Consider the following 57,671-nt stretch of genomic DNA (forward strand, 5'->3'; position numbering starts at 1 on the left):
GTGCTGCAAGCAGCACACCGCACATCTGGCATTTGTATGATGCATTTCTTTACATTGTTCAGTTTTCAGGGAACGACGCGCATGGATGCGCTAGGATCACAGACGTATCAGGGGGATACGCTTTTGATGCGTCACCTAATTAGCGACCGAAAACTATAATAGCATTTTTATTTGTCTATGTCAATAACTATTTATACATCATGCTATTGACATTTACTGGTGCGGTTGGTGAGACTTGAACTCACACGCCTTGTGAGCGCCACCCCCTCAAGATGGTGCGTCTGCCGATTCCGCCACAACCGCATGTAATTAGGTAAATAGAGGAGGTTCTTCGCTATGCTCAGAACTAAGCGACTCACACATATTCTTGCTTCGCCTCGTGGCTCGCAAGAATATGGTTCGCTGCTTATGGTGCGGTCGAGTGGATTTGAACCACCACGAGGTTGCCCCCACTAGCTCCTGAGGCTAGCGCGTCTGCCGTTCCGCCACGACCGCATGTAATTGGTGGATCTACTAGGATTTGAACCTAGGACCCGCCGGTTATGAGCCGGATGCTCTACCAAACTGAGCTATAGATCCTTAAATGGTGGAGGGAGGTGGATTCGAACCACCGAAGTCAAAGACGGCAGATTTACAGTCTGCTCCCTTTAGCCACTCGGGAATCCCTCCAGCTTATGAATATTGCTTGGAACTAAGCGACTCATTCGGGTTCTCATTTCGCCGATCAGCTCGTGAGAACCCGGTTCGCTGCTTATGGCGACCCCGGCAGGATTCGAACCTGCGACCTTTTGATTCGTAGTCAAACGCTCTATCCAGCTGAGCTACGGAGTCAATATATTAAAACTTAATGTTCTTCACTAAGCGACTCACTCAGGCTCTCATTTCATCTATTGATTCGTGAGAACCTGGTTCGCTGCTTATGGCGACCCTGAACGGATTTGAACCGTCGATCTCCGCCGTGACAGGGCGGCATGTTAGACCGCTACACCACAGGGCCAAAAAGTTGATAACAGGATTAAGGAGGTTCTTCGCTGTCGCTCAGAACTAAGCGATTCACTCAGGTTCTTACTTCACCTATTGGCTCGTAAGAACCTGGTTCTCTGCTTATGGTGGGCGATGACGGGATCGAACCGCCGACATCCTGCTTGTAAGGCAGGCGCTCTCCCGGCTGAGCTAATCGCCCATATTTTGGATTTTGGGAAAGGAGGTTCTTCGCTACCGCTCAGAACTAAGCGATTCACACCAATCAGTCTTCGCCTCACGGCTTGCCTTCTTGGGTTCTCTGCTTATCGCTGTCGCTCAGAACTAAGCGATTCGCACAGATTTCCGCGTCGCTGCGCTCCTAAAAATCTGGCTCTCTGCTTATCACACAGGTTCTCATTTCGTCTATCGACTCGTGAGAACCTGGTTCGCTGCTTATGGTGACCCGTAAGGGAATCGAACCCTTGATACCGCCGTGAAAGGGCGGTGTCTTAACCGCTTGACCAACGGGCCGGAAATATAAAGCGATTTTACTCAGGTTCTCATTTCGCCTAACGGCTCGTGAGAACCTGGTTCGCTGCTTATGGCGGAGTGGGTGGGATTTGAACCCACGCAGGCCTCACGACCTCTAACGATTTAGCAAACCGTCCTCTTCAGCCACTTGAGTACCACTCCATGTATTTACTTAATAATCATGAAGTAAATATTTTTAAATAATCAGAATCACTTAAAGATAAGCAGAGAACCATAAGCAGAGAACCAGGTTTTTAGGAGCGATAGCGACGCGGAAACCTGCGTGAATCGCTTAGTTCCAAGCGGAGCGCGGAACCTCCTAATTATCTCTTTGTTCCCTGAAAACTTCACAGAAGAAAGATTTGCGCAATAGTAATTTACTGGTTGCCAGCTCGGAGTTACAACATACATTATGGATGTTATCGCTCCGCTCTAACTAAGCGACTCACACATCTTCCCGTTTCGCTTTCGCTCGCGGCAAGCTGGTTCGCTGCTTATGTTTGCACGTCGTGCAAACGAGGTTAAGTCAAGTCCTCGGCCTATTAGTACCAGTCCGCTCCATGAATTGCTCCACTTCCACTTCTGGCCTATCTACCTTGTCTTCTTCAAGGGGCCTTACTTCTTGCGAATGACAGACCTCATCTTAAGGCTGGTTTCACGCTTAGATGCTTTCAGCGTTTATCCTTTCCGGACGTAGCTACCCAGCTCTACCCCTGGCGGGATAACTGGTACACCAGCGGTCCGTCCACTCCGGTCCTCTCGTACTAGGAGCAGTTCCCTTCAAGTCTCTTACGCCCGCGATGGATAGGGACCGAACTGTCTCACGACGTTCTGAACCCAGCTCACGTACCACTTTAATGGGCGAACAGCCCAACCCTTGGGACCTACTTCAGCCCCAGGATGTGATGAGCCGACATCGAGGTGCCAAACCTCCCCGTCGATATGGACTCTTGGGAGAGATTAGCCTGTTATCCCCAGGGTAGCTTTTATCCGTTGAGCGATGGCCCTTCCACTCGGTACCACCGGATCACTAAGCCCGACTTTCGTCCCTGCTCGACTTGTCTGTCTTGCAGTCAAGCTCCCTTCTGCCTTTACACTCTTCGCGCGATTTCCAGCCGCGCTGAGGGAACCTTTGGGCGCCTCCGTTACTCTTTCGGAGGCGACCGCCCCAGTCAAACTGCCCGCCTGACACTGTCCTCAGTTTCGTTACTCCTTGAGTTAGAACTCCAGTAAATAAAGGGTGGTATCCCAACATCGACTCCATACAGACTTGCGTCCATACTTCCCTGTCTCCCACCTATCCTGTACATCATTTACCAAAACTCAATGTCAGGTTGCAGTAAAGCTCCATGGGGTCTTTCTGTCCAGTCGCGGGTAACCTGCATCTTCACAGGTATTTCAATTTCACCGGGTCCCTCGTTGAGACAGTGCCCAAGTCGTTACACCTTTCGTGCGGGTCGGAACTTACCCGACAAGGAATTTCGCTACCTTAGGACCGTTATAGTTACGGCCGCCGTTTACCGGGGCTTCAATTCAAACCTTCGATTGCTCTAAGCTCTCCTCTTAACCTTCCGGCACCGGGCAGGTGTCAGCACCTATACGTCAGCTTTCGCTTTAGCAGGCACCTGTGTTTGTGGTAAACAGTCGCTTGGGCCTCTTTTTTGCAACTCATTCCCGCTTCGTTCGCTTCTGATCTACACGGTTTACAAGCTCCCCTTTTCCCGAAGTTACGGGGACATTTTGCCGAGTTCCTTAACGAGGGTTCTCCCGCGCACCTTAGGATTCTCTCCCCGCCTACCTGTGTCGGTTTACGGTACGGGCACCTGGTCTCTCACTAGAAGCTTTTCTTGACAGTCTGGGATCAGCAATTTCGCCATTATCTCTAACAGCTGCCCATCACTCCTCAGGTTTTAGCATCACGGATTTGCCTGTGATGCACCCTACAAGCTTAGACGCGAATTTCCATCCTCGCGCTTGCCTACCCTCCTGTGTCACTCCCTCGCTCAATCGATTCCAGGTGGTACTGGACTTTTTACCAGTTGTCCATCGCCTACGCTTTTCGCCTCGGCTTAGGGCCCGACTAACTCTGAGCGGACGATCCTTCCTCAGAAATCCTTAGGCTTTCGGTGGACAAGATTCTCACTTGTCTTTTCGCTACTCATACCGGCATTCTCACTTCTATACTCTCCAGCACTCCTTACGGTATACCTTCTTCGTGTATAGAACGCTCCCCTACCCATTCCGTTAGGAATGCCATAGCTTCGGTTCCGTACTTTAGCCCCGGACATCTTCGGCGCAGCGACACTCGACCAGTGAGCTATTACGCACTCTTTCAATGGTGGCTGCTTCTAAGCCAACATCCTGGTTGTTTTTGTATCTCCACATCCTTTGCCACTTAGTACGGCATTCGGGACCTTAGCTGATGGTCTGGGCTGTTTCCCTCTTGACCACGGGTCTTATCACTCGTAGTCTGACTCCCAGGGTTCGAGTACATCCATTCGTAGTTTGACAAGGTTCAGTAACCCATTAGGCCCCTAGCCCTATCAGTGCTCTACCGTCTGTACTTAATTTCCTGAGGCTAGCCCTAAAGCTATTTCGGGGAGAACCAGCTATCTCCGCGTTCGATTGGCATTTCACCCCTATCCACAACTCATCCCAAAGCTTTTCAACGCTCACGGGTTCGGTCCTCCACGCATTTTTACCTGCGCTTCAACCTGGCCATGGATAGATCACTGCGGTTTCGGGTCTACAATATCCAACTTTCGCCCTCTTTAGACTCGCTTTCGCTTCGGCTCCGTGTCTGCCACTTAACCTTGCTGGATACTGTAACTCGCCGGTTCATTCTTCAATAGGCACGCCGTCAGCCTCATACGGGCCTTCGACTGCTTGTAGGCATACGGTTTCAGGTTCTCTTTCACTCCCCTCCCGGGGTGCTTTTCACCTTTCCCTCACGGTACTATGCGCTATCGGTCGCCACGAGTATTTTGCCTTGGAGGGTGGTCCCCCCTGCTTCCCACAGGGTTCCTCGTGTCCCGTGGTACTCTGGATTCTGACCCTCAAACTCTGCTTTTCGCCTACAGGGTTGTTACCTTCTGCGACTCATCTTTCCAGATGATTCGGCTAAGCCTGATTTGATTGTTGTCAGTCCTCAACCCCTGTTTGGATGTTGGATGTTAGATTTTAGATGTTGGAAGTCTAAGAATATTTTACGTTCCTTTTATCCAATGTCCTATGTCTAATCTCCAACATCCAAACAGGTTTGGGCTCTTCCCCGTTCGCTCGCCGCTACTTAGGGAATCTCGCACTGTTGGCCCTTTGGGGGCCTCCAGCATTAGCAGCCTTGCGGCTGCGTCATTTGATTACTTTTCCTCCGGGTACTTAGATGTTTCAGTTCCCCGGGTGCCCCCCTAACCTAAGTTAGGTAATGGTGCATGACCACCATTGGGTTCCCCCATTCGGAGACTCATGGATCAGGGCCTGCTTGCGGCTCCCCATGACTTTTCGCAGCTTACCGCGTCCTTCTTCGGCTCTTGGCGCCTAGGCATCCACCGTATGCCCTTACTAACTTGACTTCTTGCTCCGACTGTCTATAAGCCGCCATCTGCGTTGTTGCTCCTCAACCCGATTGTTTGCGTACGCGAGTACGCGGCACGGCTCGGGTTTCCGGGGCGCCTAGCAGCTGACACCTTCTAGCCAGTCTCCGCCTCAACTTAAACTTAGCTTGTGACTAAGATTAAGTCATTTACATAAATCCTAATTGCGCTTCGTTAAGTTACTTCACATATTTGCATATGAGAGGTAATTTTACTTTTGCTTTCTTCTGTGCAGTTTTCAAGGAACATGTTTTCAGGAATATCTATGTTAGCATCGTTGCTTGTGTTTTGCAACAAGTAACTTTTACTAACACAGCCATTCCCTCAAAACCAAACAATGTAAAGGGTGTGCATCTGCCAAATGTACCGACCTTGGGAGGTAGCGCGGTTATGATGTTCCTCGCTACCACTCGGAACTAAGCGACTCACTCAGCTTCTTGCTTCGCCTCTCGGCTCGCAACAACCTGGTTCGCTGCTTATCTCTGCTTATCCCTAGAAAGGAGGTGATCCAGCCGCACCTTCCGATACGGCTACCTTGTTACGACTTCACCCCAATCATCGGCCCCACCTTAGACGGCTAGCCCCTGTCTGGATATTGGACGTTAGATGGTGGATGTTGGATTATGGTAGAATACTGCGTATTCTGTTCATCCAATGTCTAAAATCTAAAGTCTAATATCCAGACCGGTTACCCCACCGGCTTCGGGTGTGACTGACTTTCGTGGTGTGACGGGCGGTGTGTACAAGGCCCGGGAACGTATTCACCGCAGTATGCTGACCTGCGATTACTAGCGATTCCGACTTCACGGAGGCGAGTTGCAGCCTCCGATCCGAACTGAGAGCTTATTTCTGCGTTTTGCTTACCTTCGCAGGCTTGCTTCGCTTTGTTTAAGCCCATTGTAGTACGTGTGTAGCCCAGGACATTAGGGGCATGATGACTTGACGTCATCCCCGCCTTCCTCCGCATTCTCTGCGGCAGTCTCCCTTGAGTTCCCGCCTTTACGCGCTGGCAACAAAGGATAAGGGTTGCGCTCGTTGCGGGACTTAACCCAACATCTCACGACACGAGCTGACGACAGCCATGCACCACCTGTTTTTGCGTATCCGAAGATAGGGATTCATCTCTGAACCTTTCGCTCAATGTCAAGCCCTGGTAAGGTTCTTCGCGTTGCGTCGAATTAAACCACATACTCCACCGCTTGTGCGGGCCCCCGTCAATTCCTTTGAGTTTCAACCTTGCGGCCGTACTCCCCAGGCGGGGTACTTATTGCGTTAACTCCGGCACAGAAGGGGTCGATACCCTCTACACCTAGTACCCATCGTTTACGGCCAGGACTACCGGGGTATCTAATCCCGTTCGCTCCCCTGGCTTTCGCGCCTCAGTGTCAGACACAGTCCAGAAAGTCGCCTTCGCCACTGGTGTTCCTCCCAATATCTACGCATTTCACCGCTACACTGGGAATTCCACTTTCCTCTCCTGCACTCAAGCCTGGCAGTTTCCTGCGCCCATACGAAGTTGAGCTTCGCACTTAGACACACGACTTACCAGGCCACCTACACGCCCTTTACGCCCAATAATTCCGGACAACGCTTGCCACCTACGTATTACCGCGGCTGCTGGCACGTAGTTAGCCGTGGCTTCCTCCTTTGGTACCGTCATTAGTCTACATTATTCACATAGACCACGTTCGTCCCAAACGACAGAGCTTTACGACCCGAAGGCCTTCTTCACTCACGCGGCGTTGCTCCGTCAGACTTTCGTCCATTGCGGAAGATTCCCCACTGCTGCCTCCCGTAGGAGTCTGGGCCGTGTCTCAGTCCCAGTGTGGCCGTTCATCCTCTCAGACCGGCTACTGATCGTCGCCTTGGTGAGCCGTTACCTCACCAACCAGCTAATCAGACGCAGACCCATCTCTTAGCGATAGCTTCTTCAGAGTGGCCATCTTTCTTAACTCCGTTATGCAACCGAGTTACCACATTCGGTATTAGCACCACTTTCGCGGTGTTGTCCCCAGCTAAGAGGCAGGTTGTCTACGCGTTACTCACCCGTTCGCCACTAACTTCTGGATGTTGGACTTTAGACGCTGGATTTTGGATAAGCAACCAGGGGTACCCCCGTTCTCTCTTTCCAATTTCCAATATCCAAAGTCCAACATCCAAACCGTCCGTTCGACTTGCATGTGTTAGGCACGCCGCCAGCGTTCGTCCTGAGCCAGGATCAAACTCTCCAATAAAGTGCATAGTCGGTTACGACTATATATATTGAAGCCGTTTATCGGCTCAATTAAATCAAATTTGTTTTGCTTGTGCTGCAAGCAGCACACCGCACATCTGGCATTTGTGTGATGCATTTCTTTACATTGTTCAGTTTTCAGGGAACGACGTGCATGGATGCACTAGTGTCACGGGCGTATCATGGACGATACGCTTTGTCTGAAACCGTTAGTTGGTTGCGGTTTTTGTTAACCGGCAGAATAATATAATAGCATTTTCATTTATTTATGTCAACACTAATATCTTGCCAATTATTACCGCCGCCGATTAGCGACCTTTATAGATTAGCATGAACTTGTCATTATGTCAAGTTATTTTATGAGTTAACCTCTTTCTATCTACAGGCGATCAAAATAAAATACCACTACCAGTCGGCAGCGGCAGAGAAGAGATTTATTTAAATAGACAACGCACCGGATTATTGGTGTAGCATTACTAAAATATTAGAGCTTTATCACACCGGTACGCCGTCTAGTTAACTTTACAGGCTTAAATATACCACGCAAATATGACAAATATATGACAATTACTCTTTTTTGTTTCTCAAATCTATAATTCGCTTAGCTTTCCCTTCCGAACGGGCTATAGTTCTCGGCTGTACTAATTTTACAGTAGCATCAAGCGCTAGTATGACTCGCAGCTTATGTCGAATTACATCCTGCAGACCTTCTAGTTTGCGAAAGTCTTCTAATAAAGTCTCATCTGCCAGCTCAACCATAACCTCCATATCATCCAGGTAACCTTTCTTGCGAACAATGATATTATAGTGAGGGCCAATTTCCCGGATACCTACTAAAACACTCTCAATCTGCGAAGGAAAAACGTTTACCCCCCGAATTTTAAGCATATCGTCAGTACGTCCCTGTACCTTTGTCATACGTACTAGCGTCCTGCCACATTGACATGGCTCCGGGTTAAGACTGGTAATATCACGGGTCCGATACCGCAGCAACGGAAAGCCTTCCTTAGTCATGGTGGTAATAACCAACTCCCCCATTTCACCATAGGGTAACGGTGTGCCGGTCAGTGGATCAATAATCTCCGGATAAAAGTGGTCTTCATTAATGTGCAGCCCGGCCTTACACTCACATTCGCCTGATACGCCAGGACCGATCAATTCGCTCATACCATAGTTTTCGACGGCACTGATGCCCCAGATACGTTCTATAACCTGCCGCATCTCTTCGGAACAACCTTCAGCCCCAAACAAACCTAACCGGACAGTAAGCGACCGGATATCTATACCCATAGTATGGGCAGTTTCTGCAAGATAGAGGGAATACGACGGTGTACTTACCAATATTGTAGTGCCAAAATCCTGCATCATCATAATCTGCCGTTCCGTATTGCCGGTGGAAGCAGGTACGATAGTGGCGCCAAGCCGTTCCAAGCCATAATGCAGCCCGAATGCGCCGGTGAAGAGTCCATAGCCAAAAGCTACCTGCGCTACATCCTCTTCCCTCGCCCCGGCGGCGACAGCCAATCGGGTCACCATGTCGGCCCATAATTCAATATCCTGTTTGGTATAACCAACCACGGTTGGTTTGCCGGTAGTCCCGGAAGAGGCATGTAAACGGACAATTTTTTTCAGGGGTACGCTAAATAAGCCATAGGGGTAATTGTTGCGGATATCGTCTTTAGTAGTAAAGGGGAGCAAACTCACATCCTGCAAAGAGCGAATATGATTTAATCCTACTCGTTCCTTATCTAATGCCTGGCGGTAAAAAGGAACATTCTCGTAAACTCGCCGGACTACGTGGCGCAACCTGGTTAGCTGCATTTCTGCCATCTTGCTTCGTTCCAAGCACTCGGCTTCAGTGTTCCATATCATAACCTCTAACCTTCTCTCTATAAATTTATCGGCCTTCAGTCACCGTCTGCGGTACAGGCTGAGTCAATAAACTGGCGGTAACAAGCACTAAAGCACTAATCGGCAAGGTGACAACAAGCGGGTCGATATATGTCCAGGGAGCAAGCGCCAGGGTATTCACCCCGAACAGCTTGAAACATATGCCAAAAATAGTAGCTTCTTTCTCGTGCACAAATAACACCAGACAGAGGTAAATTGCTGATGCGATGACCATGCTGGCGATGGCCCCGGCCGGGGTAACTTTGGGCCAGTATAGCGCAGCCGTATACATAGGCAGAAACGCCGAGGTACACAACCCGAAAAACAAGGCCGTAGCTACGGCGATCACGCCGAACGGCAGCTTTAGTGCCAAAGCAATGGTGAGAACAAAGCCAAACAACGTACCAAGCCGGGCCAGCAGCAAAGTTTTCTTATCACTGCGTGCCTGCTTTGGATTCAAGTCGTACGAAATTGACGTGGAGATAATATGAAACTGCCCGCTTAAGGTCGACATGGCAGCCGACAACAACGTAAACAAAAATAAATATTTGAGCCATTCCGGCATCGCCTGGGTAATAAATAAGGGAATGATTTTATCGACATTCGGCACCGCCCCGCCGACTGCGGTTGCCGCCAGGGCCAGCGTGCCACCATGCTCCATAAAATACACATTAGATAATGCCCCGACAGTAAATGCCACACCGGTCATAAACAAAATGAACAAAGCTCCAATGCTTAACCCCTTATATATATCCTGTGAACTGGCTACTGTCATAAAGCGGACAGCTAACTGCGGCTGGGCCAAAACCCCAATGCCAACACCAAGAATTAAAGTAGAAATAACAAACCACCATATCTCCGATCCAAAAGCCGGCATCGCTGTCCAGCCCAGGTGCCCTTTGGCAGCAAGGCCGGCAGGAACGAGCTGTTTTAACGCTTCCAGTTTGCTATGAGCAGGAGTGACACCACCTAGCAGAGAGTAAGTCAGAACTATCAGGGCCGCCATACCGGCAAACATAATCAGCCCCTGCATAGCATCGGTATAAATAACCCCGCGCAGTCCGCCAAAAAAGACATAGGCAAGGACAATGAGGGCAAATATTGTTAATGCTAAGGTGTAACTCATATTTAGGGCCTCTTCCATATACCGGGCGCCGCCAATCATGACTGCAGCAGCATACAGCGGCATAGTCAGGCTGATCATCCCCGCAGAAAACCTTCTAATAAATAGTGAATCAAAACGGGCGCCTAAAAACTCGGGAAATGTTTTGACCTGCAGTTGGTGTGCGATTTGCCGGGTTCTGACACCAAAGAAAACAAAAGCAACAAAAACGCCTATGAATATGTTAAATGCCGTCAACCATAACAAACTCATGCCATAAACACCGGCTGCCCCGCCAAAACCAACGATTGCCGACGTAGAAATAAAAGTAGAGCCATACGCCAAAGCCATCAGTACCGGATGTACATTGCCCCCGGCAATCATATAGTCTTTGGCGGATTTGGTATGACGGTAGCCAAGATAGCCGAGCAATACCGTTATCCCCAAATATACTACAAGCATGCTATAGAGTAACTGCTTATCCATAAAATTCCCTCCCCGGACTATTTAATCTGCTTTTTTGCCTTTCCAAACTGCAAATATAATGCAAAGAGCCGTAGACCCCAGACAAGCTGCATACGCCAGGGCAATCCAGGGATCGGTAAATCCAAGCATGGGTAATCACCTCCCATAAAAAAAGTAACTCCCGCCCCTTATTTAAAATAAGGGACGGGAGTTTTATTCCCGCGATACCACCCTTGTAGAGCCGTTAGCAGATGCTAATCAACTCCTCCTCTGCAGAGTACGGGTAAAACGCACTGGTTTACCGATACCCCCTTCCTGATAACGGCGGAAGTTCCGACCATACCTACCAAATTCTAAAAACTAACTTTTAGTTTAGTGGACTCTTCAGCTGGCAACTCCGAGGTGTACTTCACGATTCAACCCCAGGCCGGGCTCACACCTGCCGCCGGCTCTCTGCGCTGCAATTGAATGCTACTTCTCCTCTTCACAGTCTTTAGGATAGTTATATTTAATTGTAATTACCAATTACGTCTTTTGTATTTTTTAAACATTTTGTTACTTTTAGTTTAATATAACAATACACATGTTTTTTGTCAAGTAAATTTTCTAAAGAATTCCATTTCACACCAGCCCCTCGCTATCTTCTGCCCATTCGGTTTTGCGGCTCGGACGATTCTTCAATTCCCAGCAGATAATCCAGACTGTATCTTCCCGGGCCGATAAAAGCCGCAGCAAAAAAGCTTAACCCGTCCTCCAATGATTGCGAGGCTTTCTGCAAGCCTTTGCCATCCATCATCTGACTTATAAACGCAACCATCATATTACTAAATAACAGAAAACAGGCCGGTCGATAAAATAAACCGACCGCAAACAGGAGACCGCCGCCAAATTCAGCGAAACTAGCCATAAACCCCCAAAAACCAGGTGCAAACTCAATGCCGAAAGTACCCACCGCTTTACCAAGACCGGCCCATTTTTCCGGACCGCCGATAATCTTGGGCCAGCCATGCCACATAAACATCCCGCCTAAGCCCAGCCGAAAAATAAGGAGAGCCAGATCCCGATAGCGGGAAAGAAACCGGGCAAATAACCGCAGAGACTGTTTCATCTCATCAAGCTCCTTTATTGCTACCAATTCATCTTATTATAAGTTTACCTCGTTTGCGGCCAAAATATATAAGTGTCTGTCCATTACCTAAAGCTGCCAATAAGTTGACAGGCTCCTGAGGCAATAATATACTAAATTTGTAAATGTTCTTAATACAGGGGGGTAACTATGAAAACAGTATTTCTTAACTTAGCTAAGCTGGACTTTGACAGCAAACTGGATTTTTCCCGGCTAACACAACAAACTACGGTGACAAAATACGCTGCCAGCAGTGACAAAGAAATTTTAGACAGGATTAAAGACCAAAACATTGTCATTACCAAAGAGTTGCCGGTAGGCAAGGATTTGATTGCTCAGTTTCCGCCGTCTGTCCGTCTCATCTGCGAAGCAGGTACCGGTTACAACAATATTGATATTGCCGCTGCCAGAGAAAAGAATATTACGGTTTGCAATATTCCCGGCTACAGTACCGAAGCCGTGGCCCAGCTGGCAATCACTTTTATTCTGAGCCTCAGTGCTTCGTTAACCCAGCAGCAGATTATGCTCAAACAAAACAATTACGACAACTTCACCAAACACCTGCTGGTACCGCATGGCGAGATTCAAAATAAAACCCTCGGTATTATTGGCGCCGGCAGTATTGGCCGGCAGGTAATAACAATTGCCCGGGCCCTCGGCATGAACGCCCTAGTCTTTAATAGAACGCCAAAAACGTGGGACGATCCGAAAATAAAGTCTGTCTCCCTTACAGAACTGCTTGCCCACAGTGATTTTATTTCCCTGCACTGCCCGCTTACCCCTGATACAAAACACCTTATCAACAAAGAAACCTTAAGCCTGGTAAAATCATCGGCGTTTATTATCAACACCTCGCGCGGGGCCCTTATCCAAGAAAGCGATTTAATTGCCGCCTTACAGGCCGGAACTATTGCCGGCGCTGCCCTGGATGTTCAGGACCCGGAACCGCCGGCACTGGATAACCCCTTATTGACAATGAACAACGTAATTCTCACCCCTCATATTGGCTGGAAACCATTGGAGGCCAGACAGCGTCTTATCAATCTGATAGCCGGCAATATCGAAGCCTTTATCCTGGAAAAACCAATAAATGTCGTAAATTAGCAGAAATGCCGGGGCCGGCCTAATTGTTTTAGGCCGGCCCCGGCTATTTTTGCTAACTAACCGCCTCTGCCCCATATAAAAAGCGCAGCGGTAATCATGTTTTCTGCAAGACAAAAAACCATTTTTACGTTACAATATATTTAGTGGTAATCATTACCATTACCATCCTTGTTGCTTTGGTCATCACTGTTAATGAGGAGGCACTGATGATAAAGATAAGTAACGTAAAATTACAAAACCTGATTAACTCAGCTTTCTTGCAGGAGTTTCAGGACAATTTCGCTTTAAGCGTAGGTGTGGCCAGCTTGATCGAAGATAACCAGGGTCAAGCGCTAACCTGTCCCAGCTGCTTTTCCACGTTTTGTAAGGAAATCATCCGCACAAGCCCGCGGGGACTACAACGGTGTCTGGCGGACGATATGCGCGGCGCCGCCCTGGCAGTGCGAACCGGCAAACCGGCAGTGTACCAATGCCATGCCGGCTTAATCGATTTTGCCGCCCCTATCCTCCTTCACGGCCAGGTACTTGGCACAATATTCGGCGGCCAGGTGTTGACCACACCGCCAACCCAGGCTGCCTGCCATAAGGCCGCAAAAGAATTAGGGGTTGATGCCGCCAAATACCTGGCGGCCATAAAAGAAATTCCGGTAGTGACTACAGAAAAAATCCATGCCGCGGCCAAGGTTTTGTTTTCAGTTGCTAACACCTTATCCCAAAACGCCTATCAAACGTTGCGGCTAAAAGAGACTACCCGGGAAATAGTTTTGTCGTATAACCGGCTGGAAAATATATTTAACACCATGTCGGACGGAGTTATAATTATTGATAATAATGGTATAGTGAAACAGGTCAACGTGATTGCGGAAGAGATCTTTGACAGACCTGGGCCTGAGCTTCTGAATAAGTCTGTGAAAGAACTGATGGGCAGTGAACCTCCGTTTATCGAGAATATCTATAAACTGCAGGCTGCTTATACCGACTTTGAAATTTTCATTGACGCCAGCTTAGGCCGGTTGCACTGTCTGTCCTCCGGCCGACCGATCGTCGATGATGAGGGGGAATTGTCAGGTGCTGTTATCCTCCTCCGCCCTATGAAAATAGTGCATAATCTGGTGAACCGCCTTAGCGGCGCCCAGGCCACCTTCCGGTTCGGCAATATTATCGGCCAGGGCCCGGCCATACGCAAAACGGTGCAACTGGCCACCCAGGCGGCGGCAGGCGTATCCAACGTACTTATCGAGGGAGAAAGCGGTACAGGCAAGGAGGTCTTTGCCCAGGCCATCCACAATCAGAGTGCCAGACGCAAAGGACCTTTTGTTGCCGTCAACTGTGGCGCCATCCCCCGGGAGCTGATGATAAGCGAGCTGTTTGGCTATACGGAGGGGGCCTTTACGGGAGCGCGGCGGGGAGGAAGGCCGGGAAAATTCGAGTTTGCTTCGGGCGGTACGATTTTTCTTGATGAAATCGGCGATACGCCGCTCGAGTTGCAGGTGGCTTTACTCAGGGTAATCCAGGAACGGAAGATTACGCGTATGGGTGACAATAAAGTTATTCCGGTTGATTTAAGGATTATCTGCGCCACCAACAAAAATCTGGCGCAGGAAGTTGAGAAAGGCAACTTTCGTCAGGACCTCTATTACCGGTTAAATGTTATCTCCCTGAAAATTCCGCCGCTGCGCGAACGCCAGGAGGATATCCCGCTGATATTCAAGTATATGCTCAATACGATGGGCCGCGAATGGGGCAAAGCCATAAAAAAGGTTGATCCGGCGGTAATTACCCTTTTACAGCAATATCACTGGCCCGGTAATATTCGCGAATTACAGAATATTGTGGAAAGAGTGATTAGTATCGCCGAAGAGGACATCATTAAGCCTGAGCATTTGCCTGAACACCTGGTAACGCCGGCCGGCTTACCGGCCTTTTATCTGACTTCACCGTCAAAGCAGGATGATATCTGCGCCCGGGAAAGGATTAAGCAAGATCTAAACGAGAAAGAGCGCCAGCAAATCGTCGACTACCTGCTCAGTGCCAGTGGCAATATCAGCCATGCTGCCAAACAAATGGGCATCGCCCGCAGTACGTTGTATCGGAAAATGCGCTACTATAATTTATCAAATTAAAGCCGCCTTATGCCCAAATAACAGGCCAGGGATGAAGTTTCTGCCAACTTACAGCCCTGGCCTGATTAGGTTAAAACGGTTTTACAATAACCTTGATATTTTGTTCTTTGCGATGTACCAGCTCTTCAAACCCCTTTTCGACAATGTCATTAAGGCTTATCTTACCGGTAATCAGCGGCTCAACGTTAATCCGGCCGTCAGCTACAAGCTGAATCGCCGGCGCAAACTCACCGTAATAAGCCAAAGAGCCCATAACCTCTCTTTCGGTAAAGGACAACGCGTTGAAATTCAGCACAGAGGCTTTTTCGAAGATGCCCACAATAACCACCTTACCGGCGGAACGGGCCAGTTCGAGGGCCACAGGGGCCGTTTTATCGCTGCCCACACACTCAAAAACTACATCGGCGCCCCCATTGGTTAGCTCCTTCACCCTGGCAATCACATCGACCTCTGTCGGGTCCAAAACAGCCGTGGCCCCGGCCTTTAAGGCATATTCCTTCCTGGCCCTGGCCACCTCTACCGTATATACCTTACTGGCCCCGGCCGCCTTGGCGCACATCAGGGTAGCAAGACCGATTGTCCCGGCCCCCATAATTACCGCTGTGTCCCCCTGAACCAGGGGCGCCCGCCGCACGGCATGCATCCCTACCGCGAGCGGCTCAATAAGGGCGGCCGCCTCATAGGACATGTCAGCGGGGATCTTGTATATAGTGTAGGCCGGTACATTTACATACTCGGCAAAAGCCCCGTCCGTCATTAGCCCGGTAAAAGCCAGTTTCTCACACAGACTATAGCGATGCTCCCGGCAGCGCGGGCATTCCCAGCACACCTGACAGGCGTCAGGCGCCACCCGGTCGCCAATTGCTACATTGGTTACACCAGGTCCAACCTCTACTACATCGCCGGAAAACTCATGCCCGAGAATGATAGGGGCCGTACTGCCGGTTAAGGCATGGGGCTTATCTACAGGGATAAAAATCGGACCGGCGAGATATTCGTGCAGGTCTGAGCCACAAATTCCACACCACTGCACCTTTACCTTGACCCAGCCGGCTGGCGGGCTGGGCGGCTCAGGGACATCCATAACCCGCACATCTTTTTGACCATACCATACTGCTGCTTTCATTCCAACTCCCCCTTATAATCAAGGATTCCATATCCTCACAGCTTCTACTTTTGCAAAAAGCGTGCCAGCAGCAGAGGATACCCGGAGCCGTAAATCGCCCTGTAATTAACTCAATATTTTTATAATTATTAACATTCGGAACATTAGTTTGTAGCGTTCTGTTCCATAATTATCCATAACTGTAGCTTCGCCGATCACCGGCGCTACAAAAAAATCCCGGCAATGAATGCCGGGATATAACCAGTTATTCTACCCACTACACGGTATTGCTTCAGCGCTATATTTTACCAGCCCCTGCAGAAGTCGTAAAAGCAGATCATTCTTTAATCTGGTTTGGTTTTCAAAATGGCCTTGATGCGCCGTTACTTATGCCAGTAGGCCGCAGCAGGTTTCCTGATAGGTCACAGTATAGCCGAGAGAATATACATAATCTACCGTTTCCCGGGCCGGATAGGCAATGGCGTCAAACCCCGCTTCCACCGCCAGCCGTTCTATCGTCCGGGCATAAAGCCCCGGCGGACGGGCACAACCTAAAGCCAGCGGGATAGCCGGCAACAGCTCCCTGGCAGTCTTAAAAATTTTGGCTACCGACTCGGCCGGCGGAGGAACGACAGCCCCCATGGGGGTGTTCCGCAGGGGATTCAACAGTACTAAGACCAAGCTTTCCGCCCCCTCGGCCGCAACCATCTTCAGCGCTTCATATTCCCCGCGAATTTCACCATAATGAAGGCCGATGACAATATGGGGCGAGGCCTTCAGACCGGCCAGCCGGGCGGCTCGCAAACTGTTCTGATAGTCTTCAGGGGTGCGCGTCAGGTGATATACCTTACGAATTGTGTCACTATCCCCGATTAAATCAAGGGCGACCCGCGTTACCGCGGCCTGAGCCAGTACCTGGGCCAGTTCATTGGTCAGCAGCCCCGGATGGACCACAACGGCCAACCCCAGGGCGGCAACTTCTTGCAGGGCCCCGGCAAAACGCTGTAACGGCACACTGCCGTCCCGGCAGGCCCCGCCGCTTATCAGCACCCCGCGGCAGCCGCGCCGGCGTAAATCAGCAGCCAGTTTCACCAACAGTTCCGGCTCGGCAGCGGCCACCATAGTATTGAGCAGTTGGCCCCGGCAGTGCTCGCAGCGGCATTGGCACGCCGAGCCGGTGATACTTATGTTAACAAAAGAGTGTGCACTATTTTGATATAAGCCATTGTCATAGTGCCGTACGCCTGGCGCATAAAAGGCAATTTTATTCATCCCATATCTGTCCTTTAATGATATCTATATCACTGCTATCCGGCGAAAAAGGATAATTACGCAAATCAGGGCCTGGCCGCTCGTTGCCATACGGCCGGTTGCACGCCACACACCCCTCCCGGTTGGGGCAGCCTGAGGTTCGGAAGGGCTCGCCCGCGGCCAGGTCATCCCCCAGCAGTTCCTGCAGCCGGCTGCCATAGCCAACGATTTTCCCGTGGCCATTAAAGGCAAAAGCGTCGATAGTACTGTGTCTGTTATTGAGCAGATAGGCCGCCAGCTGAATACGCCGGTATTGACCGTATGCCGGCGGCTTACGGCCGCCCAGCCGGCTGCCGGGTTCCGGACAGAATGAAAACAGGTGAGCCTGCGCCCCATATTGATTGGCCCTGTCTATGGCCTGTACCATTGCCTGTTCTGTTTCGCCCAGCCCGACAATCAGGTGCACGCTGACATGGCCGGAACCAAACACCTTAACAGCCTGTTCGACGGCCTCCCAGTAAGTCTCCCACCGGTGGGGTCCGCCTACCGCCGGCCCCCGCAGGCCGGCAAACAAGGCCGCGGTTGCCGCATCGACCGCAATCCCCACCCGGTCGGCCCCGGCAGCTTTAACCGCCTGAAAAAAAGCCCCCCCTGCCGGCAATATGGTCGGCGAGGCCAGGACACTAACCGGTAACGGGCTTGCGGCGCTTAACTGCCTGACAATATCGATGCAGTCGGCCGCTGCCCGGGGATGAGTAATCATCGATATACAAATCCGGCCCAGTTTTTGTACTTTGGCGGCCGCGGCCTGCGGCGGCCGCGCCAAAATACCGATAATATCCGCAAGCTCATAAACCGGCCATTTTACTCTGATGAAGGTATGTTCATCAGGCTCGGCCCACCGTTCTCTGGCTAAGCCGCAATAGCTGCAATTAGCCCGGCAGCCGTCCTGATAGGTCATTAATAAATTTAGGCTGCCCGGATAGGCGTTACGGTAGAAGCTGCCTGGCTCCAGACCCAGCGCCATAGCGCCGGCCAGGCTGGTCTGTACATAATCCGGGCTTTCCTGTCTGCCAATATTGTCCATGGACCGGAACCCCCTTAATATCAAATAGTTCTTTTTGTAAAATTCACTGTTGCCGGTAGTACTCCGGAAAAGCAATCCAGCTGGACCTTATGAGCGCACTGAATTCTTCCGGCTGATCTGTCCACCGCTGGTTACGGCTTAGCAACCGTTCACTGGCAATAGCAAACTGCGTCCCGTACTCTGCAAGCAACGTGCGTGTGTAATTCCTGGCAACCGGCTCGCTACCGTTACTGCTAACTTGCAGGAGCACTGACCTGGCCGCCAAATCACCACTGACAACAGCGTTCATAATGCCGGCACCGGTAATGGGATGCGTACAGCCGGCCGCATCACCGGCAACCAGCATATGGTCATTGGCCGGATTTTTTACCAGGCCGCCGGCCGGTATCAGGCCGCCGGTTGCCCCGGCCGGCGCCCCGGCTTGTATTCTCCCTCCGCCAATAAGCTGCCGGCAGAAATCCGCCAGGGCAGCTTTCAATTTATCTTTATAAGCGGCATGGAGGGCCACGCCGACATTGGCGGTTTTGCCTTTGGGGAAAACCCAGGCATAGCCGCCGTAATAGGCCGGGTCAAAGTAAATCTCCGCATATTCCAGTGATTTAACCAGCATTTTTTCATATTGTAAGGCAAAGCACATTGGCTGGGCTTCATTTGCCAATTTTTTGCTGACGACAGAACAGGGGCCATCGCAGCCCAGAATAAAGTCAGCCCTAAGCGCCCGGGAGTGAGCACCATTTACCAAGGTCAGTTGCTTGCCGTCAATACCACTGACACGGGTTGCGGTCATAATGGCGGCGCCGGCTGCTGCTGCCAGCCGGGCCTGATACTCAGCCCACAGCCCCCGGTTCAGCACATAACCCGGGGCCCGGAGGGTACTTGCCAGCTTACCGTTGATAAAGGTTTTAAGGCCCCGGACAGGCTGGGCTATATCGCCGGCCCGCACAGCGGTGTGGCGCGAAATAGCAAGGGGAACGAACTCTGCGCACTGGACAGGACTGCCGATGACCTGGCGCTGTTCAACCAGCACCACCTTCAGCCCCGCCTGCCCCAGACGTTTGGCCGCAATGCAGCCCGCCGGTCCCGCCCCGACCACGGCCACGTCATAGTGTTCAGCTGTTGTTTTCACAGCAAACCTCCGGCCCGGCCAGGCGAACTTCTCTGGCCTTCTCCACGGCCAGCAGGATGGCCGCCACAAAGTGTTCAGGCAAAACACCGGGTATCTCGGCCTGATTGGCAAGAAAAAAATTCGTAATCAGGTCAGCAATCCGCAGCCTGTCAATGGGCGTGTTTTTCAGGGCCGTTTCCAGATCGTTGATTACCCTGGCCGGATAAGCAAAAAAGTCACCGCTGATAAGCAGATATTTGATGACGCCGATACCTTCATCCAAGCGCATCTGAATCCTGATCAGCCCGCCGGGCGCCTTATAATTGGCCAGGCAATCAACAGTATTTACTACCCTGCCGGCGCTGCCATAAACCCAGGCCTCACTCTGAAAGTACGGCAGATATTCGCTGAGCAGGCCTGTTTCCAGTGCAGTAAGGCCGCCGCCGGTAAATTCATAACCCAGCGTTTTCTGTAAACCGGTTATAATGGCGTGCTTAATCAAACCGGCTGCCGGGACATAGCCTAGCTGCTCTTTCAGCGAGGTTACCCGCTCCCGCATGGATTTGACTGCTTTGTCGCTCAGTTTTTCCAGCGGGAACCGCAAAACCCGCAGCATTTGCTCCACATCAAAATCAACCAGCAAGCTGCATTGGAATACAAAAGAATCGGCTAACTCGGTGCCGCCGGTACCGGCTATTTTACGTCCCTGTATTTCAATATCATTGACCGGCCTATAGGCGGCCGCCAGGCCCAGTGTCCGGAGCCCCCGGGCCATCGCCTCACATAACAGGCGATACAGGCCTTCTACCTGCCGGGGAATACCAGGGGTATTTTTACCGGCATACAGTTCCCAGCCGATTTCCCGCCGGCCCCAATACAGGCTGCCGCCGCCGGTAAGCCGCCGGTTTATAGCAATGCCATGGTGCTGACAATAAGGAACATTTACTTCTAACAACGTGTTTTGAAACGCCCCCACCAGCACGCAGGGTTTGAACTGCAAAAACCGCAGGGTATTAGGAATATGGCCCTGACTGTGGGCACTGATGATTACCTTATCCAAAGCCATATGTTCAGCAGCACTGCAAGGCGCAGAATCCAGGACCCGGAAAGCGGCACTATTGTCCACACTAGGCATTTGCTTTCCTTTCCTCAGCCAGCCAACTGCGCAACCCGGCCGCCGGCATCAGCGCACCGATCTCCTCCGGCCGGGACAGCTCAATCTCCGCAAACCAGCAGGTATAAGGCGACCGGCTGATAAGCGCCGGGCTGCCAAGCACGGCTTCATTGACATTGGTTATCCTGCCGCTGGCCGGGGCGTAGACACGGCCTACCCATTTTCCCGCCTCCAGCGACCCGCAGGCCCCGCCGCCCTCCACCCCTGTGCCCACCGGTGGTAACGCCAGATATAAAATATCACCTGTGATCGCATGGCCATAAGGAGTCAGGCCGAATAAAATTTTGTTGCCCGCTTTTTTAATCCACTGGTAATGGATATCATACAATAGATCTTCCGGAAAATTCCCTGTAGCTCCATTCATCGGTCATACTCCTTTCCTACCTGACAAGACTACCCTTCGACAGCCATTAGCAGCAATTCGGCCACATCCATCACCTGTACAGGCAGTTTTTCCGTTCTGGCTGCTTTCTCCAGCATCTGTTCACACTGCTGACAGGCGGATACGACGATCGAGGCCTTGGTGGCCGCTGCTTCCCGGATACGTTTGCAGGCTATCGCCTCAGCCAGCCTCTGGTCGGCGCCCTGCAAATTACCGCCGCCGCCGCAGCAGGTGGATTCATCGGCATGAGTGGCCATTTCCCTAAACCTAACGCCGGGGATACTGTTAATGATCGCGCGCGGTGCGCCGATAATCCCGCTGTTACGCCCCAAATCACAGGGGTCGTGATAAGTAACCGTTGCCGCCAGTTCCTGGGGAACTAATTTCCCCGCCTTGATCAGCTCTGACAACATTTCGGTCGCGTGCACCAGCCGGAACCCCAGCGTCTCTCCCACAAGCTCCGGATAGACATGGCTCCACACGTGATAACAGGAGGCACAGCCGGTAACCATGGTCTTCGCGCCGAGACTCCGCACCTTATCCACATTATGCCGGGCAAACTCGGCGATCTCCGCCCCGTGTCCGGCCGCCAGCAGGGGAAAACCGCAGCACCATTCCTCCGGGCCCAGGGTTGTAAAGCTAACCTCTGCTTTGGCCAGTAATTGCACCATGGCCACCGGCACTTGCGCGGCCCGGGGGAAAAACGAGGAGACACAGCCAACAAAATAGACGATTTCAGCCCCCTGCTCCTGATCAAGGTAGTCCGGCACCTCATCAAGGTCTTCAGCCCAGTCCAGTCTGGTGGCGTTGGCGAAGGTAGAAATATTTTTCCTGCTTTTCAGATTCCCGGCCAGCGCGTTATAAGCTGCCGGCGCCTTGCCGGCTGTGACCAGCCTGGCCCGCAGGTCCTGCCACAGGCTTTGCAGGTCGATCCTGGCGGCACAGGCCCGGGTACAGGCCCCGCACAGGGTGCATTGGGTAATGCGTTTGGCATATTCCTCACTAATCTTACCTTCGCCGTTTCTGGCAAATAACTCGCGCGCCAGCGAAATTTTAGCCCGGGGCGCCGCCGACTCCCAGCCGATTTCCCGATATACCGGGCAGTCACTGCGGCAATTGCCGCACCGGCCGCAGATCAGGCATTCGTCAATCAAATTTTTATAAAAGCTGCCGCTGCTCATAGCTGGTCCCTCCCTGCCTTGCCCTTGTACAGTAATCTGGTTGCTGCCAGCAAATCCATGCTCAGGCCAAACAGTGCCGGCTGCAGCAGCAGGGGGGGCTGATAGCGTTTGCCGGGATTCATAATATTGTGGGGATCAAGCAGTTGCTTCCGCCGTTTGAGTTCGGCCAGCTCCGCCGGCGTGTGGCACCGGCGCAGATAGGGCGTGTTCCACAGGCCGATTCCGTAAGGGGTGCCGCCATGCCTGGCGCCGATGTCCTGCAGCTTTTTTACTAAAGCCAGGCCCTGCAAATAGCCAAGCGTATCCCGTTCATCGGCATTAAACATGGTCATGACCATTGCGTGTCTTGCTGATACAATATGCCCGTAGCTTTTTAGGCCCAGCCTTTTTTTGCCTTCAAAAGCCGCCACCGCAGCCAAATAGCCGGCCAGGCTCTGAATGGGCAGCCAAATCTCCGCCCCTAATAAGGACGGCCCTTCCCGTTTTAGTACTAAAGAAAAGAACCGGTGCTGCCACTCGTGCCCGGCTTCTTCCCCCAGATCACGGCCGTCCGCCTGTTGCAAACAGCGGTAATAATCCAGGCGTGCCGCCCCGGTTTCCGCTTTGGTGCCATCCCCGTCGAACGCAACCGTGTAGGCAGCAGCGGCCTGTTCGCTGGCCAGCCCCAGCCGCTGCCGGAGCGAGTTGCAGGCCGGATCGCTGAAATGCAGATTAAAGGGTTTGCTGCGTAAGGCTGCAGCCTGCTCAATAAAGCTCTGCATTTGCCCGGCATCGGCGAAGGCGGCCAAACCATGCCACTCACTTTCCGGGCAGGGGCGCACCTGCAATTCAACTTCGGTGACAATGCCCAGTGTCCCCTCCGCAGCCGCCAGCCAGGCTACCGGCGGCTGACTTGTTTTGTTTAATTCCCGGACACTGCCGTCAGGCAAAACTACCTGGGCGGAAATAACCTGTTCGATTACCGGACCGTATTTCAAACTGCCCAGCCCATAACCCATCATAGCCAGCCAGCCGCCAACAGTAGCGGACTGGGCGCTGCTCGGATAGGAACAGACCGCCAGGCCCGCCCTGTTTAACGCCCGCTCCAGGTTCCACCAGGTCAGGCCGGCCCCCACCCTGACAACGCTATTTTCTTTGTCAACAGCCACCAGGCCGTCCAGGCCGTTTATGTCGACAATTATGCCTTTACGGGTGCACACCGTGTTGAAATAGACGGTAGAGCCCCCCGCTCTGGTCGTTACCGGAATCTGTTGTTCCGCAGCCGTCTTAACGATACAGGCTACCTCCGCGGTGGTTTTGGGCCTGATAACAATATCCGGCAGGGTAGCGGCAATTGGTTTGACTAAAAAATCCGGTACAGGCGCCAGATCCCGCTCATAAAAACTGCGCTCGAATGCATCGGCAGTAGCACGGTCGCCAAAGGTTTGCTTTAAACTGTCCAGTGTTTGTGCGTCCATATCGATACTCCTTTCTGCGACAAGGTTGGCTTCAGCTGTTAAAGTTACTCTGGTTTGGCAAACTTTGCATGTTCCTCGGTAAAAAATTTGTCGGCGTCGTCACCGTGAATGAGATCTTGCAGCCCTGCGGCCAGATTATCGGGTTCCATAACGCAAATCCAGCCCGCGCCATAACTGTCGCTGTTTAACAGCTTCGGATTACCCGGCAGTTCGCTATTGACCGCCAGCACCTTGCCCGCCAGCGGCACCTGAATCTTGCCGGCCCACTTCCCGGACTGGATGGAGCTGAGCGTTGCCCCGGCCGCCAGGGTTTTGCCAACCCGGGGAATCCTGATAAAAGTAATCTCTCCCGCCAATTTTTGCATAAAGTCGGTAATGCCAATCCGGATTGTGTTTCCTTCCACTTTTACCCACGCATGATCCCTTGTATAATAAAGCCCTTGCGGAATCTCATATTGTGCCACTAAAAATCACTCCCTGTTTCCTGTCTGGCTACTATCCAGTCGATTAATATGTCCTTAAAAATCTTAACTGCACCATTCTCATCCCGGCGGCACCACTCTGTCAGGGCAAGCCTGACATCACGCTCCCGCCAGCTGCGGCCGGTAAGACCGGCGGCCAGCGCCGGCAAATTATAGGGCTCCAGGCACGGCAGCTCCTGACTCTCAAATTCAATAATTTTATTATTTTGGATCACCAGGACAGCATAACCCGCGCAGGGTCCTCCCCGCCGGCTGCCACAGCCGCTTTGGCCGGCAACGGTTGTCTTGATGCATTGGGGAAACGGCTGCAGGCGTACATAAGTTCCTTCCTTGATTTTTACCTGACGTACCCTGGTCCGCTTGCCGGGCAGATTTAAAAATTCAGGACTGGTCAGATACTCCGCCGCCTGCCTGACGGCTTGCCGCAGCGCCGGCGAGTATTCACCCCGCCGGAGGTCCAGCCAGGCAGAAAAATGATAAACCAGTCTGTCTTCCACAGCCCCATAGGCCGGCATATAACCCAGTTCTTCACTCAGCGAGGTTAAATACCGCGCCATTGACAACCGGAGCTGCTCGCGGAACCGGCGGCCCGGGACCTGGAGAACATTGGCCATGGCCGTGCGGTCAAAAGCCAGCAGAATATTGCCTGTATATACGGAAAAACCATTGATATCGCCGGCCCCGTTGCCGGAAATTTTTTTGCCGTTAACAACAATGTCGGCCGGCAGCTTAATCGCGGCCCTGACCGCAAAGTCTGCTAACGTTTTTATGGCCGGTTGTAAAAACTGTACAAAGAATTCCTCGCGCCGGCCTGTCAGGAGCGGATTGAAGGACCGCAGCACCAATTGAAAAAAGATCTGTTCCTCGGCCAGCAGCACCATGCCGCCGCCAATATCCCGCCTGATGATTGGTATATTATGGTCCCCGCAATACCCGGTGTTGACCTCTTGCTGCAAGTCATCATGCAAGCCGAGGCAGACACAGCGTCCGGCCGGGCGGCAGATGACCAGTCCTTCCTGTTGCTTTTGTGCCAATGCATGGTAGATAGCCTGGGTCTCAGCCCACGGTATAGCTCCCAGCCGATATAGGTCCATTCACTGCCCTCCGTGTAAGCAAGCCTGTTTAATTAAGGAGAACTCTACACCGAAAACACCGGCAAACTGGGCAGCCAGCTGTTGGCAGACTTCAGCAAGGGTCGCCTCAACCCCCAGTGCCTGCATGGACGCAACCGGCCGGTTGGTTAGCCCGCAAGGATTAATCAAGCCGAAATAACTCATATCAGGCTGTACATTCAGGGCAAAACCGTGCATGGTTACCCAGCCGCGCGCGCCGATGCCGATGGCGGCTATCTTGCCGCTATCAGTCCAGACCCCGGTTAGCCCATTTTCCCGGAAGCTCCTGATGCCGAATTGGTCCAGTGTCCTGATAATTACTTCCTCCAGCATCTCTGTATAACGGTGCAGGTCCTGTTTATAGCCCCTGAGGTCCAATATCGGATACCCGACCAGCTGACCGGGGCCATGATAGGTGACATCCCCGCCCCGGTCGACTTCAATAACCTCAAGTCCCTTCGCCAGCAGGGCATCACCGGCGACCTTAATGTTGTCCATACTGCCGGACCTGCCCAGCGTGTATACAGGCAAATGCTCAACAAGCAGCAAGGTGTCGCTGCAACTGCCGCGGCGGCGGGCCGCCGCAACCGCCTGTTGCAATTGCCAGACCTCGCCATAAGGCCGGCGCCCTAACAGGACTAACCGGCAGGCTTTAGGTCCAATCTGCGCTCTCAAAAAACATCATCGCCGCTTTTTCCAGCCAGCCCGGGGTGAACATCAAACCGCACCACCCCGACGACAGCCTGCTTGCGGGCGGCCTTGTTAACGGCTGCCACCCCTTCGTGTCCGAAGCCGCCGCATAATTCTATCGCGCTTATGCCTTGTTCAACAAGCTCGCCCACGGCGGCAACAGCCGCCCGGACATCGCTTACCCCCACAACAGTCAACGCTACCGCCGGCGTGGCGATTACCGCCCGGTGCTGCTCGCTGTCAGCCTCAGGCGCAATAAAGATAAAAGCTGCTTTAAGCATTGTCATCCCTCCCTCTGAATACCGATTCGTATCGGCTGATCAAGCCTGGATCAGTTCGGCCAAGGAATACCCGGCGTGATAGGAACTGCGCACCAGCGGTCCGGCATTCACCTGCCGAAAGCCGATTTTTTGCGCGGTCTGCGCCAGCTCTGTAAACACATCAGGATGTATGTATTCCTTAACAGGCAAATGAGCCGGCGACGGGCTGAGATACTGTCCCAGGGTCAGCATTTTACAGCCGCACTGATGTAAATCCTTCATTACTGCAACTGCTTCCGCGATTTTCTCACCCAGTCCCAGCATCAGGCCTGATTTGGGTAATATCCCGGCCTGGCTGGTCCGGGTTATTAGCGCCAGAGAGCGCGAATAACCCGCCTGCGGCCTGACAACCGGGTACAGCCTGGGAACAGTTTCAATATTATGGTTAAGAATATCGGGATTCGCCTGGAGCACAATTTCCAAGGCCGGCATACTGCCTTTAAAATCCGGAATAAGTACCTCGATGCCGGCCTTAGGCAGCTGTGCCCGCACCGCCCCGATAGCGGCCGCAAACTGTCCGGCCCCGCCGTCGGCAAGATCGTCCCGGGTCACCGACGTAATAACAACATGCTGTAACCCTAACTGCCTGGCAGTTGCGGCCAGCAGCTGCGGTTCATTAGGGTCCACCGCCGCGGGGCTGCCGTGAGGCACGGCGCAAAAGCGGCAATTCCGGGTACAGTGGCTGCCTAAAATCATAAACGTACAGGTCTTATTGCCAAAGCATTCGCCGATATTGGGACAGTCGGCGCTTTCACACACGGTATGTAACCGGCCTTGGTCCAGCAGCGCTTTCATCCGGTTAAGCGCCGGTTCTTCAGGTACCGGCAAAGTAAGCCATGGTGGTCTGTCAGTAGCCCTACCGGCAGTGTTAGCCATTACTCGAACGCGTCAAGCGCTTTCATAATCGTAGTGGACAGGTAGGCCATCGCCGGTGATCCGCCAAAGGCTACGGAGACTGCGGCCGCTTCCAGGATTTCCTCTCTGGTCGCTCCCTCGGCCAAGGCATTTTTGACATGAATATTCATACAATATTCGCAGCGTACGGCCAGGGCGATGCCGATCCCGATCAGTTCTTTGTACTTGCGCTCTAATTCCCCTTCCACATAGGCGGCCTGATCCATCTGCACGAACGCGGCCATCAGCTCCGGGCTTTCAGCTTGCACCTGCTCCATACCCGTCTGTAGTTCACTCTCTAATTCCATGCAATCTCCTGCCATTGTATCTCCCTGCCTTTTCTTTTTATTTTGTCAGGCTTAAATAAAGATTTTATAGGGCTGCTCAATCAGTTTAATTAACAAGGCCAAAAATTCTGCTGCCGGCGCGCCGTCGATTACCCGGTGATCAAAGGCCAGCGACAAACCCATGATGGGTTTAATGACAATTTGTTCCCCCTGAACAGCAGGCTGCCTGACAGTCCGCCCGACACCTAGGATCGCCGACTCCGGCTGATTGATAATGGGCGTAAAGTAATCGACCGATCCGTAACCGCCCAAATTAGTAATGGTAAAGGTGCCCCCGGTCATCTCGGCCGGGTCCAGCTTGTTTTTCCGGGCCCGTTTGGCAAAATCCTTAATTTCCTTGCTGACATCGGCCAGGCTCTTTTGGTTGGCATTCTTAACAACCGGCACAACTAATCCGTCCGGAATCGCGATGGCCACCCCGACATTGATATCCTGCAAAACCCGGATCTCCTCCCCGCTCAGGGTCGAGTTAAGCCGGGGGTGAGCCTGCAGGGCTTTCGCCACCGCCTTAACAAGGATGTCGGTAACGGAGATTTTCTCGGTATCCTTAACCTCGGCATTTATAGTGGCCCGCAAAGCCTGCAGGGCTGCTATATCCACACCCGCATGATGCGTAACCTTCGGCGCCACAGCCCAGCTGTTGGCCATGTTTTCACCGATAGCCTGGCGCATGCCCTCATAAGGAATAACCTCAAGGACAGCGCGATCGTCGGTGTCGGCGGCGGCATTAGCGATGGCCTGTTCTATGTCTTCCCTGACAATCCGGCCTTCCGGCCCGGTGCCGGCAATCACGGTATAATCAATGGCATTGGCCTGGGCCAGCGCCCGGGCGGCCGGGGAGATTTTCACCCTGGCGCCTGGCGCGGCCGCCACGGCTTTCCTGGCCGGCTGCCCGCCGGCGGCCTTACCGGCCGGCACTGCTTTAGCGGTACTGTCGGCGGCAGCCCGGAGCAGCTCGCTGATATCTTCGCCGGCCTTGCCAATAACCCCCAGGAGACCGCCAATCGGCAGTTTTGCTTTCTTATTGGCAACAATCTTTAGCAAAACCCCGTCGGCCGGGGCGTCAATTTTATTGGCGATCTTATCGGTCATGACCTCCAGCAGGGCCTCGCCCTTCTTGACCGGATCGCCTTCATTGATCAGCCATTTGCCTACAGTACCTTCTTTCATGGACAAGCCTAGTTTCGGCATATTAACCTCTGTGGCCATTACTGCTCCTCCTCATCGTGAACTGGGTTTACATTGGTGTTGAACTTACTGTAGCCGCCGGCGACAGCTAGCTGCAGCGCCGCTTCGGCATCGATTACGTTAGGCCCGTCAAAAGTCAGCTCAATGTGAGCTTGTTCCCCGCCCCGGATCTCAACCTCCCGCTCGCCGTCCAAAGCAATTACACAGGCTTCATTGACCTCAATAACCTGACCAAGCCTGATATAGCGATAATTCCGGACCGGTACCTGTTCAATCAGGCCGGGGGCAATCGGCGCCCGCAGCTGAATGCTGCCCGGACCGACTTCAATATCGGCTCCGCGGGGCTCAACGGGCGTTACCGGCACCAGATTACCGGCGATTGACGCTATGCCGATGTTATGCGGCTCGCCTCTGGTCACGACAATCCGCCTGATTTTGGCTGCATCCCAGACTGCCCTTGAACCAATAAAGGCTTCATTAAGCACAACCGCGTCAACAATCGCACAATCAATCAGCCGGCCATTCTTATAGATGTTAAGCTTTTTACTGGGTTTTATCGCCGGTGCCCCGGTTACCAGCCCCTGGGCAACGACGGCGGCCGCCAAACCGGCGATTGTGCCTTCGACCAACGTGGGAAAAACATTGTTCGTCCCCGTGGAAATCGGCAGCAGGGGCACAGCCTGGCAGCCCTTGGCAACCATGCGGTTTGTGCCGTCACCGCCCAGCGTAATCAAACAGCCGGCCCCGCCCTGGGCCATAATGGCGGCGGCCTGAAAGCTGTCCAGCTGGGTGCCGGTCATACACATCTCGGCCGCTGTCAGTTCCATATCCGGCCGGTGCCGGCTGCAAATGCTCGCCGCCGCCCCCGGGACAATGCCATAATACTCCGGCATATAGGTGATTTTGGTAATGCCGGCAGCCGCCAGACTGAGAATAAGCCGCCGGACAATATTCACCTTTTCCTGATTATCCACAACCGTTCCGTACGCCACCAGCCGCCGGATATCCTTACCTGATGCCGGATTGGCGATGATGCCGACATGCCCCATACTCCCCTCACCACCTTGTATGCTGGTTAGAACAGGCTTTTAACGGCAGCCGCGATTTGTTCCTCACTGGGAATGACAATACGTTCCAGCGCCGGGCTGAATGGAATCGGGGCAAAAGGCATAGCCACCCGTTTAATGGGACCATCCAGCAGATCCATTCCTTCCTCCGCCACAAAAGCGGCGATTTCACCGCCAAAGCCGCCGGTTTTAACCGCTTCATGCACAATAACCAGTTTGCCGGTCCTGCCTACCGATTGTAAGATACTGTCGGTATCAAGCGGGATCAGGGTACGGGGGTCAAGCACTTCGGCGTTAATCCCCTCCCCGGCCAGGGCTTCGGCTGCGACCAGGGCTTTCTGCACCATCCAGGACCAGGCCACAATCGTTACGTCAGAGCCGGCTCGCTTTATATCGGCCTTGCCGAGGGGAATAACATACTCGCCCTCAGGCACATCGCCTTTGACGCCAAACAGCTGCTTATGTTCGATATACATGACCGGATTGTTATCCCGGACCGCCGCCGCCATCAGTCCCTTGGCATCGGCCGGGGTCGAGGGCATTACCGTTTTTACACCGGGGATATGCGTAAACCAGGCTTCCAGGGATTGCGAATGCTGCGCGGCAGCGCCCATTCCGGCGCCGCAGGGAGTTCTCAGCACCATTGGGATTTTAGCCTTGCCGCCAAACATATAGTGCATCTTTGCCGCCTGATTGAACAGCTCATCCAGGCAAACCCCCATAAAATCCACAAACATGATCTCGGCAATCGGACGGAGACCGGCGGCGGCCGCGCCAACGGCCGCGCCCACAATGGCTGTTTCACTGATCGGCGTGTCAATCACCCGCCCGGGGAACTCGGTAAACAGGTTGCCGGTCACGCCAAAGCAACCACCAAACTTGGCTACATCCTCGCCCCAGATAAAAACATTGGGATCTCTTTGCATTTCCACGCGCATCCCGTCTCTAATAGCCTCAGCATAAGTCATTTCTGTCATCATGTTCACCCTCTCCTAAATAAGATTATTCCGCGTACACGTCGGTTAAAGCGTCTTCCGGGCCAGGGTACGGACTGTCTTGCGAGAATTTAATAGCCGCCGCAATTTGCGCCTCCACTTTGGCCTTGATTTCATCTAATTCAGCATTGCTGGCATATTTGAGCTCCACCAGCTTGTGTTCAAACCGGGGAATGGGATCTTTCTGCAGCCAGACTTCCTGCTCGGCCGGGTCTTTGTAGGCGCCGGGATCACCTTCAAAATGACCGCGCCATCGCCAGGTCTTGCATTCAATCAGGCTGGGGCCGTCGCCTTTCCTGGCCCGGGCAACCGCCGCCGCTGCCGCTTCGTAAACAGCAATCACATCATTGCCGTCCACCGTCACCCCCGGGATGCCATAGGCGCCGGCCCGGTCTGAGACGTCGGTAATCCGCATGTGCTGCCGCTGGCAATTGGAAATACCGTACATGTTATTTTCACAAACAAACACCAGCGGCAGTTTCCAGATGGAAGCCATATTCAGCGCCTCATGGAAAGTACCGCGGTTGGATGCGCCATCGCCAAAGAAACATACGGCCACAGCATCGGTTTTTTTATACTGGCAGGCAAACGCCGCCCCGGCTGAAATCGGCTGGCCGGCGCCGACAATGCCGTTGGCCCCCAGAATACCCAGCTCAACATCGGCAATATGCATAGAGCCGCCTTTGCCTTTGCAATAGCCGGTAGCCTTGCCGAACAATTCGGCCATCATCAGGTCAACCTTGCCGCCTTTGGCCAGCAAATGCCCATGGCCCCGGTGGGTACTGGTAATATAGTCCTTATCGGTCAGGCTGCCGCAAACACCGGTGGCGACCGCCTCTTCCCCCAGATACAAATGCACGAACCCCGGCAGTTGATTATCGGCGAACAACTCTACCGCTTTGTTCTCAAACGCTCTGATGGTGAGCATAGTTTCATAAAAGCCCAGCAATTTCTCTTTGGTAATTTCCATAATTCTCCCTCCGTTTTCTCTTCTTTGCTCGTACATGGCAATAGACTTAGCCAGCTGCAGACGTTTCAACATATACAGTAAGTGCAGCCACAGCAACAACAATAGTATCCCCTTCCCCGAGCGCCGGCAGGTGCAGCCCCTGGGCTGCAAGCCCCCCTGACACCGTTTCCACCGTTACAGCCCCAAACGGTATTACCTCCCTGACCGCAGCGGTTTTGATTTTTTCCGGCTGCGGACAGCCGATCCGCACTTCCACCTGCATCTGGTCAGGGTCACTGATGCCGGCAATATCGAATAAACCACAGAGACAACTTCTGGATATGGCGTCTTTTACGGCCCGCTGGGCGGCTTTAGTGGCATCGCCGCCGTGTAAATCAGCGCCCATGCCCAGTTCGACAATAAATCGTTTGCGTTTCACCTTATCACCTCCGTTTAACAAGTTTTCACTGAGCTGCAGGAATGACCATGCGCAACCACTACAATTGCAAATCCTGTGCCAACCACAAAAAAAGAACTGTCAACCCCCTGGCAGGAGCTTCAGTTCCTTGTATTAGCACAATTCTGAAATATCTATTTTTTTCCGGCTGCAAATATACCGCTTGCTTACAACGGGTGTTGTAGCATTGATTGTAGCACTCTGTAGCGTTCACGTACCTTACGCTACACTTTGCAACAATGATGTCCCACTAGTGAATGGAGTGCCTCTTAATTTTCCGATAAAGCGTACTGCGCGCAATTCCCAGTATCCCGGCTACCCTGCTGATATTGCCGCCCTCGGTCGCCAGTAACGCCCTGATCCTGGCAATTTCATAATCAAGTAAGCCCTGCTTTATCGCCTTATTGCCGGTCATAACCTGGTTCAGGGCCATAGGGGGACAGCAAATCTCAGTTGGGAAACAGGACACGGAAATAACACCGTTTGCTGCCATGTTGCAGGCTCTTTCGGCAGCATTGTGGAGTTCCCGGACATTCCCCGGCCAATTGTACCGGTTGATCAGGGCAAATACACTGGCATCAACCGTGTACACACGTCCCTGCTCACTGCCAATCTGCTTAACAAAATTACGGAACAGTAATTCGCTATCCCCCTGCCGCTGCCGCAAAGGTGGAATTTCGATCTTAAATACATTCAAACGGTAGTATAAGTCCTGCCGGAACATTCCGTCTTTAACAAGCCGGCTTAAATCTTTATTTGTCGCACAAATAATGCGCACATCAACAGGGATCAGCTTATTGCCGCCAATCCGGGAAACTTTCTTTTCCTGCAGCACCCGGAGCAGGGCAACCTGCTGCTCTAACGGCATATCACCGATCTCGTCCAGAAACAGGGTGCCGCCGGCAGCTAATTCAAATTTGCCGGCCCGGCCGCCACGCTTGGCCCCGGTAAACGCACCCTCCTCATAGCCAAACAATTCGCTGGCCACCAACTCTCTGGGGATGGCGCCGCAGTTTAACGCAATAAACGGACCACTGGACCTGGCACTTTTGTTGTGGATTGCCTGGGCGAACATCTCCTTCCCGGTCCCGCTTTCCCCCTGCAAAACAACATTAGACGCAGTAACGGCAGCCGCGGCCGCCTGGCGCACAGCCTCTAAAATCGCGCCACTGCTGCCCAGGATACTTTTGAATTGAAAAGTCGTATGGTAACCGCTGGCCCTGCTGATTAAGCTATGCCTCTTTTCGGCAGGCCGCAAGACAATAACCCCGCCATTGCTGCAGCCTTGTTTGTCAAGGATTGACTCACCCGAGATGATACAACGGTTTGGCCCTGCAGCACAGCCGGTCTGGAACTCCAGTTCAATCTGGGTCTCTTTGCCGGTTAGCAACTGTTGTATTAATTGATTATTCCCTGTAAAAATGGTCTGCACCGAAGCGCCCGGCAGCAGAGCGCCGCTTCGTCCCAATAGCTTTTTGGCAATAGGATTGTATTCTTTGACTAACCCCAAACGATCAAATAAAATTACCCCTTCCGACATTGTATTAAATATACTCGATAAGTGCTTATTCATCAAAGACAGTTCATACTTTTTTTGCTCCATGCCGATCTGCATGCTAATCGCGTTCGCGGCAGCCGCAACCATACCCAAAGTATGCGAATAGGCGGCCTGAGCGGGTCCTGATAAATCGAGAAAGGCAACAATCCGACCGTCAACGCCATAAATAGGCGCAGCCGAACAAGTCCACCAGTGATGTTTGGCGCAATAATGCTCGGCGCCGGAAACCTGCACCGGTTTACCGGTCGCCAGCCCAATGGCAATGGCGTTTGTGCCCACATCACCCTCCCGCCAGCTGGCTCCCCGGACAAAATGCAGCTTTTTGGCACTGGTCAGCGAATCCCGGTCCCCAAAGCACTCCATTACATAGCCGTTCCCGTCGGCTAACACCACAATAAAGCCTGAATCGCGGAAGAATTCATAAATATTAGCCATAAACGGCTTGGCGATATTAATAATATCCTGATTCTTTTCCAGCAGCAGCCTGACGTCTGCTTGTGCCAAAATATTCTGCGCCCTGCCGTCATCAGAATTAAGACCGGCCTGCGAGCATCTCACCCACGAGTCTGCAATCTCAGGCAGGATAATATGACGCTCCAGCTTCCCCTTGCCAATAAACGCTTTCCAGGCCAAATCTTTACTGGCTAACCCGGTTGGTTTATCTCTTAGCATCTGCCACACCCCTATCAGCGCCCCGACATTATTGTTGTAGAGGTTCGAAAAATAGCCCGAAAATTCCTGCAATATTTATCGCCGGGGTAAAGATTTTAACCAGGTGTCACTGATCAGCCTTCAGCCTCACCGTTCCCGCAGCCCTTCACTGCGGTATCGGAGAAAGGGGTCCATAAAATATTCAATAATGCGTTTCTGCCGCGTTTTGAAGCGCGGGGACGGACATTTTGCTTCGCAACAACGCAACAAACAGCGAAGCAAAATAGGGGTCCCCTGCTTCTGCTTATTTGGAAACAGGCAGTCTCAATACCGTATTCAATTTTTCCGGCTTGGTTCTGTTGGGGTCGGATAAATAGATTTCATGGTGCTTGCGGTCTGTTCCCGTCCTATCGGCAAGGCCGTTTTGCGCCATAAACGCTTTCATTTTTGCAATCGTAACCGGCTCGTTCGCATACGGCCCGCTGTGCAGCATTTGGACGCATAAACCCTCGTTGAAAACTTCAAGCCTTGGTTTGGTAAAATCAAGCTCCGGCTTTTTCTTGTGGGTCATCGCTGCTGCCCACTGGAAAACAGCGGGTGTAACAAATTCCGGCTGGCGTATCATCGCAATCCAGCGCCAGTTATGCCGTTGGTTAACAGCAAAGGCACCGCCTTCACACCACCACAAACCTTCAAGCGGAAAAACAGTATACTCAAAATAGCCGGCAATTTCTTTGCCCTTCATTTTTATGGTATAGGCAAGGGCATACAACAGAGCAACAGCGTCCTGATATTCTTTTCCCTTAGGGTCGCCTTGCCCATTCACCATGATATAGACCATTGCTGGCACATCAATGATTGCGGGAATGGCTTTAGGCAAATATAAGTCTTTATAATCCTTCCTGTAATCTACTTTAGGCATGTTCCTCCTCCTTAACTGGCATTATAATTTCAATTATATAGTTATTTTCGTCGTAATAGCGCAAGGCCTTTACACTTATTTTGGCAATCTGGGAAAACTCACTGATTTTATACTCCTTTTCCCTCCCTGATCAGTATAAACTATCCCCCGCACAGGCAAGTCAACTGCCTAATCATAAAAATTATGCAAGGATCGCTAAATGAAGCCTCTCTGAAATATGTACGCCAAGCTATTGTAAATAATATTGTAATATTTTAGCAGTGGAATAAAAGAAAACCACGCGTAAAACAGCAACGCTGCGCGTGGTTTCGTAAGAGTGGCGACAAGTAAAATCAGCTCCCTGCAGCTTAGCTCCGCTCCTCCGGCTTGGCTAAGCCAAGATCGATATGGCAGTACCCGCCCGGCGTTTTTCTCAGATAATCCTGATGATAATCCTCAGCCGGGTAAAAATTCTTCAATGGCTCAACCTCGACAACAATAGGGGCCTGATAGTGGGGCTGCATGGTTTTAATAAATTCCAGGATAACCGGCCGCTCCGCCTCATCCTGATAATAGACCCCGGCCCGGTATTGTGTCCCCCGGTCCGGCCCCTGACGGTTAAGGCTGGTCGGGTCGATGATCCGGAAATAATGCTCCAGGACCTTGCCGATTGGCAGCACCTCTTCGTCGTAAACGATTTCACAGATCTCAGTATGTCCGGTCTGCCCGGAACATACCTGCTCATAGGTGGGCCTGTCCGTATCGCCCTGCCCATACCCGACCCGTGTTTCCAGGACACCTTTCAGTTGCTGAAAGTATGCTTCCACTCCCCAGAAGCAGCCTCCTGCCAGCCATAGCTTTTTCATTAGCGGTCCCTCCCTCAAGATTTAGCATTGTATTGCTCATAAAGTGCCTGCCACCAGGAAGTAAAAAAACAAACTACCTACATATATTATACCGATTGTAACCGGATTAGCCGGTGCTATGCCAAAACAGCCGCAGATCACATTATATATATATGATTAAAAACGGCAATCTTCCTGGGAAGGCAGACTGCCGGCGCGGACGTAAATCGGGCAGGCCTGGGCCCGAAACACCGACAGATTACTGCCAAAAAAAAATGCACCGGCCAGTGAACATACGCCCCCCAGGGCCAGGGTATGGATTACACCAAGCTGACCCGCCAACCAGCCGGCCAGCAGGCTGCCAATCGGCCCTATCCCCATCAGCGTCATCGTATAGAAGCTCATTACCCGGCCGCGCATTGAATCATCCACCATACATTGCAGCAGGGTGTTGCTGCCGACTACCAGAATTAAAAAACCTACCCCGAGAATAAACACCAGTATACTGTCCAGCCAGATATTGCCGGCCAGCATAAAACAAAGCAGCCCAATGCCAATGGCGGTTGCCGCCACTACCAATAGCTTTTCCAAGCCCTGAAATTCCTTTCTTGCGGTCATACCAATCGCCGCCAGAACTGAGCCTAAACCGGAAACCGCCAGCAAATACCCCATTGTCCCGGCGCTCGCTCCCAGTGTTTGCGTCACAAGTATGGGTAACAGTACCGTATACGGCATGGCTGTCAGGCTGATAATAGCAAGGAGCACCAAAATATTGCGCAACGGCAGCTGCTTAAAGGTATATGTATAGCCGGCATAAAACTCTTGCCGCATAGCCAAAGCCTGCTGCCTGGGACTACCTGCCGGTAATCGTAAAGCAACCAGGGATAGTATCGAAATAAAATAACTGGCAGCATTAAGCAAAAAACAATTGCCCTCACCGATTACCGGGATAAGGATCCCGGCTGCGGCCGGGCCCAGCAGCCGGGCCAGATTGTAGGTAACCGAATTTAAGGCAATCGCATTCTGGCGTTCCTCCTGTTTAGCCATCATCTCCACGGAAATAGCGTTGCGGGCCGGTACATCAAAAGCGGTAACGCAGCCCAGCAACAAACTTAAAAATAAGATATGCCCGATCTCCAGTTGGCCTGCAAGTGTCAGCCAGGCTAACAATGCCGCCTGGGCAAGACTGAAAATCTGGGTAACAATAAGAACGGTACGCTTGCGCCACCGGTCAATCCAAACACCGGCAAAAGGCGCCAGCACAAAATTGGGAATCTGCCCCGCAAAGGCGACTAAGCCTAACATCAAGGCGGAATCAGTCAGCCGATAAATCAGCCAGCTTACAGCAATATTCTGGATCCATGTGCCAATAATGGATAAACCCTGCCCGGTGAAAAAGATCTGATAGTTCCGGTTGCTGAGAGCTTTTAGCATATTATTCAACATGCTCAATCCCCCCTGAATAATACTATTCGTGCCCAGCCATGAATATCCTACCCGCCATCAGCAGACCGGTGAGAAAAGGCAATGTCATTTTCTATATAAAGTTGCGATTTTTATGTTACAATAATTCATATCAGCTGGGCCTGTAGAGTAGCTCGCCGACCTAAGCCTCGTAGTAAAGCCCTGCCGTCGGCAAAATACTTGGCACGTTATACAAGCTAGAGGAGGCAGAATATGACCGAACAACGCTTATTGCTTAAAAACCACTTAAATACACGCTATGCACAAAACTCATTCGTAAACTTGCTGCAAATAGAGATTGTTGAGATTGATGCCGGAATGGCGAAATTATCCATGCCGATACTGCATGATAAACATACAAACTTATACAATATCGCCCACGGCGGTGCCCTGGCATCACTGGCAGATACCGGCATGGGTATGGCCTGTGCAAGTCTCGGCCAAAAGGTGGTAACCTTGGAAATGAATCTAAATTTTATCCGCAAAGCCGAATGCCAGGAGGCGATCCTCGCCGTCTGCACAGTAATTCATCATGGCAGCCAGACCATGATTGCCGGAGCCGATATCTTTGATGATACGCAAAAGCTGCTTGTAAAAGCCAGAGGAACCTTTTTCATAACCGGGTCTTTCTTGGCAGAAGTTAAGTAAGGGTCAGGAAGGATAAACCTATGAAAAAAACCTTATGGAGCATTCAGGCCCGGGCCTTTAGAATCCCCTATACACCTTTCAGCCACAATTTTTGGGCTTTGGTCAATCCCACCGGCAAGATTGCCGATCAGATTCACGGCTTGGCCTATGATCCAAAAGCAGGAATAACCAAAGCGCTTGGCAATTCTTCGCATTTTCTGCACGTTGTCCATGATGCCGCCATTATCTGGTCACTGCAGCCCAACCAGCCAACAGTGGTCTGCAGCACAGGACCCGAATCAGAAATTTGTAACCGCTGGCAGGCAGCACTGAACTCGGTGTTTGCCATCAATGCGTTAAACCTGCCTTATCCCAACCTATGGCAGCATCTATACAAAATGAACAGCAATACCATATTCAACACAATTGGCCAGATTATGGGGGTTGTTCAGCCGGGCAGACTGCTGCCGACACTAGCCCCGGGCATAAAGTTGGTCGTTTCACAGGCCATTATTGATCTTTACGGCTATAAAGCCCGGCCGGCAAACATCAGTCAGGCAGAACGATAGGCATTAATCCCTAAGGAAACAGGGAGCAGCCGTCTCTTTTTCAATCCCACCACTTTATGGTAATTTTTTTTCCCTGCGTAACATATCTCCGGCTGGTTTGTGAAATACTTACAGTACTGGAGGTTGCCGCCAATGGATACTGCCTTAAAAACACACAAACGGAAAATCTATTACAATACCGCTATCGTTCTCTCATTACTGATCTTTATTACCGTACATTCTATCCTCATTTTTCTGGGCATTATACTTCATAATGGCCTTAGTGTAATAAACACAAGAGCTGAATTTATGCATTATACCAATGTTCAATCCCGGTTAAAACACGGCTTGGAAACCAAAGGCTGGCAACCTGTCAGCCTCAATTCACAGTTTGGTTATGTGCTGGAAGGCACCTTCATCCCCAACCCGACGCCTTCCAATAAAACCGTCATTTTTGTTCATGGGATAGCGGCTACCCAGGCGATGGGCCTGCATGTTCTGGATATGTATCTGGACAGAGGCTACAACCTGCTGATTTATGATTCCCGCAACCACGGTGCCAGCGGCGGCCCGTGCGTAACCTGGGGTTATTATGAACAATATGACCTGGATCAATGGGTCGACTGGCTCGAAAAAAAGCAGCCTGACGGCGTCATCGGCGTGCACGGTGTATCATTGGGAGCCGCAACAGCAGTGATGCACTCGGTGTTAAACGAATCGTCCGGGCGGGTACAATTTTATGTTGCCGACAGCGCCTACAGTGATTTAGCCAAGTTATTGGAACAGCAGCTTGCCAAGCACACCCGGTCGACGCACCTGCTGTGGATCGATATACTCATCAACTATGCCAGCCTGGTTGCGTATATCCAGTCTGACTTCGCCTATGCTTCAATCAGGCCTGTTGCCGCTATGGGAACTGTCACTACCCCTATCTTATATCTTCACGGTGAAGCAGACACACTGGTGCCTGTGGAAATGAGCCTGGAATTAGCCAATGCCACCAATGGCTACCGGGAATTGCACACCTTCCCCGGCATTAAGCATGGCCGGGCTGTTTTAGACAGCAAACAGGAATATCAGGCGGCCGTAGCAAAATTTCTCGCAGTGATCGGCCATTAATCTGTTCACCCGTTTTACCAGGAGCAGCAGATCATTTCCAGGAAATAATAGTGTTAATAACAAACAAACGCCCCTGCTGAAAGCAGGGGCGCTGAAATTTTTAGTATCTGTTATTGTTTTGAGTGAAGCAGTCTCTGCAGTAGACAGGACGATCACTGCTGGGACGGAACGGCACTTGAGTCTGCACACCGCAAGCAGCACAGGTTACATCATGCATTTCGCGTTGTTGGAAGTTATTGCTACGGCCGCCGAAGCCGCCGCGGTTGTTGTTTTGTTGTTTGCGAGCTGCTCTGCACTCCGGGCAACGACCTGGTTCGTTGGTGAAACCTTTCTCTGCAAAGAAGTCTTGCTCAGATGCTGTGAATACGAATCCAGCACCACAGTCGCGGCAGGTTAAGTTTTTGTCTTGATTCATTATAGAATTCCCCCTAAATTAAGATTGTACCCGGATAGCTTTTCGTAAATTACTCACTGGGCTTCTCTTAAAGGAGAAGGACTAATGATCAATTAACTGGGCCTTCAACTGGGCTATTTCATTATACTTCTATTCAAACTAAAAGTAAAGGGGTTAGTTGGTGTTTTTTTGTTATTTTTGCATTTTTTTGATATATATTACAGTATTCAGTACAATTTTACCGCCGGTATCAGCAAAAGGTTGTCAGCCCCCGGCAGCAGAGCACAGCCAACCCCTGTATAGCGTCAGAAAATGCGGTTAAACATACTGAAGGAATGCCTGACCTCATTGTATTGGAATAACTCGCTTACGGTGACAAACTCATAGCCGCGTTCCCGCAGACGATCAATAATAATTCCCAAAGCCAGGGGGGTTGGTAACGGATACTGTCCGTCATGCAGCAGAATAATGCTGCCCGGTTTTATCTCTGCTAATACTTTTTCAACTACACTGGCCATCGGCGGGCAACTCCAGTCTCGGGGGTCAATTGACCACAAAACAACAGCATACCCCCGCTGACGGGCTATTTCCGTAACCTGGCTGTTATAAAAACCCCCGGGCGGACGGAATAAGGTCGGCTTGGGGGCAATTGCCGCAATCGCCTTTTCTGCTTTGTCAAACTCCTCGGCCACTTTTTGCGGGCTTAACTTAGATAATGACGGATGGCTGTACGTATGAACCCCGATCTCGTGGCCGTCAGCCACCTCCTGCGCCACCAATCCGGGTAAATGTTCGGCATTTTGTCCAAGCACAAAAAAAGTGGCCCTTACGTTCTTGGCTTTTAAGACCGCTAACATCTCCGGTGTTGCTTTATAATTGGGCCCGTCATCGATAGTGATTGCCACTACCTTATGCGTAGTGGGCACTTTCGAAATTACCTGCGTATCATCTGCTAATTGTCTTTCGGCCACTCCGGCCAAAACAATCATTACAGCCAGCGTACAAAGCATTAAATAACGTCTGTTCATAAAAACCCTCCCGTACATTGGTCTTGAGCAGATACCGCCTCAGAGTTATTGTATGAGTAAATATATGCTAAACTAACGAGATATATCAGCAGTTGTACTAATTCCGAAGAACGGCGGAAACGCACCGCGGTAAAAATAGTATTCACTACTTGGACACCGGCCCTTTAGCTTATATAAAAATATGACAAAATTAAAGAAGCCCCCTTGCTTTCTGGCTAATTTGAATATATAATTGATATATTATCAGCAGTATATTACACTTCGGCTGAGCAAAGGCGCTCAATCCAAATGGATTGAACGTCTTTTTTTGTTACCAATTTTTAACAGAAAGGAGGAATGCGCTATGATTACCTTAACTAAGGTAAACAAATCTTTTGGCAGCAATCACGTACTTAAAGACATTGATTTAACGGTAAAAATCGGTGAGAAGCTCGTTGTGATCGGACCAAGCGGTTCTGGCAAAAGTACAATGATCAGGTGTATGAATCTGCTGGAACGCCCCAATAGCGGCAGCGTAACGGTAGACGGGGTAGATCTCACTGCTGCCAACGCCTCAGTCAATCAAGTTCGTCAGTCGGCAGCCATGGTTTTTCAACAATTTAATCTCTATCCTCATAAAACGGTACTGGAAAATCTGACGCTGGCCCCTACTCTGCTAAAAGGCGTCAAAAAAGAAGCAGCGGCAGCAACAGGTATGGCCTTCCTGGACCGGGTCGGGCTGAAAGAAAAAGCCGACGCCTACCCGTCCCAGTTATCAGGCGGCCAGCAGCAGCGCGTCGCGATCGCCCGGGCCCTGAACATGCATCCGAAAATAATGCTGTTTGACGAGCCGACGTCGGCGCTTGATCCGGAAATGATCAAAGAAGTGCTTGACGTTATGGTCGACCTCGCCAACGAGGGCATAACTATGGTGGTAGTCACCCATGAAATGGGATTCGCCCGCAGGGTTGCCGATAGAGTCATTTTTATGGATGAAGGGCGAATTATGGAACAGGGAACACCGGAGCACTTTTTTGTTAACCCTGACCATGACCGAACAAAACTATTTTTAAGTCGTATTCTGCATTAATCTAAAAAAAAAAACGGAGGCGATGATTTATGAAGCCAATGAAAAAAACTGTACTTATTTCTTTCGTTATGCTGCTGGCTTTCAGCATATTCCTGGCTGGCTGCGGCGGTTCCTCAACCCAGCCGACGGCAGCCAAGGATGAAATCCCGGCCGATATTAAAGCCATTAAAGACCGGGGCGTGTTCAAGGCCGGCGTAAAAGTGGATGTACCCAAATTTGGTTACAAAGATCCCAAAACCGGCAATGTTGAGGGTTTCGAAATTGATTTGGTGAAAGCGTTAGCCAAAAAAATACTGGACGACGAAAATAAAATTGAATTAACAGGCACTGTTGCCAAGACCCGCGGTCCTCTGCTGGATAATGGCGATGTCGATGTCGTGCTTGCCACCTTTACCATTACCGAAGAACGTAAAAACAGCTATAACTTCTCTGACCCCTATTACACCGACGGTGTGGCCCTAATGGTTAAAAAAGCCTCCGGCGCCCAGGGCTTAAAAGACCTGGCCGGTAAAAAGATCGGGGTCGCCCAGAGTTCTACCAGCCGTAAAGCAATCCAGGAGGCAGCCGATCAACAAGGCATCAAAGTTAGCTTCCTCGAATTCGGCACCTACGCCGAGGTAAAAGCAGCCCTTGATTCCGGCCGTGTCGACTGCTTCAGCGTAGACGCCGCGATCCTCTTTGGTTATTTAGATGATTCCACTATTATTCTTGGCGAACGATTTGCCCCCCAGGAGTATGGAGCAGCCACCAAGAAATCCAATACTGCCCTGACTAAATTAGTAAATGATACCTTAAACGACATGAAACAATCCGGTGAGATTGACAAACTGCTTGCGAAATGGGGACTTAAATAGTGCCAGGCCCCTTCGCCGGGTTTAAGTGGCTGGCGTTATTCCAGGATTGGACAGTCTTTGCCGAAGGTTTTCTTACAACACTTATGGTTGCAGCCTTAGGTTTGACGTTGGCCTTAACCCTTGGCATTCTGTTCGGCATCCTTGGCACCGCCCCCGGACGGGTGTTCCGCGCTATTAACCGGATCTATGTCGAATTTATTCAGAATACCCCGTTAGTCATCCAGGTCATTTTCCTCTATCATGGCCTGCCGCATCTGGGTATTATGCTCCCGGTGTTTTCCATTGGCGTGGTGGGGTTAGGTGTGTATCACGGCGCTTATGTTGCGGAAGCAATCCGGGCCGGACTGCAGGCTATCCCCCGCGGGCAGCTCGAATCCGCCTATTCTCAGGGTTTTAATTATTGGCAGGCCATGCGTTATATCGTCTTGCCTCAGGCCAAAAGAATTGTGCTCCCCCCGATCACCAATCAGTCGGTCAGCCTGATTAAAAACACCTCGGTATTAGCGATGGTGGCGGGCGGGGATCTTATGTACCATGCCGACTCCTGGTCCAGCAGCAACCTCTATTACGGACCGGCCTACGTCATTACCGGTCTTCTCTATCTCTCTCTTTGCTATCCGCTGGCCAATCTGGCCCGGCGCATGGAAAAGAAACTGGAGGTCTCATTATGATCCAAGACCTTCTACAACCTGAGATTGCTCTATTCCTGCTGGATGGGCTGTATATCACCCTGAAAATCGCGATTACGTCAATTATCCTGAGTCTACTCTTTGGCACTGTGCTGGGAGTGGCTCAATCCTCCGGTCACCCGCTTTACAGCCGGCTGGCCACACTCTATATTGACTCCATCCGCAATACCCCGCTGCTCCTGTTCATTCTGGCCGCCAGATTCACCACCAGGCTCGAACCTGTTAATTCAGGGATTCTGGCCATGACGGTCTTTACCTCGGCGGTTATGGCGGAAATTATCCGGGGCGGGATTAATTCGGTCCATAAGGGCCAGTGGGAAGCGGCCCGCTCTCAGGGCTTCAACTACTGGCAAACACTTCTCTATATCATCCTGCCGCAGGCTTTCCGCAACATGATTCCGCCCCTGTTATCCCAATTCACGACAGTCATTAAAGATACTTCCTTTGTTTGGGCCGTCGGGGTTGAGGACTTAACAGGCAAAGGGATGATTATTATGGGTAAGTATGGGTCAACAGCCCAGGTCTTTACTATCTTTGCCACAATTGCCGGCCTATATTTCATAGTTAACTATTCACTTTCTTACATTGCCCGGTATCAGCAAAGGCGGCTTGCGGCCAGAAGTTATTAGCCAACTCCTTCCCCTTTCGCATACAAAAAGCAGTGTGGGCCTCACCTGACAAAGGTAAGGCCCACACTGCTTTTTGCTTTTGGTTACCGTTCTTCCCGGTTATAAGGAATCCCCAGCGCGGCCGGCGTCGCCACCCGCCGCTTCCTGGTTTCCCGGGTAACAACAATTAAAACAGCAATCGTAATCACATAAGGCAGCATCTTAAGGAAAAACGACGGTACCGCAATGCCAAAATTCTGCATATGAAAACCAAGCACATCAATCGTTCCAAACAGGAAACTGCCGAGAAAGGCCTTGCCCGGATGCCAGGTGGCGAATATAACCAGCGCGACGGCAATCCAGCCCCGGCCGGCCGTCATGTTCTCAAGCCAGGACGGAGCATAGGCCAGCGACAGATAAGCGCCGGCCATACCGGCCAGCATGCCGCCGATAATTACAAAAAGATAGCGTACCCTGAATACAGGAATGCCGGCAGTGTCTGCTGCCCCGGGGTTCTCGCCCACGGCCCGCATTGCCAGACCCTTGCGGGTGCGGAACAGGAAAAACCACAGCAGGGCGACCAGCCCATAACTAAGATAAACCAGGGCATCATGCCGAAACAGGATAATGCCGACAGCAGGAAGCTCACTGAGACCAGGCAGGGCAAAGGGTTTAAAAGTATTGGTCAACGGCAGCCCAATCAGGGATTTACCAATATACCCGCTTAACCCGGTTCCGAATATAGTCAGCGCCAGACCGCTGACAACCTGATTGGCCCGTAAAGTGATCGTTAAAAAAGCATGAATGAGCGCCATTAAGCCCCCGGCAGCAACAGCCGCCAGCAAGCCCAGCCAGGGCTCAGTGGTGTGGAGGGCAACCATAAAGCCGGTAACCGCGCCAACCAGCATCATGCCCTCCACCCCCAGATTGATTACCCCGGCCAGTTCGGCCAGAATTTCCCCCAAAGCAGCAAGCAGGATCGGTGTACCGGCAATAATCCCGGCAGCGAAAATAGCTACCCATACTGACTGTTCCATCTATACACCCCGCTCCTTTTCCCGCCATTTTAACCGGTACTGGACAAAGATTTCGCCGCCAACCACAAAAAACAGGATCGCCCCCTGCAGCATGGCCACCGTTGCCGCCGGAAAGCCGCTGGTCTGAATACTGAAACCACCGACCAGCATGCCGCCGAAGATAACAGACACCAGCACTATCGCAAACGGATTGAGACGAGCCAGCCAGGCAATAATAATGGCCGAATAACCATAACCTGGTGAAATGCCATGCTGCAGCCGCTGCGTAATGCCGGCTACCTCAGTCATGCCGGCCAGACCGGCTAACCCCCCGCTGACAAACATCACCAGCAGAATATTCCGCACATAATTCATGCCGGCATAGTGGGCGGCGGCGGCACTTTCACCACTGACCCTGATTTCAAACCCCCAGCGGGTATAGCGCAGCACAACATAAACGATAAATACCGCCAGCAGGGCCAAAACAAGGCCCAAATGGATACGGGTAACCCCAAACGAGGGTAAAATGGCACTGTCAGAGAACGGGGCCGTTATCGGGAATCCGAGGCCTTTAGGATCTTTCCAGGGACCGTAAACCAGATAATCGACCCAGAGGATGGCAATATAATTGAGTAATAAAGTCGTTATCGTCTCATTCACCTTACAATAGGCCCGCGGTACTGCCGGCACCAATCCCCACAGGCCGCCCATAATAAACCCTGCCAGCACCATGGCCGGCAGCAGCAGCCAGGACGGCCAGTGAGGGTAGGCCAGCGCGACCCAGGTCGCGCCAAAGGCCCCCATATACAGCTGCCCTTCAGCCCCGATATTCCATAATTGCATCCGGAATGCAACTGAAACTGCCAGGCTGGCAAAAATCAGGGGTACGGCTTTTACCAGCGTCTCGGATAAGCCATAAACAGACCCGAAAGCGCCTGTAAACATCAGCTCATATACTGCCAGCGGATTCTTTCCCGACAAAGCAATAAACAAACCTGAAAAAATAAGGCCAATAACAATCGACAGGACCGGTACGGCTACCATCATCTGCTTCGACACGGTGTCCCGTTTTTCAAACCGCATGCGTATTCATTCTCCTCTCGCCGGCCATCATCAGTCCCACATCCTCCAGCGAAGCGGCACAGGGATCGACAATACCCATTAATTCGCCCCGGTGCAATACGGCCAACCGGTCTGACAAGGCAAATAAATCCTCAAGCTCCTCGGCAATAAGCAAAACAGCTTTACCGGCTGCCCGCTGGTCCAGCAGCAATTGCCGCACGGTCTCCATCGCCCCCACATCCAGGCCGCGCATGGGATAAACAGCTACAATCAGACGGGGATCGGCCGTAATTTCCCGGGCCAGGAGCAGCTTCTGCAGGTTTCCGCCCGACATCATCCGCACCGGATTAGCTACACTGGCAATCTTGATGCCAAAACGCTCAATCGCCTGCAGCGTCTCTTTCAAGGCTGTTTTCCAGTTAATAAAATACCCCTGTTGGCCGTAGCTTTTTAACAGGTAGTTGTCCACAGCATCCAGACCGGGAACCAGGCCTGTGCCCAGACGGTCTTCCGGTACATAACTGACACCGGCTTTAATAAAGGCTTTGGGGGTGCCGGTGGTAAGGTCGGTCCCCTGGATAAGCCTTTTGCCGCTCTCCAGTGCCCGGAGCCCGGCCACCGCCTCGGCCAGTTCACTCTGCCCATTGCCGGCCACCCCGGCTATCCCCAGAATCTCACCGGCCTGGATAGCAAGCGTTAAGCTGCGGATAGCCAGTTGACCACGATTATTCAAACAGGAAATATTCTCAAGGGCCAACACCTCCGCTCCCGGCGTTGCCGCGCTTTTTGTACAGCTAAACTCCATGCTTTTACCAACCATCATCCGGGTTAACAATTGTTCATCGGCTCTTTCCGTCCTGGTTTGCCCTACCGACTGTCCCCCCCGCAGCACAGTGACCGAATCGGTTCCTGCCAGCACCTCACTGAGCTTATGGGAGATCACAATAATCGACTTGCCTTGTTTGGCCATCAGCCGGAGTGTAGCATACAAATCCCGCGCCTCCTGCGGCGTCAATACTGCTGTCGGCTCATCCAGAATCAGGATCTCGGCCCCCCGGAACAAGGCCTTGAGAATCTCTACCCGCTGCTGCTCACCGACAGTCAGCTGCCATATTCTGGCGGCGGGATCAATGAGCATGCCATATTGCCGGCAAAACTCACCGACCTGGGCCTCTGCCGCAGCCTTGTTGAACAGCATCCCCCTATTGCCCAGCCCCAGCGTAATATTTTCCGCTACAGTAAAGGAATTAATCAGCTTAAAATGCTGATGCACCATGCCGATGCCATGGGCAACAGCATCTTTAGGCGACCGCAGCTCGGCTTTTTGGCCGCGCAGATAGATTTCGCCCTCATCCGGCCGGTACAGACCGGTAAGAATGCTCATCAAAGTACTTTTTCCGGCCCCATTTTCGCCAAGCAGGGCATGAATCTCGGCTTTATTAACAGTCAGACTGACACGATCATTCGCAATAACTCCGGGAAAGCGTTTGGTAATATTAATCATTTCCACCATGGGAATTGTCACTCCATAACCCACCTTTCTTCGCTTGGACTTGGTCCTTGGCGGTGGGTATTTTACAGGTAATTAAATACCCACCGCCAAGGATCCAGCCGCCCCCTGCTGGTGCCAGCATTATAGAAGGCCGTTTCTCTACAAAACGGCCTTCACAATATTTTACTTGGCAATAGTTCCGTCAACGCCCTGAACAAACCAGTTAAACTCCAGCAGTTCCTTGTCGGTCATTTTCTGACCGGCCGGAACTTTTACATTGCCCTGCTGGTCTGTAAGCGGGCCTGTAAAGACATCCCACTGGCCTTTAACGATTTCTTCCTTCTTCTTGGCGATCACAGCTTTAGTATCTTCAGCAACCATCGGTCCGTAAGGGCCAAGATCAACAAGGTTTTCCGCCATCGAGCCCCAGTACTGCTCCGATTTCCAGGACTTGTCCAGAATAGCTTTAACTGTTTTCACATAATATGGTCCCCAGTTCCAGACCGGACCGGTAAGTATGGCTTTAGGCGCAAAGCTGCGCATATCGGTGTTATAAGACACGGCAAATTTGTCTTTCTCCTCCGCTGCCTGCATGGGGGCCGGTGTGTCCTGATGCATGGCAATTACATCGGCCCCGGCGTCTAGCAGGCTTTTGGCCGCATCTTTTTCCGTGGCGGGGTTATACCAGGTATTAGTCCATACTACTCTTACCTTAGCCTCCGGATTTGCAGCCTGGACCCCCAGGGTGAAGGCATTAATACCGCGTACAACCTCCGGAATCGGGAATGCCGCCACATAGCCGATAGTGTTGCTTTGCGTGTGCTTGCCGGCGGCCAGCCCCGATAAGTATCGGGCCTGATACATTCTGCCGAAATATGTACCCACATTATCGGCGGTTTTAAAGCCTGAACAATGCAGGAAGGTAACATCAGGAAACTTCTGCGCTACCTTCTGGACATAATCCATGTAGCCGAAGCTGGTGGCAAAAATAATTTTATTGCCTTTCATCGCCAGTTCTGTCAATACCCGCTCGGCATCGGCCCCTTCCGGAACGGACTCAACATAGGTTGTCTCCACATTAGGCATTTCCTGTTCCAATTGCTTACGGCCCTGATCATGAGCGTAAGACCAGCCAGCATCCCCCACCGGCCCCACATAAACGAAAGCCACTTTCACCTTGTCTGCTTTCGCGGGCTGGTTTTCCGCCGGTTTTTGTCCGCCACAGCCTGCGATCAGAATAGACATGACCAGTAAAGCAACCAGTACCAGCAGACCCTTATTCCGTTTGTCTTGCCTTATCACCATATCTCCCCCTGTAAAAAAATTGCCACTCGCTCTATCATATACGGATAAATCCAGAGTAGCTTAAATAAAGAAGAAATACCCGTTACCCTTGCTGCCGGGATAAATACGAAAACCCGGCCAGAAAAAGCCAGCACTCAACCTTGAGAGCGGACCTCCTGCCGGGCTTCTCTGTGGTTTTCCACAGAAAATAGGACACTTCCACTCATAGTAAGGGCATTTACGGTTCCCTTGTAGAAACTCCCAGACCATATCTCCGGGATTATACGAGTACATATATAGTTAAACCTTGCACAAAATCTGTTTCCGGATTGAGTATAACTCATAATGCGCCAAAAGTCCATAACAAATCGCCAGGATTTTTGCCGGTAAACCCAGCCGCCAAATTTTTCGCAAGCTATATAGCCAAACAGGATCAGACCGGCTACAATTAGTATCATACCCCCCTGTCCGGAATCGAAAAAATCAGCGGAGGGATAACCAATGACCGGTCTGGCTATCGCCCTGGTGCTGGCAGCAGCCTTTGGCCATGCTTTCTGGAATTATTTATCAAAAAAAGCCGGCGGCGGCCCAGCCTTTATCTGGCTGTTTGCCAGCATGTCAGTTGCCCTGTATCTGCCACTGGCGATTTGGATACTTTTAATCCAAAAACCCGTTATCGGCTGGCCGCAGCTGGCATTTATGCTTGGCAGTGCCGCCCTTCATTCCCTGTATTTTATCTTGCTGGATAAAGGGTACAGCAGTGGCGACCTTTCCCTCATCTACCCGTTAGCCCGCGGCACAGGCCCCCTGCTTTCAACCATTGCCGCCATTGTATGGCTGGGAGAACGGCCGTCGCTCACCGCCCTGGCCGGGGCTGGCCTGATTGGCTTGGGGATTGTGATCATGACAGGTAATCCGGTAAAATTAAAAGATCCTTCGGCTCGTAAACCAATCATCTTTGCCATTCTCTGCGGCACAGTCATCGCCGGTTACACCGTTGCCGACAAACTGGCCGTCAGCAGCTTCCTCATTCCGCCGTTACTGCTGGATTGGTCAGCGAATGTAGGCCGGGTATTGCTCTTAACCCCCTACGCCCTCAAAAACTGGGATAAAGTCCGGAGCCAGTGGACCGCTCATAAGTTCGAAGCGCTTGGTGTAGCCATATTATGCCCGTTGGCTTACGTATTAGTGTTAACTGCCATGGTCTTTAGCCCGGTAAGTTATATTGCACCGGCCAGAGAAGTCAGTATTCTGATCGGTACGGCGCTGGGAGCCAGGCTGCTCTCTGAAGGCAATATAAAAGTACGGCTGGCAGGCGCCGGCGCGATGGTCATCGGGTTAACAGCCCTGGCGGTTGGCTAGACTATTTTATTTTTTCTCTGATCTGGTGTTCTTGGAACATTGTATGATGGTTTTTCAGCATGGCCGGGATTGGCAGATCATAAGGACAGCGCAGGACACATTCCCCGCACTCTACACACTTGGCCACCGACTCCATCGCCGGGCGGGCAAAGTCAACCGCAACGGCCGGCGACATCCGCCGGGCAATTACCTGATACCCCATGGCCGGCGTGATCATTACCCCGTGCGGGCACGGCTGACAGTATTCACAGCGCCGGCAGAATTGTTTCCCCAGCTCCACCCGGTATTTAGCCATCAATTCCCGGTCAGCCGTTGTCACCGCATTCGCTTCTTTATACAAGGCCAGAATTTCGTCAACCGCTGCCGGCGAATCAAAGCCGGGGATCGGCAGCATTTCCGGGAACTGGCGCAAAAACTTAAAAGCAATGGCCGCATTGTCAATCATGCCGCCGGCAAAGGGTTTCATCACAATAAACCCGGCTTTCACTTTTTGCGCCAATGCACGCAATTCCCCCCTGGCTGCATCTTCAATAAAATTAAAAGGAAACTGGATTGTGCTGAATAAGCCTGTTTTCACTAAGCGCACAGCCATTGTCAGGCTGTGGGAGGTAACGCCAACATGCCTTATCTTACCCTGCTGCTGGGCCTTCTTTACCACCTCAAGGACACCGCCGGCCGCAGTGGCAGCCTCCCAATCCTGTTCACGGGAAAGCTGGTGCAGCTGGTATAGATCAATATAGTTGGTCTGCAGCATTCGCAGACTATTGTCAAGCTGCTCCAGCGCCCCTGCCCCGTCCCGCCGCCCCGTCTTGGTGGCAATAACAATCTTGTCCCGCAGCCCCGCAAAAGCACGGCCGATCTTAGCCTCACTGTCGCGGTAGGCATTGGCGGTATCATAAAATGTAATACCCTGCTCATAAGCATGGCGTAGTGTCTTAACAGCCTGACCGGTTTCCAGACGAATGATCGGGATACAGCCAAAGCCAACCTCAGATACGGTTAGTCCCGTATTCCCCAGTGTACGATATTGCATACCTTGTCGCCACCTTTTTAGTAAAAATAATGGGAATTTTCTATCTGTAAATATCTTACTGTCATTCACCATAAAAAGTCAATATAGCAGAAACACAGCCAAAGAGACCCGGCCGCTCTGACGAACGGCCGGGTCTCTTGTTTAAAGCCGGAACCGGCTAATTGTTTCTTGTAGTTTTTGGGCCATATCGGCAAGATTCTGGCTGGCCGCCGCGATCTCCCCGCTGGAGGCTGACTGCTCCTCGGTTGCGACCGCTGCCGTTCCGGCCGCCGCCGCCGCGGCTTTGCTTAAACCATCAATTGCCCTGACAGAAGCTACAATTTGCTGGCTGCCATTATCCATTTCGGTCATCGCCACCGATATTTGAGTCACCTGGGTTAATACCTCAGTAACCAACTCCGCAATCTCCTGAAAAGACCCGCCGGCTGCCGTCACAATTTCGGCCCCGCGGCTGACCTCACGCGTACCGTCATCCATAGCCGCGACCGCTTTAAGTGTATCTTTTTGTATCTCTCCGATCAGTCCGGCAATTTGTTTAGCCGCTGCCTGGGATTGTTCAGCCAGCTTGCGGACTTCTTCAGCGACTACGGCAAAACCGCGGCCCTGTTCACCGGCGCGGGCCGCTTCGATCGCAGCATTGAGTGCCAGCAGATTGGTCTGACCGGCAATACCGGCTATGGTATCAACAATTTGCCCGATTTCTTTGGACCGCTCGCCCAGTCCGGCCACAACCTGAGATGAATTGTTAACCGTCTGTTCAATAAGCCCCATTTGCCGGACAGCCTGGTTGATTGAAACACTGCTTTCTTTCGCTTTATCAGCCGCCTGCGTGGATTTCAGCACAGTCTGGTTAGCTTCGCCGGCCGCTTGCTCAATATTGAACGATATCCTGTCGACCACGACCGCCGTCTCTTCCACGGCGTTTCGCTGCCTGTCCGTACCATTGGCAATGGTCGCTACCGACTCGGCTACCTGATTCGAGGCTTGGGCCGATTCGTGTGAGCTCGCTGTCAGCTCCTGGGACGAAGCAGCTATCTGCTCGGCACTGGTGCTCACCTGTACAATCAAACCCCGCAGATTGTGGATCATCTGATTAAAGCCTGCCGCCAGTTCCGCAATTTCATCCCGCCCCTTAACCGGCGCCTGAATGGTAAGATCGCCATTGGCAACCAGGCCTGCCTGCGCGGCCAGCGCTTCCAGCGGTTTGGTAAGCCGTTTGGCCATAAAGAAGGTAAGCAATATAACTAAACACACAGACACCAGCGTAATCACCGCCGATAACCATTTAAGACTGGCCAGAGGCTTGTAAATAACGGCCTCCGGTACGCTGATCGCCAACGTCCAGCCTGTGGCCGGGATTTTCTGATAGGCCAAAAACAGGTCTTTACCGTCAAACCGGTAATTGGAAAAACCCTGGTCTCTGCCGATGATATTCGTGATTGCCGGGGCAACCTCTTGCAATTGATCAATCTCAGCAAAATTTCTAGAAACAAAATCAGGATTGGGATGAGCCAGCAGCATCCCCTTGGCATCAAGCAAAAACGCATAGCCTTCCCCATGGAGATTGATCTCCTTTACATTATCGACAAGGGTTTGCAGCAGGATATCCTCACTTACAACCCCGCGCAGCTGACCCTGAGAGTTCTTTAACGGCATCGCCACCGAAACGGCCATTTGCTTGGTTGACATATCTACATAGGGATCGGAAAATACCAGCTTCCCCTGCTCACTGGCCGATTTATACCAGGTCCGGACCCGCGGGTCATAGTCAGCAGGCTGTATCCAGCCACTGCCAGTAACCAACTTTCCGTCAACCGCGCCAAAATACATATCGGATAATTCTTTATCCACCGTTTTATAGCCGGCCAGCAGGGAAACCGTGATGGCACCATCACCAACTGCACTCTGTAAGGTGCCGGCTGTAATCTCAAGCATCTTCGCCTTGCCAATCAGCCAGCCGTCAAGTTTATTCACATGGGCCTGGACACTTGACAGCATTTCGGCCTGAATGCCCTTAACCATCTGGACCTGGGTAAACATATACACAGAGATGGATAATACCAGTAGCGTCAGAGTAGTTATAAATGAAAATAATAGCGTTAACTTAGTTCTCACCTTCATCTCTTTGTCCTCCTTGTTTGCATGGTCAGCTGCGATCTGTCATTCATTCATTCATGACATAGAAGCCTTCTACAGTAACTGCCGAAGGCTTCTATGTCATAACCATCTGTAATATGACAATATTCTACAATATATTTCCAACTTTGTAAATAGGGTGGCAACGAGGTTACCGGCGTAACTTAGCCCTGTTGGCCAATACCGTTAAAACTGCCTGCGTAAAGCGGTCGCAGGCCTGCTTGTTCTGACCGGTAACCAAATTGCCGTCTACCACTACCTGCCCGACCCCGGGGGCACTCTTGCTGAATTCAGCCCCCAGGGCTTTCAGCCTCGTTTCCAGAAAAAACGGGACAACGGCCTGCAAGTGTGTCGTTGTTTCCTCCTCATTAGTGAAGGCCGTCACCCTTTTGCCGGCCAGCAGCGGTTTCCCGTCAGGCATAACGGCACTCACAAGTGCCGCCGGCCCATGGCAGACAGCGCCAATTACCTTGCCGGCGGCGGCAAACTGCGGCAGCACCCCTGCCAGGTGCCGGTTTGTGGCCAAATCGAACATCGGCCCATGGCCGCCGGGAAATATAATCGCATCATAATCTGCAACCCTAAGTACATCAAGTTTCTTCGTTGCCGCCAGGGCGCCGGCAGCGGCCTGCCAGGCAGGCGGAATATGGCCGGCTACACTCTGGGGATCGACCGGGGCCCTGCCGCCCGCCGGGCTGCCGATCGTCACCCCGTAGCCGGCGGCTGTTAAGGCCAGATAGGGGATGGCAAACTCTTCCAGCCACAGTCCGGTCACATGACGCTCATCAATCCGGCCGAAGCTGGTAACAATAATTAACACCTGCTGTCGTGCAATCAAATGACGGTAACCTCCTCCTAGAGTGAACGGTATTAATTCTCGCTAATCATAAAGCTCCGCATGGATATCGATCCATTCTGTATATCTGTGCAGGTAAACTCCAGCCGGTCGGTTTCAGTTTGCAAGGCGATTGCGTAAAGCATCGGCAAATAATGCTCATTGGTGGGAACAGCAAGCCTGGCATTAGGGAAGGTTTCATAATTAACCAAGCCCGCATGGTCACGCTTTACCAGCGCCGCAGCCATCTGACCGTCGGTCTCTGCCGCCCAGGGATAGACAGTACCGTACAATTGCGAGAAATCGATCCGGGAAAGATTATGAACAATATTGCCGCTGCCGATGATCAAAATGCCCTCCTGCCGCAAAGGCGCAAGCTGGTTGCCCAGTTCATAATGCTGCTGCGGGGATTTTCCTCTGTCAAGGCTTAGTTCCAGCACCGGAATGTCGGCATGGGGATACATATGTTTCAGTACGGCCCAGGCTGCATGATCAAGGCCCCGGTTCCAGTCACACTTAACCGTCTCCTTCGTAATCGTCTGGACTAAGGCCGCCGTTGCCGGCGAGCCGGGGCAGGAATAAGCCGCCGCGTACAGTTCCTCCGGGAAACCGTAGAAATCATAAATAGTTGGCGGCAGCTCCGCGGCCGTGATATAGGTGCCCCGGGTCTGCCAATGGGCCGAAACCACAACAATTGCTTTTGGCCGGGGAAGTATCTTTCCCAGTTCATTGAGGCTGTGTGTGTAACTATTGTCCTCAATGATATTCATGGGCGATCCATGCCCGATAAACAGAACTGGCATTTTCATCGAACTCACCTCTGCTAGATAATTGTTTATCTTTGCTACTTTAGTGTTTATATATGTACATTTCGGATAAAAGCCCCCGTTTCCTGCCGTTTGGGTAGCCAGCAGCAGAAATTATGCGCCGGTTTAAACACTTATATAATGCATATTGACATGAAACTGTTTGTATGATACAACTTAAATATAAAGGAGTAACCAATAAATGACAACTCCCTCCATTGACATCGATAAATACAATCGTTGTGTAGAAGATATCGGCCTATTGCTGCAGCGGACTGTACGCATCTGCCAGTTATTTGAACGTGAGCAAATCAAAGTTCACGGCTTTACCAGTTCCCAATGTTATATTCTCCTGGAAATTCTTAAAAACGGCCCGTTAACAATCAATGAAATCAGTACAAAAATGAATCTTGAAATAAGCACAATCACCAGAATTATGGATAATCTGGTACGGGATCAATTCCTGGTACGCAACCGTCTTCTCCATGACAAACGGGTCGTTGAAGCGGCGCTCACTGACAAGGGGCTGCTCGCAGCGAACAAGCTGCGGGCCAGCATCAGCGATTACTATAAAAATGTTATTTCCCACCTTCCTCCCGGCCATGTACGGGAAGTAATGAGCGCGGTGGAACTGCTGCTGACAGCAGTAGAACAAGCCAACAGGCAGGGTGAGTAATTTTTCGGCAATTACTTGTATTATACAATTATTTTTTTAAAAAAAAGGGGGGTATATAAAGATGCAGTGGGTGCAAGCGACTGTGACCAAGGAGGCAAAGTTTTATGGCCGGCACACCCCGGCCGGGCTGATCAGCAAATATGGCAGCCCGTTATACGTGTACAATGAACAAATCCTCCGGGAACGGTGCCAGGACATCAAGCGGCTGGTGAAGGACCCGGCCTTTGTTGTCAGCTATTCAGCCAAAGCCAATAGCAATCTGTCCCTGTTAAGGATCGTCAAAGACGAAGGTTGTGATGTGGATGCTATGTCACCGGGTGAAATCCACGTTCAATTGCAGGCAGGCTTTCAGCCTGAACAAATCCTTTATATTGGCAATAATGCCTCGGCTGCCGAAATGAGCTATGTCATCAATCAAGGCATTCCGGTAAGTGTTGATTCGCTGTCACAGTTAGAGCTTTATGGGAAGATCAATCCCGGCAGCAGGGTTGTTGTCCGGTTCAATACCGGCGTCGGTGCCGGGCATCACCAAAAAGTAGTTACTGGCGGCGATAAAACCAAATTTGGGATTGAAACGGCCTTGCTGCCGGCGGTAAAGGAACTGCTGCATACCTATCATTTGCGCCTCAGCGGTATTAATCAGCACATCGGCTCGCTCTTTATGGACGGTGATACCTATATCAGCGGGGTGCAGGCCCTCCTGGATGTAGCCCTGCACTTTCCCGAACTGGAATTTATCGACCTGGGCGGCGGTTTTGGGATACCCTATCACAAATATGAGCATGAGCCGCGCCTGGACTTGGCGGCTTTAAGTGAAAAAATCAGCAAAGTACTTACCGACTGGGTAAGCCGCCAGGGTAAACAGGTACGGTTTAAAGTCGAACCAGGCCGGTACCTGGTAGCTGAATGCGGGATTCTTCTGGGGACTGTCCATACTATAAAGACAAACTACCATACAAAATATATTGGCACCGATATCGGCTTTAACGTACTGATGCGGCCGGTTCTATACAACGCTTATCATGACGTGGAAATCTATCGCTGCAGTAATGCCCTGTCACGCAGTCAGGAAACAGTCACAATTACCGGCAACATCTGTGAAAGTGGCGATATCATCGCCGCCGACCGCACATTGCCGGAAATCTTTGAGCAGGACATTATCGGGGTACTGGACGCCGGCGCCTATGGCTATTCCATGGCTTCCAATTATAACAACCGGCTCCGTCCGGCTGAGGTTCTGC

At 51.7% G+C, this 57,671-nt stretch carries 49 protein-coding genes, 9 tRNA genes, 2 rRNA genes, 1 riboswitch and 1 other annotated feature (1 of these 62 only partly in view); of the genes, 12 read left to right on the top strand and 48 right to left on the bottom strand.

The window, feature by feature from the left end; all coding sequences use genetic code 11:
• Window positions 1-217: 217 nt before the first annotated feature.
• The 15 genes from SPTER_RS14630 to SPTER_RS14695 form a co-directional block, all read right to left on the bottom strand.
• Window positions 218-303 (bottom strand) — tRNA-Leu (locus SPTER_RS14630).
• 106 nt (window positions 304-409) lie between these two features.
• Window positions 410-495 (bottom strand) — tRNA-Leu (locus SPTER_RS14635).
• 7 nt (window positions 496-502) lie between these two features.
• Window positions 503-579 (bottom strand) — tRNA-Ile (locus tag SPTER_RS14640).
• Between the two features lie 5 nt (window positions 580-584).
• A tRNA-Tyr gene (locus SPTER_RS14645) sits at window positions 585-669 on the bottom strand.
• 85 nt (window positions 670-754) lie between these two features.
• Window positions 755-831 (bottom strand) — tRNA-Arg (locus SPTER_RS14650).
• An 89-nt stretch (window positions 832-920) separates the two neighbouring features.
• Window positions 921-997, bottom strand: a tRNA-Asp gene (locus SPTER_RS14655).
• 110 nt (window positions 998-1,107) lie between these two features.
• Window positions 1,108-1,183, bottom strand: a tRNA-Val gene (locus SPTER_RS14660).
• A 236-nt stretch (window positions 1,184-1,419) separates the two neighbouring features.
• Window positions 1,420-1,494: transfer RNA gene (locus SPTER_RS14665), tRNA-Glu, on the bottom strand.
• 71 nt (window positions 1,495-1,565) lie between these two features.
• A tRNA-Ser gene (locus SPTER_RS14670) sits at window positions 1,566-1,656 on the bottom strand.
• A 360-nt stretch (window positions 1,657-2,016) separates the two neighbouring features.
• Window positions 2,017-5,066, bottom strand: a 23S ribosomal RNA gene (locus SPTER_RS14675).
• Between the two features lie 517 nt (window positions 5,067-5,583).
• Window positions 5,584-7,321 (bottom strand): 16S ribosomal RNA (locus SPTER_RS14680).
• The 16S and 23S rRNA genes sit together here with 9 tRNA genes alongside, the layout of an rRNA operon.
• 566 nt (window positions 7,322-7,887) lie before the next feature.
• On the bottom strand, window positions 7,888-9,192 hold the full coding sequence (locus SPTER_RS14685) for a phenylacetate--CoA ligase family protein (protein ID WP_144351062.1): 1,305 nt from the start codon (window positions 9,190-9,192) through the stop codon (window positions 7,888-7,890).
• Between the two features lie 25 nt (window positions 9,193-9,217).
• Window positions 9,218-10,798, bottom strand: a complete 1,581-nt coding sequence (locus tag SPTER_RS14690) for a sodium:solute symporter family protein (protein WP_144351063.1) — start codon at window positions 10,796-10,798, stop codon at window positions 9,218-9,220.
• Window positions 10,799-10,819: 21 nt separating this feature from the next.
• A complete protein-coding gene (locus SPTER_RS25940) occupies window positions 10,820-10,927 on the bottom strand; it encodes a symporter small accessory protein (protein WP_425474275.1) in 108 nt (35 codons plus the stop codon).
• Window positions 10,928-10,974: 47 nt separating this feature from the next.
• Window positions 10,975-11,274: a binding site (T-box leader), on the bottom strand.
• Window positions 11,275-11,414: 140 nt separating this feature from the next.
• Complete coding sequence (locus SPTER_RS14695; protein ID WP_144351064.1) at window positions 11,415-11,885, bottom strand: DoxX family protein; 471 nt, start codon at window positions 11,883-11,885, stop codon at window positions 11,415-11,417.
• Between the two features lie 168 nt (window positions 11,886-12,053).
• Here SPTER_RS14695 and SPTER_RS14700 point away from each other — a divergent pair, with 168 nt between their 5' ends.
• Together SPTER_RS14700 and SPTER_RS14705 are read left to right on the top strand one after the other, a co-directional pair.
• Window positions 12,054-13,007: an NAD(P)-dependent oxidoreductase gene (locus SPTER_RS14700; RefSeq protein WP_144351065.1), complete on the top strand. Its 954-nt coding sequence runs from the start codon at window positions 12,054-12,056 to the stop codon at window positions 13,005-13,007.
• Between the two features lie 206 nt (window positions 13,008-13,213).
• A complete protein-coding gene (locus SPTER_RS14705) occupies window positions 13,214-15,130 on the top strand; it encodes a sigma 54-interacting transcriptional regulator (RefSeq protein WP_144351066.1) in 1,917 nt (638 codons plus the stop codon).
• A 70-nt stretch (window positions 15,131-15,200) separates the two neighbouring features.
• Here the strand turns inward: SPTER_RS14705 and SPTER_RS14710 are convergent, their stop codons facing one another.
• From SPTER_RS14710 to SPTER_RS14820, 23 genes are all read right to left on the bottom strand, one after another.
• Window positions 15,201-16,256: a 2,3-butanediol dehydrogenase gene (locus tag SPTER_RS14710; protein ID WP_144351067.1), complete on the bottom strand. Its 1,056-nt coding sequence runs from the start codon at window positions 16,254-16,256 to the stop codon at window positions 15,201-15,203.
• Between the two features lie 366 nt (window positions 16,257-16,622).
• Entirely contained in the window at window positions 16,623-17,507 is an 885-nt protein-coding gene (locus SPTER_RS14715; RefSeq protein WP_144351068.1) for a radical SAM protein, read from the bottom strand.
• Entirely contained in the window at window positions 17,500-18,573 is a 1,074-nt protein-coding gene (locus SPTER_RS14720; RefSeq protein WP_144351069.1) for a radical SAM protein, read from the bottom strand. The genes SPTER_RS14715 and SPTER_RS14720 overlap by 8 nt, the downstream gene beginning before the upstream one ends.
• A 43-nt stretch (window positions 18,574-18,616) precedes the next feature.
• Window positions 18,617-19,699, bottom strand: a complete 1,083-nt coding sequence (locus SPTER_RS14725; protein ID WP_170233288.1) for a geranylgeranyl reductase family protein — start codon at window positions 19,697-19,699, stop codon at window positions 18,617-18,619.
• Complete coding sequence (locus tag SPTER_RS14730; protein WP_144351071.1) at window positions 19,683-20,813, bottom strand: lipoate--protein ligase; 1,131 nt, start codon at window positions 20,811-20,813, stop codon at window positions 19,683-19,685. The genes SPTER_RS14725 and SPTER_RS14730 overlap by 17 nt, the downstream gene beginning before the upstream one ends.
• Window positions 20,806-21,216, bottom strand: coding sequence for a glycine cleavage system protein H (locus SPTER_RS14735; RefSeq protein ID WP_144351072.1), 411 nt, complete (start codon window positions 21,214-21,216; stop codon window positions 20,806-20,808). The genes SPTER_RS14730 and SPTER_RS14735 overlap by 8 nt, the downstream gene beginning before the upstream one ends.
• 29 nt (window positions 21,217-21,245) lie before the next feature.
• On the bottom strand, window positions 21,246-22,415 hold the full coding sequence (locus tag SPTER_RS14740) for a (Fe-S)-binding protein (RefSeq protein WP_144351073.1): 1,170 nt from the start codon (window positions 22,413-22,415) through the stop codon (window positions 21,246-21,248).
• Complete coding sequence (locus SPTER_RS14745) at window positions 22,412-23,872, bottom strand: FAD-binding oxidoreductase (protein ID WP_144351074.1); 1,461 nt, start codon at window positions 23,870-23,872, stop codon at window positions 22,412-22,414. Before SPTER_RS14745 ends, SPTER_RS14740 begins: the two co-directional genes overlap by 4 nt.
• A gap of 44 nt (window positions 23,873-23,916) precedes the next feature.
• A complete protein-coding gene (locus SPTER_RS14750; RefSeq protein ID WP_144351075.1) occupies window positions 23,917-24,336 on the bottom strand; it encodes a glycine cleavage system protein H in 420 nt (139 codons plus the stop codon).
• Window positions 24,336-25,448, bottom strand: a complete 1,113-nt coding sequence (locus SPTER_RS14755; protein ID WP_144351076.1) for a lipoate--protein ligase family protein — start codon at window positions 25,446-25,448, stop codon at window positions 24,336-24,338. Before SPTER_RS14755 ends, SPTER_RS14750 begins: the two co-directional genes overlap by 1 nt.
• Window positions 25,449-26,141 carry a lipoyl(octanoyl) transferase LipB gene (gene lipB, locus SPTER_RS14760; protein ID WP_144351077.1) on the bottom strand — a complete coding sequence of 231 codons (693 nt, stop codon included), beginning with the start codon at window positions 26,139-26,141 and terminating at the stop codon, window positions 25,449-25,451.
• Complete coding sequence (locus SPTER_RS14765) at window positions 26,138-26,437, bottom strand: DUF6506 family protein (RefSeq protein WP_144351078.1); 300 nt, start codon at window positions 26,435-26,437, stop codon at window positions 26,138-26,140. Before SPTER_RS14765 ends, lipB begins: the two co-directional genes overlap by 4 nt.
• A 39-nt stretch (window positions 26,438-26,476) precedes the next feature.
• Window positions 26,477-27,352, bottom strand: a complete 876-nt coding sequence (gene lipA, locus SPTER_RS14770; protein WP_144351079.1) for a lipoyl synthase — start codon at window positions 27,350-27,352, stop codon at window positions 26,477-26,479.
• Entirely contained in the window at window positions 27,352-27,693 is a 342-nt protein-coding gene (locus SPTER_RS14775; protein WP_144351080.1) for a carboxymuconolactone decarboxylase family protein, read from the bottom strand. Before SPTER_RS14775 ends, lipA begins: the two co-directional genes overlap by 1 nt.
• 36 nt (window positions 27,694-27,729) lie before the next feature.
• Window positions 27,730-28,926 carry a dihydrolipoamide acetyltransferase family protein gene (locus SPTER_RS14780; RefSeq protein WP_144351081.1) on the bottom strand — a complete coding sequence of 399 codons (1,197 nt, stop codon included), beginning with the start codon at window positions 28,924-28,926 and terminating at the stop codon, window positions 27,730-27,732.
• Window positions 28,926-29,954 (bottom strand): ATP-NAD kinase family protein, encoded by a 1,029-nt coding sequence (locus SPTER_RS14785; protein WP_144351082.1) that lies wholly within the window; start codon window positions 29,952-29,954, stop codon window positions 28,926-28,928. Before SPTER_RS14785 ends, SPTER_RS14780 begins: the two co-directional genes overlap by 1 nt.
• 26 nt (window positions 29,955-29,980) lie before the next feature.
• Complete coding sequence (locus SPTER_RS14790) at window positions 29,981-30,952, bottom strand: alpha-ketoacid dehydrogenase subunit beta (RefSeq protein ID WP_211367288.1); 972 nt, start codon at window positions 30,950-30,952, stop codon at window positions 29,981-29,983.
• A gap of 22 nt (window positions 30,953-30,974) precedes the next feature.
• Window positions 30,975-31,937: a thiamine pyrophosphate-dependent dehydrogenase E1 component subunit alpha gene (locus SPTER_RS14795; protein WP_144351083.1), complete on the bottom strand. Its 963-nt coding sequence runs from the start codon at window positions 31,935-31,937 to the stop codon at window positions 30,975-30,977.
• A 46-nt stretch (window positions 31,938-31,983) separates the two neighbouring features.
• A complete protein-coding gene (locus tag SPTER_RS14800; RefSeq protein ID WP_144351084.1) occupies window positions 31,984-32,355 on the bottom strand; it encodes a Lin0512 family protein in 372 nt (123 codons plus the stop codon).
• A 268-nt stretch (window positions 32,356-32,623) separates the two neighbouring features.
• Window positions 32,624-34,603, bottom strand: a complete 1,980-nt coding sequence (locus SPTER_RS14805) for a sigma-54-dependent Fis family transcriptional regulator (RefSeq protein WP_144351085.1) — start codon at window positions 34,601-34,603, stop codon at window positions 32,624-32,626.
• A 283-nt stretch (window positions 34,604-34,886) separates the two neighbouring features.
• Window positions 34,887-35,504 carry a GyrI-like domain-containing protein gene (locus SPTER_RS14810; RefSeq protein ID WP_144351086.1) on the bottom strand — a complete coding sequence of 206 codons (618 nt, stop codon included), beginning with the start codon at window positions 35,502-35,504 and terminating at the stop codon, window positions 34,887-34,889.
• Between the two features lie 347 nt (window positions 35,505-35,851).
• Complete coding sequence (msrA, locus tag SPTER_RS14815; protein ID WP_144351087.1) at window positions 35,852-36,349, bottom strand: peptide-methionine (S)-S-oxide reductase MsrA; 498 nt, start codon at window positions 36,347-36,349, stop codon at window positions 35,852-35,854.
• Window positions 36,350-36,505: 156 nt separating this feature from the next.
• Complete coding sequence (locus SPTER_RS14820; RefSeq protein ID WP_144351088.1) at window positions 36,506-37,774, bottom strand: MFS transporter; 1,269 nt, start codon at window positions 37,772-37,774, stop codon at window positions 36,506-36,508.
• 231 nt (window positions 37,775-38,005) lie between these two features.
• Here SPTER_RS14820 and SPTER_RS14825 point away from each other — a divergent pair, with 231 nt between their 5' ends.
• The 3 genes from SPTER_RS14825 (at window position 38,006) to SPTER_RS14835 (ending at window position 40,086) form a co-directional block, all read left to right on the top strand.
• Window positions 38,006-38,440: a PaaI family thioesterase gene (locus SPTER_RS14825; protein WP_144351089.1), complete on the top strand. Its 435-nt coding sequence runs from the start codon at window positions 38,006-38,008 to the stop codon at window positions 38,438-38,440.
• Window positions 38,441-38,460: 20 nt separating this feature from the next.
• Complete coding sequence (locus tag SPTER_RS14830) at window positions 38,461-38,988, top strand: hypothetical protein (RefSeq protein ID WP_144351090.1); 528 nt, start codon at window positions 38,461-38,463, stop codon at window positions 38,986-38,988.
• Window positions 38,989-39,120: 132 nt separating this feature from the next.
• The gene (locus SPTER_RS14835) at window positions 39,121-40,086 is read left to right on the top strand and encodes an alpha/beta hydrolase (protein ID WP_144351091.1); all 966 of its coding nucleotides are present in this window, start codon (window positions 39,121-39,123) and stop codon (window positions 40,084-40,086) included.
• A 100-nt stretch (window positions 40,087-40,186) separates the two neighbouring features.
• Here the strand turns inward: SPTER_RS14835 and SPTER_RS14840 are convergent, their stop codons facing one another.
• Window positions 40,187-40,501, bottom strand: coding sequence for a zinc-ribbon domain containing protein (locus SPTER_RS14840; protein WP_144351092.1), 315 nt, complete (start codon window positions 40,499-40,501; stop codon window positions 40,187-40,189).
• A gap of 284 nt (window positions 40,502-40,785) precedes the next feature.
• The gene (locus SPTER_RS14845) at window positions 40,786-41,508 is read right to left on the bottom strand and encodes a polysaccharide deacetylase family protein (RefSeq protein ID WP_144351093.1); all 723 of its coding nucleotides are present in this window, start codon (window positions 41,506-41,508) and stop codon (window positions 40,786-40,788) included.
• Between the two features lie 343 nt (window positions 41,509-41,851).
• Between SPTER_RS14845 and SPTER_RS14850 the strand changes: the two genes are divergently transcribed.
• Genes SPTER_RS14850 through SPTER_RS14865 form a run of 4 tightly spaced genes read left to right on the top strand, consistent with a single transcriptional unit; the run spans window position 41,852 to window position 44,749 of the window.
• The gene (locus tag SPTER_RS14850; protein ID WP_144351094.1) at window positions 41,852-42,577 is read left to right on the top strand and encodes an amino acid ABC transporter ATP-binding protein; all 726 of its coding nucleotides are present in this window, start codon (window positions 41,852-41,854) and stop codon (window positions 42,575-42,577) included.
• 29 nt (window positions 42,578-42,606) lie between these two features.
• Window positions 42,607-43,431 (top strand): transporter substrate-binding domain-containing protein, encoded by an 825-nt coding sequence (locus SPTER_RS14855; RefSeq protein WP_246105311.1) that lies wholly within the window; start codon window positions 42,607-42,609, stop codon window positions 43,429-43,431.
• On the top strand, window positions 43,431-44,102 hold the full coding sequence (locus SPTER_RS14860; RefSeq protein WP_144351095.1) for an amino acid ABC transporter permease: 672 nt from the start codon (window positions 43,431-43,433) through the stop codon (window positions 44,100-44,102). The genes SPTER_RS14855 and SPTER_RS14860 overlap by 1 nt, the downstream gene beginning before the upstream one ends.
• On the top strand, window positions 44,099-44,749 hold the full coding sequence (locus tag SPTER_RS14865; protein WP_144351096.1) for an amino acid ABC transporter permease: 651 nt from the start codon (window positions 44,099-44,101) through the stop codon (window positions 44,747-44,749). The genes SPTER_RS14860 and SPTER_RS14865 overlap by 4 nt, the downstream gene beginning before the upstream one ends.
• An 83-nt stretch (window positions 44,750-44,832) precedes the next feature.
• On the opposite strand, the gene SPTER_RS14870 is transcribed toward SPTER_RS14865, so the two are convergent.
• The 4 genes from SPTER_RS14870 to SPTER_RS14885 form a co-directional block, all read right to left on the bottom strand.
• A complete protein-coding gene (locus SPTER_RS14870) occupies window positions 44,833-45,765 on the bottom strand; it encodes an ABC transporter permease (RefSeq protein ID WP_144351097.1) in 933 nt (310 codons plus the stop codon).
• Entirely contained in the window at window positions 45,766-46,827 is a 1,062-nt protein-coding gene (locus SPTER_RS14875) for an ABC transporter permease (protein ID WP_144351098.1), read from the bottom strand. It abuts the gene before it with no gap.
• Window positions 46,817-48,331 (bottom strand): ABC transporter ATP-binding protein, encoded by a 1,515-nt coding sequence (locus SPTER_RS14880; protein ID WP_211367289.1) that lies wholly within the window; start codon window positions 48,329-48,331, stop codon window positions 46,817-46,819. The genes SPTER_RS14875 and SPTER_RS14880 overlap by 11 nt, the downstream gene beginning before the upstream one ends.
• 150 nt (window positions 48,332-48,481) lie before the next feature.
• A complete protein-coding gene (locus SPTER_RS14885; RefSeq protein ID WP_144351099.1) occupies window positions 48,482-49,603 on the bottom strand; it encodes a BMP family ABC transporter substrate-binding protein in 1,122 nt (373 codons plus the stop codon).
• A gap of 185 nt (window positions 49,604-49,788) precedes the next feature.
• Window positions 49,789-49,890: riboswitch (purine riboswitch) on the bottom strand.
• A 193-nt stretch (window positions 49,891-50,083) separates the two neighbouring features.
• Here SPTER_RS14885 and SPTER_RS14890 point away from each other — a divergent pair.
• The gene (locus SPTER_RS14890; protein ID WP_144351100.1) at window positions 50,084-50,944 is read left to right on the top strand and encodes a DMT family transporter; all 861 of its coding nucleotides are present in this window, start codon (window positions 50,084-50,086) and stop codon (window positions 50,942-50,944) included.
• A gap of 1 nt (window position 50,945) precedes the next feature.
• Here the strand turns inward: SPTER_RS14890 and SPTER_RS14895 are convergent, their stop codons facing one another.
• From SPTER_RS14895 to ygiD, 4 genes are all read right to left on the bottom strand, one after another.
• Window positions 50,946-51,977 carry an aldo/keto reductase gene (locus tag SPTER_RS14895; protein ID WP_144351101.1) on the bottom strand — a complete coding sequence of 344 codons (1,032 nt, stop codon included), beginning with the start codon at window positions 51,975-51,977 and terminating at the stop codon, window positions 50,946-50,948.
• Window positions 51,978-52,118: 141 nt separating this feature from the next.
• On the bottom strand, window positions 52,119-54,098 hold the full coding sequence (locus tag SPTER_RS14900) for a methyl-accepting chemotaxis protein (RefSeq protein ID WP_144351102.1): 1,980 nt from the start codon (window positions 54,096-54,098) through the stop codon (window positions 52,119-52,121).
• Between the two features lie 166 nt (window positions 54,099-54,264).
• The gene (locus SPTER_RS14905) at window positions 54,265-54,951 is read right to left on the bottom strand and encodes a type 1 glutamine amidotransferase domain-containing protein (RefSeq protein ID WP_246105312.1); all 687 of its coding nucleotides are present in this window, start codon (window positions 54,949-54,951) and stop codon (window positions 54,265-54,267) included.
• Window positions 54,952-54,983: 32 nt separating this feature from the next.
• A complete protein-coding gene (ygiD, locus tag SPTER_RS14910) occupies window positions 54,984-55,757 on the bottom strand; it encodes a 4,5-DOPA-extradiol-dioxygenase (RefSeq protein ID WP_211367290.1) in 774 nt (257 codons plus the stop codon).
• A gap of 199 nt (window positions 55,758-55,956) precedes the next feature.
• On the opposite strand from ygiD, the gene SPTER_RS14915 reads away from it, so the two are divergent.
• Together SPTER_RS14915 and lysA are read left to right on the top strand one after the other, a co-directional pair.
• Complete coding sequence (locus tag SPTER_RS14915) at window positions 55,957-56,430, top strand: MarR family winged helix-turn-helix transcriptional regulator (protein ID WP_246105313.1); 474 nt, start codon at window positions 55,957-55,959, stop codon at window positions 56,428-56,430.
• A gap of 61 nt (window positions 56,431-56,491) precedes the next feature.
• Window positions 56,492-57,671: the 5' portion of a diaminopimelate decarboxylase gene (gene lysA, locus SPTER_RS14920; protein WP_144351103.1), read on the top strand. It continues 77 nt past the right edge of the window; the window shows 1,180 of its 1,257 coding nt (coding positions 1-1,180); the start codon lies at window positions 56,492-56,494; its stop codon lies off the right edge, out of view.

The sequence above is a fragment of the Sporomusa termitida genome (assembly GCF_007641255.1).
Taxonomy (GTDB): Bacteria; Bacillota; Negativicutes; order Sporomusales; family Sporomusaceae; genus Sporomusa; species Sporomusa termitida.

Coding starts and splice junctions, on each gene's coding strand:
- SPTER_RS14700 (WP_144351065.1), top strand. CDS start 12,054: ATGAAAACAGTATTTCTTAACTTAGCTAAGCTGGACTTTGACAGCAAA.
- SPTER_RS14735 (WP_144351072.1), bottom strand. CDS start 21,216: ATGAATGGAGCTACAGGGAATTTTCCGGAAGATCTATTGTATGATATC.
- SPTER_RS14845 (WP_144351093.1), bottom strand. CDS start 41,508: ATGAACAGACGTTATTTAATGCTTTGTACGCTGGCTGTAATGATTGTT.
- SPTER_RS14690 (WP_144351063.1), bottom strand. CDS start 10,798: ATGGATAAGCAGTTACTCTATAGCATGCTTGTAGTATATTTGGGGATA.
- SPTER_RS14825 (WP_144351089.1), top strand. CDS start 38,006: ATGACCGAACAACGCTTATTGCTTAAAAACCACTTAAATACACGCTAT.
- lipA (WP_144351079.1), bottom strand. CDS start 27,352: ATGGCTAACACTGCCGGTAGGGCTACTGACAGACCACCATGGCTTACT.
- SPTER_RS14890 (WP_144351100.1), top strand. CDS start 50,084: ATGACCGGTCTGGCTATCGCCCTGGTGCTGGCAGCAGCCTTTGGCCAT.
- SPTER_RS14765 (WP_144351078.1), bottom strand. CDS start 26,437: ATGCTTAAAGCAGCTTTTATCTTTATTGCGCCTGAGGCTGACAGCGAG.
- SPTER_RS14885 (WP_144351099.1), bottom strand. CDS start 49,603: ATGGTGATAAGGCAAGACAAACGGAATAAGGGTCTGCTGGTACTGGTT.
- SPTER_RS14855 (WP_246105311.1), top strand. CDS start 42,607: ATGAAGCCAATGAAAAAAACTGTACTTATTTCTTTCGTTATGCTGCTG.
- SPTER_RS14775 (WP_144351080.1), bottom strand. CDS start 27,693: ATGGCAGGAGATTGCATGGAATTAGAGAGTGAACTACAGACGGGTATG.
- SPTER_RS14865 (WP_144351096.1), top strand. CDS start 44,099: ATGATCCAAGACCTTCTACAACCTGAGATTGCTCTATTCCTGCTGGAT.
- SPTER_RS14780 (WP_144351081.1), bottom strand. CDS start 28,926: ATGGCCACAGAGGTTAATATGCCGAAACTAGGCTTGTCCATGAAAGAA.
- SPTER_RS14720 (WP_144351069.1), bottom strand. CDS start 18,573: ATGGACAATATTGGCAGACAGGAAAGCCCGGATTATGTACAGACCAGC.
- SPTER_RS14805 (WP_144351085.1), bottom strand. CDS start 34,603: ATGCTAAGAGATAAACCAACCGGGTTAGCCAGTAAAGATTTGGCCTGG.
- SPTER_RS14840 (WP_144351092.1), bottom strand. CDS start 40,501: ATGAATCAAGACAAAAACTTAACCTGCCGCGACTGTGGTGCTGGATTC.
- SPTER_RS14705 (WP_144351066.1), top strand. CDS start 13,214: ATGATAAAGATAAGTAACGTAAAATTACAAAACCTGATTAACTCAGCT.
- SPTER_RS14795 (WP_144351083.1), bottom strand. CDS start 31,937: ATGGAAATTACCAAAGAGAAATTGCTGGGCTTTTATGAAACTATGCTC.
- SPTER_RS25940 (WP_425474275.1), bottom strand. CDS start 10,927: ATGCTTGGATTTACCGATCCCTGGATTGCCCTGGCGTATGCAGCTTGT.
- SPTER_RS14820 (WP_144351088.1), bottom strand. CDS start 37,774: ATGTTGAATAATATGCTAAAAGCTCTCAGCAACCGGAACTATCAGATC.
- msrA (WP_144351087.1), bottom strand. CDS start 36,349: ATGAAAAAGCTATGGCTGGCAGGAGGCTGCTTCTGGGGAGTGGAAGCA.
- SPTER_RS14830 (WP_144351090.1), top strand. CDS start 38,461: ATGAAAAAAACCTTATGGAGCATTCAGGCCCGGGCCTTTAGAATCCCC.
- SPTER_RS14875 (WP_144351098.1), bottom strand. CDS start 46,827: ATGCGGTTTGAAAAACGGGACACCGTGTCGAAGCAGATGATGGTAGCC.
- SPTER_RS14685 (WP_144351062.1), bottom strand. CDS start 9,192: ATGATATGGAACACTGAAGCCGAGTGCTTGGAACGAAGCAAGATGGCA.
- SPTER_RS14715 (WP_144351068.1), bottom strand. CDS start 17,507: ATGAATAAAATTGCCTTTTATGCGCCAGGCGTACGGCACTATGACAAT.
- SPTER_RS14785 (WP_144351082.1), bottom strand. CDS start 29,954: ATGGGGCATGTCGGCATCATCGCCAATCCGGCATCAGGTAAGGATATC.
- SPTER_RS14790 (WP_211367288.1), bottom strand. CDS start 30,952: ATGATGACAGAAATGACTTATGCTGAGGCTATTAGAGACGGGATGCGC.
- SPTER_RS14835 (WP_144351091.1), top strand. CDS start 39,121: ATGGATACTGCCTTAAAAACACACAAACGGAAAATCTATTACAATACC.
- SPTER_RS14740 (WP_144351073.1), bottom strand. CDS start 22,415: ATGAGCAGCGGCAGCTTTTATAAAAATTTGATTGACGAATGCCTGATC.
- SPTER_RS14895 (WP_144351101.1), bottom strand. CDS start 51,977: ATGCAATATCGTACACTGGGGAATACGGGACTAACCGTATCTGAGGTT.
- SPTER_RS14850 (WP_144351094.1), top strand. CDS start 41,852: ATGATTACCTTAACTAAGGTAAACAAATCTTTTGGCAGCAATCACGTA.
- SPTER_RS14755 (WP_144351076.1), bottom strand. CDS start 25,448: ATGGACCTATATCGGCTGGGAGCTATACCGTGGGCTGAGACCCAGGCT.
- SPTER_RS14710 (WP_144351067.1), bottom strand. CDS start 16,256: ATGAAAGCAGCAGTATGGTATGGTCAAAAAGATGTGCGGGTTATGGAT.
- SPTER_RS14695 (WP_144351064.1), bottom strand. CDS start 11,885: ATGAAACAGTCTCTGCGGTTATTTGCCCGGTTTCTTTCCCGCTATCGG.
- SPTER_RS14900 (WP_144351102.1), bottom strand. CDS start 54,098: ATGAAGGTGAGAACTAAGTTAACGCTATTATTTTCATTTATAACTACT.
- SPTER_RS14745 (WP_144351074.1), bottom strand. CDS start 23,872: ATGGACGCACAAACACTGGACAGTTTAAAGCAAACCTTTGGCGACCGT.
- SPTER_RS14810 (WP_144351086.1), bottom strand. CDS start 35,504: ATGCCTAAAGTAGATTACAGGAAGGATTATAAAGACTTATATTTGCCT.
- ygiD (WP_211367290.1), bottom strand. CDS start 55,757: ATGAAAATGCCAGTTCTGTTTATCGGGCATGGATCGCCCATGAATATC.
- SPTER_RS14870 (WP_144351097.1), bottom strand. CDS start 45,765: ATGGAACAGTCAGTATGGGTAGCTATTTTCGCTGCCGGGATTATTGCC.
- SPTER_RS14730 (WP_144351071.1), bottom strand. CDS start 20,813: ATGCCTAGTGTGGACAATAGTGCCGCTTTCCGGGTCCTGGATTCTGCG.
- SPTER_RS14915 (WP_246105313.1), top strand. CDS start 55,957: ATGACAACTCCCTCCATTGACATCGATAAATACAATCGTTGTGTAGAA.